Source organism: Mastigocoleus testarum BC008, assembly GCF_001456025.1.
GTDB lineage: Bacteria > Cyanobacteriota > Cyanobacteriia > Cyanobacteriales > Nostocaceae > Mastigocoleus > Mastigocoleus testarum.
This window is the reverse complement of the sequence record NZ_LMTZ01000100.1, coordinates 1-57,671: the sequence shown is the minus strand read 5'-3', so window position 1 is coordinate 57,671 and position 57,671 is coordinate 1. Positions and strand designations below refer to the sequence as shown.

Sequence of the window (57,671 nt, the reverse complement as noted above, 5' to 3'; positions counted from 1 at the left end):
ATTGGACCTCAATTTGAAACTCACTCGGCTTTTCCCCAGAAAACCAATACCGAATTTATTCAGGTGGTAAGTTCTGACTACGTGAAAATGCGAGTATGGGAACGAGGTGCAGGTATTACTTTAGCTTGTGGTACTGGTGCATGTGCCACATTAGTTGCTGGAGTTTTAGCAGGAAAGTGTGGACGTAAAGCGACGGTAGAACTTCCGGGGGGATGTTTGCAAATTGAATGGTCGGAAGTGGACCAAAAAGTTTATATGACCGGACCCGCGCAAAAGGTGTTTGCTGGGAATATCTAAGGATTTTTTGCTACCTGAAGTTCAATCTAGAGACGTATTATAGTACGTCTCTAATGTGTCAACATCATAGCCGATCATTTCTGATTCTTTTGGAATTCGATAAAATATGCTGTAGAAAACAGTATGATTCCTAACTCAGGAATTTTAGCTCAGAAATTTTTAAGTTGTAAAAGTGGTGAATCCTGAAGCCTATCTGCGATCGCTATGTAAAACTTACGCCCAATGGTGGGATTATTATACCCTCACGGATGTAGTGGGGAAAAAACAGCACGAACGGAAACTGCAATCCCCATTGTTAGACATTGGGTTGATGGTAGAGACGATTGAAGAGCAGAAGGAAAGCAAGGAAAAAAAATCAGAACAAACCGAACGGTTAACTGTTCTAGATGGTCTGCGTAAATATGCTGCTGACCACGTTTTACTGGTAGGTCGTCCGGGTTCGGGAAAATCGACGGCTTTAGTACGGTTGTTGCTCGAAGAAGCACAAAATTATCAAGAAAATAAACAAATCCCCATCCTCGTAGAACTCCGCTTTTACCAAAGCTCAATTATCGACTTAATTCACGATTTCCTCCTACGTCACGATCCTAATTTACCCATCGATGGTAGAGACGTTACATGTAACGTCTCTACATTGTTGCGACAAGGAAAATTTCTGCTGTTAATGGATGGGGTCAACGAATTACCATCAGAAGCAGCGCGACGGGATTTATATAAATTTCGCCAAGACTACCAAAACACTACCCCGATGGTTTTCACCACGCGAGACTTGGGGGTTGGTGGGGATTTGGGTCTTGAGAAAAAGCTGCAAATGCAACCCCTGACTGAAAAACAGATGCGGGAATTTGTATGTGCGTATTTACCACAACAAGGGGAAGATATGCTCAAGCAGTTGGAAGGACGTTTGCGGGAATTTGGAGAAACACCTTTACTGTTATGGATGCTTTGTTCAGTTTTTACTAACAACCAAAATAAAGTACCTGCTAACTTGGGTTCGGTATTTCGTCGTTTCACAGAGATTTATGATAAAAAACTAAAGCAAGATATTCCCGTAACAGATGAATCTCGACGTTGGTGGAAACGGTTACTACAGCATTTAGCTTGGGTGATGACCCAGGGAGAATCAAAAACAGAAATTCTTGTTGCGATTCCTCGACAACAAGCTGAAACGATACTGGCGGAATTTCTCCGACAGCAAGGATATCATCAACATTGGAAAGCAGAAAAATGGTTAGATGATTTACTCAAACATCACCTGATTCAATTAGGAGCAGAAAATCAGATTCAGTTTCGCCACCAACTGCTGCAAGAATATTACACTGCAGAAAGATTATTAGAAGAAATATCTAATTTAAGTGATGATGAATTGCAGTGGGATTATTTGAATTATTTGAAGTGGACTGAACCCATTGCATTGATGATGCAGTTGCTAGATGTAGAGACGCAAAATTTTGCGTCTTTACGTTTGGTGAAATTAGCTTTAGAGGTAGATTTACAATTAGGTGCAAGGTTAGCAGGGGAAGTTAAAGCAGAATTACAAGAAAAGACTGTTAGTTTAGTTGAAAGCTTAGAAATTCCTCCTTTACTCAAAATTCGACTTTTAGAAAAAACAAAGTCTCATACTGTAGTTCCGGAATTAATCAAACTTCTCGAAAATGAACATTCAGATGTACGTTATGGCGCGGCATATGCATTGGGAGAAATCAAATCTGAAACTGCTATTCCAGGATTAATAAAACTTCTCGAACATGAAGACTCAAATGTACGTTATGGCGCGGAATATGCACTGGGAAAAATCAAGTCTGAAGCAGCGATACCAGGTTTACTTAAACTTCTCGAATATGAAGACTCAGACGTACGTTATAGGGTGGGATATATACTGGGAAAAATCAAGTCTGAAACAGTAATACCAGGGTTAATTAAACTTCTTGAATATAAAGACTCAGATGTACGTTATAGAGCGGCGGAAGCACTAGGAAAAATCAAGTCTGAAACAGTAATACCAGGGTTAATTAAACTTCTCGAAGATGAAGACATACATGTACGTTATAGGGCAGTGGAAGCATTGGGAGAGATCAAATACGATGCAGTGCATATAGAGTTAATTAAACTTATTGAGAATCAAAAACCTCATATGCGTTCTAGAACTGCAAATATGCTGGGTAAAACTAAATTGCAAAATTTAGTTTCAGTACTAATTAAGCTTCTAAAAGATGAAGAATCATATGTACGCTATTGTGCTATACATGCACTGGGACAGATGAAATCACATGTAGCGACTCTGGAGTTAATTAAACTTCTCAAAGATCCTGTTCCAGATATACGTTATGTTACTGCTGATAGTTTAGGAAAAATAAAATCAAATACTACAACTCAAGAGTTAATAAAACTGTTAATAGATAAAGAATCATATGTACGTTCCAGTGCAGCATATGCATTAGGAGAAATCAAATCTGAAGCTGCTATTCCAGAGTTAATAAAACTTCTCGAAGATGAAGATTCATCTGTACGTTCTAGTGCAGCACATGCACTAGGAGAAATCAAATCTGAAACTGCTATTCCAGAGTTAATAAAACTTCTCGAAGATGAAGACTCATCTGTACGTTCTAGTGCAGCACATGCACTAGGAGAAATCAAATCTGAAACTGCTATTCCAGAGTTAATAAAACTTCTCGAAGATGAAGACTCATCTGTACGTTCTAGTGCAGCACATGCACTAGGAGAAATCAAATCTGAAACTGCTATTCCAGAGTTAATAAAACTTCTCGAAGATGAAGACTCATCTGTACGTTCTAGGACGGCATATGCACTAGGAGAAATCAAATCTGAAACTGCTACTCCAGGATTAATAAAGCTTCTCGAACATCAAGATTCATTTGTACGTTTTAGGGCGGCAACGGCACTGGGAAAAATCAAATCTGAAACTGCTATTCCAGGATTAATAAAGCTTCTCGAACATCAAGATTCATTTGTACGTTCTATAGCAGCACATTCACTGGGAGAAATCAAATCTGAAACTTCTATACCAGAATTAATAAAAATTCTCGAACATCAAGATTTGGATGTACGTTCTAGTGCGGCGACAGCACTGGGAGAAATAAAATCTGAAACTGCTATTCCAGGATTAATAAAACTTCTCGAAAATCGAGATTCAGATGTACGTTATAGTGCGGCATATGCATTGGGAAAAATCAAATCTGAAACCGCTATTCCAGGATTAATAAAACTTCTCGAACATCAAGATTCAGATGTACGTTGTACGGCGGTGATAGCACTGGGAGAAATCAAATCTAAAACCGCTATTATAGGATTAACAAGACTTATCGAAGACGAACATTCAGATGTACGTTGTACGGCGGCAATAGCACTGGGAGAAATCAAATCTGAAACCGCTATTCCAGGGTTAATAAGACTTATCGAAGATGAACAAACACCTTTCTTTGATTTCGCAACCGAAGATTTTCCCGTAGCTTTGTTGCGTGGTGGTAAGGGTTTACCGGAACAAGGATATGAAAGCGTCAAAGCAGAAGCTGAAGAAAAAATCCGTAGTATCAGCAATCAAGTTCAAGATGGTGTGGGAATAGTTGGCGATGGTAATATTGGTGTCAATATAGGTCAAGCAGGGAATATAACTTTTGGTAATATTTCCTCTGGTAATGCAGACAAATGATGGGTTTCCTCTTGATTTAGAAGTTTGAATATCGCAATACTATTTCTGCAATATTGTATCCCAAATTGTTCGAGTATCTGCAAACATCCGAAAACCACAAACTTTTCCATCACACAAGTCGTAGATATGTGCAACAGCGTTCGTAGACTTACCAAAAATGCGATTATCGCTCTTAATTCTTAACTGGGAACTCTTAACTGGGAATATAGCTCGATATTGAATATGTAAATAATTTTATTGCTTATTTATTTGTGCGATCGCGTAATGGTGTATTTATGAACCATCGGTTTCTACTACGACTTGTTACAAATTTTACGGTTTATCTATTAACCTTGTCTTGCTTTGCCATAGTGCTGTGGGTAATTGACGAGGTTTTGAGGTGGGATATTTTACCAGATGCCTGGAGTTTGTTAGTACGAGCCCTGTTAGTGGCGGGGGGTATTATTGCCTTTGTATTAGTGGTGATGAATGTGATACTGAGTTTAGCTTTGCTGGCGGAGGCTAACGCTAGTCGGGCGCTGTTACCAAACTATCATATTTCTGCACGCCTGAAGCGTCGTATAGGCAAAATTATGCTGGCTGCGGTTCTTGCAATCGCGTTGTTGTTTGGGGGATTAGAGGTAATAACTCAAGTCCGTACCCAGTCATCTATCCAAACGGCTCAAGCCGAATTTAACCAGACCCAAAATACTATGGATAGAAGCGCTAAACAAGTCTTAGGACTATTTACTCAACAGTTGTTAGAGGCAATTGATACCAACACACTAGCTGAAAAAGGAGAACTCGGCAATCTACGCAAACTGCTTAATTCAATTCAAGCATCTTTCCCTAATCAACCCTCAACAACGGTGGTTATTAAAGCTACCCAAGCTCCTTATGAATATGCCAGTATTAACGCTAACTCGATAAAGTCCAATAAGCAAGGACAGCTTTTTCTTTCTCCACAACTTTATACGGGCTTTCCAACCAAGCAAGAAACCCAAATAATTAAGCAGTTATTTTCAGGTAAGTTAGTAGCACCCAAAGATCCTTTAAAGGGTAGTGTTATTAAAAATACGATTCCTAGTTCTTGGGGACTACTTAAACGTAATAATCGAGCGATTGCAGTTGTCTATCTGGAAGCTAAATATTCCCCCAATGGCGACCCAAATTTATTCAATCAAGATTTTCACCACAATGGACCTGCAAGCTTATTGACGAACTGAACTTTGATATTTGATATTTGATATTTGGTTAGAATTATTCTTCTGTAAAATCCGACTGAAAGCTGTTTATTGTCTAATTCGATCTACGTCAAACTTCCTTCGCGGTCGCATTCCAAATAGTTTTTGTATCTGCAAACATCCGAAAGCGACAAACTTTTCCATCGCGCAGGTCGTAGATATGTGCAGCAGCGCTACTCATAGAATTACCGGAAATTCGGTTACGCCCAGTATAACTTCCAATTACAACTATTGAGTTACCTGCATCTAAAAATTCTTCAATATGATAAGCAAAGTTTTCCCAGTTGTTGTCGTTAGCTTTGAAAACTCCCTCAATAACTTCTGATGCACCTTGATATGTCGCACCACCCGGAAAACCTTTATTTTGAATCCATTCAATATCCTCGGTGCAAATTTCCAGAAATGCTTGGTAATCCTTTTCGCGGAATGCTCGATATAGTTCTTGAATGACTTCAATATTACTCATTATTTTTAATCACTCATCTTCTTACCAACTAATGACTAGTTCCTGAATCTTCTCCCTTGCATCACTCAATGCTCGTTCCCGTGCTTCATTTCTTTAAATCCAAGCCATTCGCATGGACGAACTTAATATCTATGACATCAATAAAATGAACTGTAAAGATAAGACTCTCTGATTCTCAAGAGTTGAGATGTTTATCCATTAAAAATGTACCACCTTTATCACTAATTACTTCAAAAACACGTTTATCGTTATAAGTAAAATTGCTATACATTGCTTTACAACGTGGTATCAAACCAGCTTTTCCAAATATATGCTGTGAGGTTTGGTTTGCAGCCTCTGTCACTGCAAATTTATAACCTTCTTTCTTCCCATACTCCAGGGTCGTTGAGACAAGATTTTGAGCTATACCTTTACCTCGGTGCTGAGGAGACACAGCTAGCATGTATAAATGTAGATATTTACCAAATTGAATTTGCTTATCTTGTTTATAAGTATTGTCCAAAGACTCAAACATATGAAAGATAGGTGCAAATTTATCACTAATTTTTCCCATTTCCAAAGGTGGTTCAGAAGCGAAATCAGCAGCAATTAAAGCACCAATTACCTGTTCGGATTCCTTATCCTTGGCGATGATAGAAAGTCCTAATTCAGCAAGCCATTCTCCCAACAAGAGAATATATTCATAAAAATCTTGGACAGATAATTCCTGAACAACTGCTATTGGATCGGAGCCCGAAAATGCTTGACCCACTACAAGTGCTGTTGGTTCCAGAAGATTTATACTGAAAGGCTCATAAGTCACATTATTTGCTTCGAGAAGAGAGGTCACGATCAATCTCCTTTACTAAATTGTAGACTTTTGGTACCGGATAGGTCTTCTTTAAAACCTGTTTTTATCCTGTGGTGACTTTCTTGAGGATTCCGGTATCAGAAAGATTGAACCCACTACAAATAAAATGCTTCCCGATAAATACAGTAAAGACGTAATAGAAAACTCATTGACAACTTGGAAAATTCCATCGATCGCGAAGAAGACTGAGCCAATGATAAATGACCAACTTGTTATCGATACACTCTTTCTCAATAGTTTTATCTCCTGCGTCGATAACTAAAGTTTAAAGAGATACCGGAGCAGAAGTATGTTCGTGGACGATCGCCCATTTCCCATTATGCTTTTCCCATAGGTCTGTTTGACGACCTTCGGTTTCAATGGATTGACCATTTTTTGTTTCTGCAGACAGGTGGTAGGTAAAGGTTACCCAAACCAAATTATCATGTCGGGTAGCATGTAGATCGTCATTAGCAGTCAGTTTAAAATGGTTGAGTTTACCAAACAGATGGGTTTGAATACCTGCTTTAAATTCTTTCCAGCCTTGATATTTTAAAGGGGTTGCATCATAAATAACTAACTTTGGATCGTTGAGATAAAACTCAGCGACTTTATCTGGATTGCAGGTATTCCAAGCCGCATAGGTTGTGTCAGTTAATTGCTTGAAGAAAATATCATCTGCTGATTGGTTCGCAGCGAGTGCAGTAGGTTGTACTTGAATGAATATACTGGAAGTAATTAAGGCGATTGCGATCGCTTTGCGGAACTTCTTCCAGGAGTTTATCGCTCTTTTCAGAAATGCAAGAAACTTCATGGGAAAACCTCGTTTGGGATTGTGAGATGTTTTTACTAAACTGTTCTGAGCAGTTGTTTTTGTTTATTTTTTTGGAATAAATAGAGCTGAAGCAATAGTAAACACACCACTAGCAGTAATGTGAAGTAACACATGGATAGAAAGACCTTCACTAAGTTCGATAAATCCATCCAATAGAAACATCAATGAGCCAATTAGAAATAACCAACTAATGAGGAAAGTGTTGTCGTTATTTTCTTCTGTAGTTTTTGTTGCAATTAACTTCTCTGGATGAATAACTGTAACAAATTTGCTTTTTTGCTTGTGAGTTTCAGTCGCAATCTGTTTTTCTGTCAGCATGTGACATCTCCTAAAATTTGACTTCAATAAAATCCCTAACGCGATTCCCACATTTCCTAGAACCTTTGGGTCATTTATTTTGGATTTATGGCTGGTACATTCACTAGCTTATTAATTTGAGCGCGAGCTGCAGCAATAGAATCAGCAAGTTTTTGACCGCCCAATTCATCATTTTCTACGCTAATAAAGGTGATATCTGTAATTCCAATAAAACCAAACGCTGTTTTTAGGTAAGGAGCTTGATGATTTAACTTTTCCAAGCGACCACCTGGAGCAAATCCTCCAGCCCCATGTGCTGTAATAATGAACATCTTCTTCCCATGCACTAGTGGTTTGTAGGGTGATTCCTTATCCTCGGGTTCAAAAGCATAGGTTCGCCCAATTCTGACAATTTGATCGATATAAGCTTTGAATCCGCTGGGAATATTAAAGTTATACATAGGAACACCGATGACATACACATCTGCAGCCATCAATTCATCTACCAATTGTTCACTCAATTGAATAGCTTCCCACATATCCGATGTTCGTTTTTCTGGTGATGTGAAACAGGCTGCGATCCAAGGTTCATTAACATGAGGAATAGAATTACGTCCTACATCTCGATAGGTAATGCTGTCTTCTAGATGAGAATCTTTCCATGCTTCAACGAAATATTTGCTCAAGGCGCGAGATTGGGAGCGCTCTCCCCTTGGACTAGTATCTATATGTAACAAATTAGCCATAATTTAAGAAATAATTCAAGAAATCTTTGCACTTATTAAGTTTTGTTCAGTAAATCGTTACAATTACAGAATAAGTAACTCAAATCTGAAGAGCTATTTAAATTTTGCGCGATTGTCAAAATCTTGCTGCGAGTTCTTAAAATAAGTAAAGCGTCTATGGTAAGTTTGCCCCATAAACCACTTGTCGAAATCCCATCATCAATTATTTCTAGTCAGGATCTGGGATGGAAATCTATTATTGTTGAAGAATTTCAGCAACCTCCAGGAGCAGAAGAATCTTGCTTTTGGAAAGAGCATGCTATTTGTTTAAGTTTGGCAACTCGCCCCAATCGTCTTTGGCAAACTATAGGCGATCGCTCTTATGTGGGACTTTATAGGAAAGGCGATATTTCCATTACGCCAGCCGAACTTCCTTGTTCCTATAGGGCTTATAATAATGACCATTACTTACAAATAAGAATTCCTCCGCAGTTTGTCAGGAAAGTTGCTACAGAAACCGTTGATTCTGACCCTGAACTCAAACTAATTACAGAATTTCGCTGTCGTAATCCCCAAATTGAACAACTTGCAATGATGTTGCGAACTGAGTTACATCAAGGTGGAGATGGATTTGGACAGCTTTATATAGAATCCTTGGCTAATGCAATGGTTGTGCATTTGCTACGAGATTATTCTGAAACTAAAACTCGCGTATCAGCTTATAAAGGGGGATTGGACGATCGCAAGCTCGTACAAGTTTCAGAGTACATTAACGCACACTTAGATCGAGATATTAAATTAGCCGATCTTGCATCTGTCGCAGGAGTTAGTCAATTTCACTTTAGTCGCCTTTTTAAACAATCAATAGGAATTTCACCCCACAAATATTTACTTAAAGAGCGGGTGGAACGAGCAAAACATTTACTGAAAAATTCTAAATTAGCGATCGCCGAAATTGCATTTCAGTGTGGTTTTAACAGTCAAAGTCATCTTGGGAAATCTTTTCGAGAACTAACGGGAGTAACTCCGGGTGTTTATCGTAGGGGCTAAGGTTGTGAGTACGAGATTGCTCATTTGCAAATGACGTAATTATTACTATTAGTGGCGTTCGACAAGTCATTTCTCTCTAATTCTTCATATAAACATACGAATTTATTCGGTAGCTTTTCCCCAGAAAAACGACGGAAACTTATATTAGTTTTTCTATGGAAACAAATGGATATCATTGCAAATATTAATGAAGCTGCCACATATGCAACAGTAGGTGCTGTCTTGGGCGTAACAGTTTATCACAATATTGGTGGTGGAGGATTGGCAATTGCAGGAGGTGCTTACGGTATTGGTTTAGGTACTTTTGCCACAGGTGGTGCTGTTGCAGGACTAGCAGTTTATGGTGTAAAAAAGTCTGTGTTGTGGTAATTAAATCTAAAGCATGACAAGAATACTCGTAATGAGTTTTAAGAACCCGTTTACTGAAATCTGAAAATTAAATAATAGGGATGAAAATGTACTTAAATCCAACATTCATTTCTATTTGGTATTGAATTATCTTAAGCACTTCATCTGCTGATGAAGTGTTTTTTGATTAGCTGTATTTTAATTAAACTATTAGTATTAATTTATTTTCAAGCCACATCATCCTGGGCAAAATCCCAAATAGTAGATTATATGTCTCAATTTGAAAGTATTCTGGCTGCATACCAAACATTTCCTGAAGAATTCCAAAGCTTAGTAATTTGTACCGTTGATAAAGATGGTATGCCCAATGCAAGTTATACTCCTTTCGTCATGGACGAGGAGAAAAATATTTATATATACGTCAGTGGGCTTTCCAGTCATACGCAAAATTTGCACGCATTACCCAAAGCCAGCATATTATTTGTCGAAGACGAGAGTAAAACACAGCAAATATTTGCCCGTCGTCGTCTCAGTTTTGATTGCGATGCACAATTGATAGAACGAGATACTCAGTTATGGTTGCAAATGGTGTCTCAATTTAAAGCTCGTTTTGGTAACATCATTGAAATGCTCGAACAGTTACCAGACTTCCGGATTTTTCAACTCAAACCCAAATCGGGAAGATTTGTCGTTGGCTTTGGTGCAGCGTACGAAGTAGACCCAAATGATTTTAATAATTTAATTCATGTTAAAGGCAAATAGTTAGGCACTTCCCCTGACAGGTGTAGGTTTTTCATAAATGGGTGATTAAGCACTTGAATCAATTACTAAAACTTCAGTTTTATGTGGTTTTAGGTACGAATAATCATGAAAAATATTTCCCTTATCTGCGTATTTCATGTCTTTTCATCCATAAAAACCATTAAGCATAAAAAACCTACACTTGTGAGGATGTTAGGAGGGAGTTTGCAATCAATGAGGTTATGAGGGTTTCCCCATGAAAAATCCGTAGTCGATCAAAACCAATACAGTTCTACAATAGGAAACCAAGATCTAGATAAAGAATTAATTAGCGATAATTTTTAATTTTATGACTTCTGCTGCTCCAGCCAAAACAGAATATGAGGCAATTATTGGTTTAGAAACTCACTGTCAATTGAGTACCCAAACCAAAATTTTCTCTGACAGTTCGACAAAATTTGGTGCTGACCCCAATACCAACATCGATCCAGTTTGTATGGGTTTACCCGGCGTACTACCAGTATTAAACGAAAAAGTACTGGAATATGCTGTTAAAGCCGGTTTAGCTCTGAATTGTTCTATTGCTAAATATAGCAAGTTTGACCGCAAACAATATTTTTATCCCGATCTACCAAAAAATTATCAAATTTCTCAGTACGATTTGCCTATAGCCGAACATGGTTGGCTAGAAATTGAGTTAATTGATGGAGATGGTAATCCCATTCGTAAAAAAATTGGTATTACTCGCCTGCATATGGAAGAAGATGCAGGTAAATTAGTTCACGCAGGTAGCGATCGCCTATCGGGTTCCACCTATTCTCTAGTAGATTACAACCGCGCAGGTGTACCACTAGTTGAAATTGTTTCCGAACCAGATTTACGTTCGGGACAAGAAGCAGCCGAATACGCTCAAGAATTACGCCGAATTATGCGTTATTTGGGTGTAAGTGATGGCAACATGCAAGAAGGTTCCCTCCGTTGCGACGTAAACATTTCTGTCCGTCCCATAGGACAAAAAGAATTTGGTACTAAAGTCGAAATCAAAAATATGAATTCCTTTAGTGCAATTCAAAAAGCGATCGAATACGAAATTGAGCGACAAATCGCTGCGGTTGAAGCTGGCGAAAAAATCATCCAAGAAACTCGTTTATGGGAAGAAGGTTCCCAAAAAACATTTAGTATGCGGGTTAAGGAAGGCTCTAGCGACTACCGTTATTTCCCCGAACCCGATTTAGGACCAATTGAGGTTTCTGAAGAACAAATGAGTTCTTGGCGTAGCGAACTTCCCGAACTTCCCGCAGATAAGCGTCACCGTTATGAAGAAGAATTAGATCTTTCTGCTTATGATGCTCGTGTATTAACAGAAGAAGTCGCCACTTCTAAGTATTTTGAAGCAACTATCGCTGCTGGTGCAAGTGCTAAAGGTGCTGCTAATTGGATTATGGGTGACATCGCAGCTTACCTAAACAAACAAAAACTCAATATCGCTGAAATTGCTCTAACCCCAGAAAACCTTGCTAAAACCATTTCTCTGATTGAGAAAGGAACTATTAGCGGTAAAAAAGTTAAAGATAAGTTGACAGATTTATTAGCGGGTAAATCCCCCGATGATGTATTCAAAGGACAGGAGCAAATTTCTGATCCAGCTGTATTGATACCAATAGTAGAACAAGCGATCGCTAACAACCCCAAAGAATTAGAAAAGTATCGTAGTGGTAAAACCAAATTATTGGGCTTTTTCGTCGGTCAAGTTTTAAAACAAACAGGAGGGCGTGCTGACCCCAAATTGACAAATAAACTAGTCACCGAAAAACTAAATGGATAATATTACACATTGTTACAAGTACAGTGTAATTTAAACTACTCGGCTTCTTTATTGTTTATATTTTTAAAGCTATTTATTTAAAGCTAAAATTTCCAACTTACAAACAATAAAGAAGTCGGTTTTTCCTTTAACTACGAGCAATCCCTGAATTTAACCGAGCAAAATTTAAGTGATAAGTATATTCTCTTAAAGTTCTTAATAATACATTCACAAAAAATATTTTATTGAGGGGTATTGCCCCTCATCCCAAAAGTGCTATACTATGCTTAGTAGATGCACCCTGATGATCTGGAGAGTTGCCCCAAGCGGCTCTCCATTTTTTTATTTTCAGTGTGTACGTGTAAAATCTTTATTAGTTGAACGTGAATATCACTGTAAAATCAACAATACCGCTACGATGGTGCTATTCTTAAAGGTAGAAAATAATAGTAAACAGCATGAAAAGTGTACACTAGAAGCTCAATCTGTGCTCATCACCAGTTAAATTATTAACCAGGGCAGATGTTATGACTTGCACATTCTCAACCTTCTGGTTTGCTCGTCAGCATCCGTCTGGATTTCAAATAGTAGGAGATAACTGTCGATGACTCGTGTCATCATCGTCCGTCACGGTCAAAGCACTTATAACATTGTTAGACGAATTCAAGGACGTACCGATGCATCCGAATTAACACAAAAGGGCTGTAATGATGCTGCCAAAGTAGGTAAAGCTCTAAGTAATATTTATTTTGATGCGATTTATCATAGTTCCCTGACAAGAGCTACGCAGACAGCAGAGATTATTAAATCTCAACTAGTTACAGCAAATAAAGAACCAAAGAAAATTTGTAGTCATGAAAAATTAATTGAGGTTCATTTACCTCTTTGGGAGGGGATGCTCAATAGTGAAGTGAGGGAAATTTTTGCCGAAGAATATCGCATCTGGAAAGAAACTCCTCATAAACTGCTAATGCGAATTCAAAAAGCAGGAAAAGAAGAAGAATATTTTCCCGTTTTAGCTTTATACGAGCAAGCAAAGAAATTTTGGCAAGATATTCTCCCATTGTATCGGGGCGACCGAAACTTAATGATAGTTGCTCACAATGGAATCAATCGTGCTTTGATAAGCACTGCTCTGGGAATTTCTCCAGAACTTTACCACTCCATTCAACAATCAAACTGTGGTTTTAGCGTACTTAATTTTGCTGAGGGTTTGGAAGGCTCTGTAGAACTAGAATCTTTAAATCAAACTCAGCATTTGGGAGAAGTTTGTCCTTCCTTACGACCCAATCATCAAGGTGTAAGGTTATTTTTAGTGCGTCATGGGGAAACCCAATGGAATAATCTCAACAAATTTCAGGGACAAATTGATGTACCTTTAAATGATGTGGGAAAATCGCAGGCTGAAAAAACAGCAGCATTTTTACAAACAGAAAATATTGATTTTGCCTGTAGCAGTTCCATGGAAAGAGCCAGGGAAACTGCAGAAATTATTTTGCAGCATCACCAAAATGTAAAATTGGAATTACTCCAAAATTTACAAGAGATTAATCATGGTTTGTGGCAAGGAAAAACTGAAGTAGAAATCGACCGAGAATACCCAGGAGAGTTACAACGCTGGCGAACAGTTCCAGCAGAAGTACAAATGCCACAAGGAGAGAATCTGCAACAATTATGGGAACGCAGTCATAACTGCTGGCTCTCAATCGTAAAAACAGCATTAGAAAAACAATATTCGACTGGAATTGTATTTGCCCACGGTGATATCAATCAAGCCTTAATTTGTCATATTCTAGGACTATCACCGGAGAAATTTTGGTCTATCAAAAATGACAATGCTGCTTTGACTGTTATAGATTACCCTCGTGGATTAAGTGGATTGCCGGTATTGCAAGCCATGAATATTAACGCTCATTTTGCTGAAGAAATCTAGTTATAAAAACTACATATTTTTTGTGGTTGCGATAGGCTACGCTGCTTGCGGAGCAGACCGCTTATGATACCAAAAATTACAACATCAAATATGGCTACACAGCGTTCAGACTCGAGCCTTTAATAATCTGGCAATAATCTGTCAATCATCCTGTAACCCAGAAAAAAAGTACAATTACTTACACAAAAGCCGAACTCTGAGCTGCTGATAGCCAAAATGACAACAGAATTACTTCAACAAGTAAGGATTATAGATCCTGTTTCTCAAACTGATAAAGTTGCAGATGTATTGATCGTCGATGGTTATATTGAAACGATTTCTGAAATTATTTCAGATATTGCAATTGATACGAAAATACATGATGCTCGCGGATTAATTCTTGGTACGGGTTTAATAGATTTATATAGCCATTCTGGGGAGCCTGGACGGGAACAAAGAGATACCCTAAATTCACTTTTACTGGCTGCTGCTGCTGGGGGTTTTACCAGAGTTAGCATTTTACCGGATACATCTCCTCCCATTGATAATTCTGCTTTGGTGGGTCAGCTACTGCAAAAAAGTAATGATTTGAACAGCCCCTTAAGTAGGAATCAATTGGAAAACAGATTTGTTGCTTCTTCCTTACTTACCATGACCTCATTTCCTCGTCTGAATATTTGGGGCGCTTTAACTTTGGATGTCGCGGGTAAGCAAATGGTGGAAGTTGCAGATTTAGCTGCTGTGGGGGTGGTAGGTTTTGCCGATGGTAAACCCTTAGAAAATCTAGGTTTACTACGAAGAATCCTAGAATACCTCAAGCCTATGAATAAACCGATTGCAATTTGGCCTTGCGATCGCAATTTAGCATCTAGTGGGGTAATGCGGGAAGGAAAATATTCTATTCGTTTTGGTTTACCAGGAAACCCAGCAATTTCAGAAACTACTGCTTTAGCAGCTTTATTGGAATTAGTCGCTACAACGGAAACTCCGGTACATTTGATGCGCATATCAACAGCCCGAAGTGTTGAATTAATAGCTGCAGCGAAGCAAAAAGGCTTACCAGTTACTGCTAGTACAACTTGGATGCATCTTTTGCTCGATACATCATCTATTGAAAGTTATAATCAAAACTTACATTTAGAACCACCTTTAGGTAACCCAGAGGATTTAATTGCTTTAAGGCAGGGAGTAAGAACAGGTATCATTGATGGAATTGCGATCGACCATAGCCCTTACAGTTACGAAGAAAAAACTGTATCATTTTCTGAAGCGCCTCCAGGAGCTATTGGTTTGGAATTAGTGTTAGCTTTACTCTGGGAAAATTTAGTAGAAACTAATAAATTCACAGCCTTGGAATTATGGAAAGCACTTTCTAAGGGTCCTGCAGAATGCTTAAATCAAGATTCTCCAGCAATATTTCCCGGTCAAAAAGCTGAATTAACCTTATTTAATCCAGAAAAAATTTGGAAAGTAGATACTCAAAATCTTTATACTCTTTCTAAGAATACCCCTTGGCTCGGACAAAAATTGAAAGGAAAGGTGATGAGAACTTGGTGTTAAGGTTTCAGAAGTCAGGAATCAGGAGTCAGGAGTCAGAAGTCAGAAGTCAGAGGTCAGAGGTCAGGAGTTAAGAGTCACTAATCACTAGACTTCCCACACTTCCCACACTTCCCACACTTCCCACACTTCCCTAAAACGGGAGTCAAAATAAACAATCATTACTAATCTAGGGTTGTCCTACTGGAACAGTAAAGTGAATTTGGGTTCCTTTATGCTTCCCTTCCGAAGAAGCCCAAATCTCTCCTCCTAAACTGTGTACTATGTAGCGACAAATTGCTAAACCAATACCAGTACCGCCAACACTACGCCTTAAAGAATCTTCTTCTTGGTAAAAGTGATTAAATACGGCTTCTAAATTATCGGGTGCAATTCCTCTACCAGTGTCAGCTACAACTACTTCTAACACGATCTTGGAATCATTTGAGATGGATTTCTCATTATCAACTTTTGCTTGATTTATTTTGACTTGAATGTTGATAGTTCCATCAATATCTGTAAATTTATAAGCATTGTCAATCAATTTAATTAACGCTTCAACGAGTCTGTCCCCATCAACTTGAATTTTTGGTAAGTTTGGTGGAATGTCTGCTGTAACTTGAGGTAGATGACACTCTTTGACATTTGCTCTCAAGCTGCTTAAAGCAATATCTATAACTTCTTGGAATTCAATAAAATCTGGACGGTGGTAAAGTTGTCCATTTTCTAATCGTAGAAGAAGAAAAAAATCTTGAATTAACTGTCTTAAGCGTTCTATATCTCCAAGTGCAATTTCCAGCATTACTTGCTGATACTCTGGAGCCATGGTCGGTTCTCTAATCAAACTTTCCAAGCAAATTTGAATAGTACATAAAGGAGTACGCAATTCATGACCGACAATTGCAATCAGATTTTTTCGAGTATGCTCTAAAATCTCTAAATCATCGCAGGGATTGGAGTCTTGAAGCTCAGCAGACGATTTATCCTCACTCAAGCCGGAGCATAACTCGATGTTTTGTTCTGGGGTTATAAATAGTTTACACGGGTTTTGCTGTAATACTCTTGGTTGAGTGCGATAAACGCCTCTTAGGCGTTCCGCGTTCCCTGAAAGCGTCTCGAAGCGATCGAGAATATCAGCTAGTGCTATGGTTTTCCAGCATGCAGAAGCATCTGCAAACTGTTCGCCTTGGTTATGTTGCTCGATTGATTTTGGTTCAAATTCAGAATCTAATTCAAATTCAGGATCCTGCTTAGATTCCTCCGACTCAGAATCTTGTTCGGAATTTAAGTCGGAAATGGAAAGAGTTGTTTGGATCAGATGACGCAAGCGCTCTACATCCTTAAATGCAGTTTCTAATATGATCTGTCTACAATCAGAAGGTATCAATTGCTCTTCAGCCAAACTTTCCAAACAAACTTGACTGGTTGATAAGGGAGTCCAAAACTCGTGACCAATAATGGTTAACAGATGACTCCTAATTCTTTGCAAAACTTCTAGCTTCTGACTTAGCCCTACATCACAAACTTTTTGATTTGTCATGGGGAAAATACTTCTGTTGTTTAAACAATCATCTGTCTCGACATTTACTGATAGTGATTTTGTATTTCCACTTACAGAAAAGTCTTTTTAAAGTTAAATATTTTTCTTTAATTATCTTGAATTACTGATAATAAATTTAGAAAGTCATAAATCAAACTCGAATATCCTTGAAATTCCCCAAGCCCAATCAAAAAGAGTTTTACCCTCCATACCTAAAACATAAGGAATACATATTGATCGCATCAATACCGCAAAAAGTAACCTTAGGCTGAGGCATTTGCCAAAATGCCATGAAATTTATATCTTTCTAATGCTTCTAGAAAGAAGCAGACTTTACCAAGCCGATTTATTAAGAGCTTCGATCAAGTTTAAGAAATTCTTAAACTCAACCTCATGAAATAATATTACACCAAAATTAATAAAAATTAATAATTTATTTTGTATATTGTAAACTAGTAGTCCTCCACATTAATTTTGATGGGTTTGTAGTTGGGCTATGTCCTGATGGACACGCTAACGCTAATAGCCCCGGTAAAGTCTTGATATTAAAGCGCTAAAGCGCTACTACGAACCTTAATTTTGGCAGTTAATTTATTTATCTGTATAAGGTTGAAGCCCTATTTAATATATGTTCTATGCGCTAAAGCGCAATTACAAACCTGTTTGATTATTTTTAATGGACGAACAAAGTTGGTAGTAGGGCTTTAGATTTGCACTCAAGCGCTACTACCTATGAACTTCTAATAATTCACGCTTTTTAATATATCTAGTGTCTGTTGGGGCTTTACTAGGGTGTTAGCACACATAATCCCTGAAGCGGCGACAGCTGGAACTCCAATACCCGGCATTGTACTATCACCGACTCGATATAAACCTTTGATGGGGGTTTGATTTCCAGGAAATGTTCCTTTTCCCGCAGAAATCGCCGGTCCATATGTTCCTTGATATCTTCTTAAGTAATGGGCGTGGGTCAGAGGGGTACCAATTAACTTCAAAACTACGCGATCGCGGATATCCGGTATTACTCGTTCGATTGCGCGATAAAGAGTTTGGGCTTTTTCCTGTTTTCGAGTTTGGTAATCTTGATCGCGTTGCCAATCGGTGTAGGGTTCCAAGGTATATGCATGAACGACGTGATATCCTTCTGGTGCTAGCTCGGCATCCCAAACACTGGGAATTGATATCATACAAGTATTTCCCGGCGTACTTATATCTTGATTGGGATCGTGGACTACTACATGATGTCCAGTTAAATTTTCTAAACCTTGGGCGCGAATACCCAAGTGTAAATGCATAAAGCTTTCAACTGCTGGTGTTGCTAAAGCAGTTTTTCGGAAAGAATCAGGTAAATCTTCAGGATCTAATAACTTAGTATAGGTATCCCAAATACTGGCATTGGAAATTACTATCGGTGCTAAGAGAACTTCACCATTTTTTAAGCGTACCCCTGAGGCTTTACCATTTTCCACTAAAATCTGTTCCACGTGGCTTCCCAAACGTAACTGACCGCCCCAACGTTCGAGACCTCGTACCAAAGCGTTTATAATTGCCTCACTCCCACCTACAGGGTATTCCACCCCAACCCGGGAACGCTCTCCCAGCATAAATGCGACCTCTGGAGCAATGGTCCCGCGAGCTTTTAGACCTGATAACAGAAAACACTCCAAATCAATTAGTGTTCTTACCCATGGGTCTTTAATTGTCCCGTCCATTACATTACCCACAGAGGCTCTAACTAAAGATAGATGGGGCAGCATTTTAAACATGTATTCTGGATAACGTCCAAATAAAATTAAAAATGACTGCCAATCTGAGCGTAATGCTAAGGCTGGAATTCCTTTCATCGCATCATATAAAGGTAAAAGACGATGTTGAAAGTACTTTAATTCTTTTGCTCCTGAAGTAGTAATTTTAGCAACTTCTTCAAGGTAAATATCTGAATCGCTGTATACAGGAAAAGTGCGATCGCCTAGGTGATAATGTCCCAAAGGATCGTAACTTACAGCAGTAAATGATTCTCCTAAAACATCAAGTATTTGTTTTACGGGGTTCAAACTTTTGGCGGTAGTTAAACCACAATAGAATGAAGGTCCGGAATCAAATTTAAATCCTTTTCGTCCGAAACAATGGGCTGCTCCACCAGCAATGTTATGGCTTTCACACACTATTGTTTTTTTGCCATATCTAGCTAGTAGGGACCCAGCACATAAACCACCAATTCCACTACCAATAACTATGACATCGAAGTTTTGCATTTTTTACCTTTTTATTATCTAGTCAGTTATTAGCTTTTCACTGTTAATTATGGTTTGAATAGCTACCATAAATTACATACACCGGTACCAACAAAATTTATTTTCCCAATCTTCGATTTTTATTGCTAATTTTGGATTCAATCCAATACATGAAGGTTACAAGTAATGGGTAATGGGTAATGGGTAATGGGTAATGGGTAATGGGTAATGGGTAATTGGTTAAAAAACCATTCATTTTATGGCGCTACGCGCCAGTAATCAGCCTAACAAAAGTTAAAAGCTTACAAATCTAGCTTTTGGGATTTACCGATTTCCTAACTTTAATTATGTAGTGCTACAAATCCAAAAACACTTAGAAAGCAGGGGGAATTAATCGTTTTTGTATCTTGAAGTCATTTTTGCAGTATTATTCGCAGAAGCCTGCTCGTTCGCAGCTAAACCAGTATACGGAAAATGCTACTTCCATCACGTAGAACTAAACTGAGTCAGATTTGCCATCGATCCGACTTTCCGTAGAAAATTTACTGTTGAATAAATAAATGCTAACCGCCATTAACTACTAACCGATGAACGAACCGCTAATTGAATTAAAAGGTGTTTCTAAATCCTTTGGTAGCAATAAAGTTTTAGACCGTTTGGATTTAAAAATTTACCGAGGAGAAGCGCTAGGAATTATCGGTCCTAGTGGTACTGGTAAATCTACTATATTAAGATTGATTGCTGGACTCACAAATGTTGATGAAGGTGAAATCTATGTTCAAGGCGTTCGACGCCAAGGGTTGATAGAAGACACAAAAGATGATCCAGTTGGTATCGGGATGGTCTTTCAACAAGCAGCATTATTTGATTCCCTAACGGTGGAAGAAAATATTGGATTTTTGCTATATCAGCATTCTCAGTTATCGCCCGAACGTATTCGTCAGTTGGTAAATAAAAAACTCGAAATGGTTGGCTTACCTGGAATAGGTAACCTTTATCCAGCCGAACTTTCCGGTGGGATGCGAAAGCGAGTCAGTTTTGCTCGCGCCATTATGTCTAATCCAGATGCTCCCAAAGAAGGAGCGGAAGTTTTACTTTATGATGAGCCGACAGCTGGACTTGACCCAATTGCTTCAACAGTGATAGAAGATTTAATTCGGGATCTACAATCAATGCAAGGGGTTTGCAGCACTTATGCCATTGTGACCCACCAAGAAAGTACTATTCGTCGTACAGCCGATAGAATTATATTTTTATATCAGGGTAAAGTACAGTGGCAAGGTTCGGTTAGTGAAATCGATACAACTGATCATCCTTATATGAAGCAGTTTATGAGTGGAAATATTGATGGTCCAATTCAAGTTGCAGGATAACTAACAATTTCGAAAAACGATTAAAAATTTTAGTTTTCGGAATTTTAGATTTGGAACTTTGAGATTTAGAACTTTGAGATTTAAGACTTTTAGGTTTAGAGGTTTTAGATTTGAAAATTCTAGATTTAGAAACTTTAGAATCAAATCTAGAATCAAATCTAGAATCGAAAATTTTAGAATTGCATTTTTGGATTTAGGTTTAGGATTGAAGAAATGAAACCTAGCTGATATTTATTTTCATAAGAAATCTATTTTTATAAATAATCTACTTTTATAAATCAATTTGGATAAGTCAATTTGAATGATATGTAAATCTTAGGGCTTTAGAGTCTGAAATCTAAAATCCCAGATCTTGAGGGGAGGAAAAATGCGAGGTAGTTCAATTAACAGCTTCGCTTCTACGCGAGCATTTCGAGAAGGTTCTGTAGGCTTGTTGCTCCTACTAGGACTAGGTGTATTTGGGATAGTTATCTTATGGCTGAACAGGTTAACTGCTGCTGGTAATTCTTACAAAGCAATTGTGGAATTTAAAAATGCTGGTGGAATGCAAAAAGGAGCCGTAGTTCGTTATCGGGGTGTCAAGGTTGGTAACATTGCTCAAGTACGTCCCAGACCAAATAATGTTGAAGTCGAAATTGAAATTAACGATCCAAATTTAATTATCCCCAAAAATTCTAAGATAGAAGCCAATCAGTCAGGGTTAATTAGCGAAAGCATTATAGACATAACACCTAACGCATCGCTACCCGCAAATCAAAAGTTTGGTAAACCTTCAGAGGAAAGTTGTAATAAAAAACTTATTGTTTGTAATGGTTCCCGTTTAAAAGGTGAAATTGGCGTTAATATTGACGAACTCATTCGTTCTAGTAGCGCGTTCACAAAGCTTTATTCCCAGCCGGGTGTTTATGCTAACGTCAATGATGCGTTACAAAATACTTCTAAAGCTGCAGAACAATTAACGTTACTCAGTAAAGATGTTTCTAAATTAGTTAGAGAAAGCCAAAAGGATCTAAATACTTTTTCCTCTGCTGCAAGTTCGGTTGCAACTGCTTCCAAACAGGTTACTGCATCAACCAATGAAGCGATCGAGCAATTTGGGTCTACAGCTAATGAAATTGGTGCTGTTGCAAAAGAATTTCGTAACACCGCTAAAGATATTAGTTTGACAACAAAACAGGTTAATAATTTGTTGGCTAATGTGGATGATTTAGTGACAAATAATCGTTCCTCTTTAGTAACAGCGTTAGATAATGTGACCCAAACCAGTCAGCAGCTACGTCAAACAGTTGAGAGTCTTTCACCGACTATTAACCGTTTAACTGAAGGGGAATTGGTACAAAACTTAGAAAGTCTTTCTGCTAATGCTAGCCAAGCCTCAGCAAATTTACGTGATGTTACTAAAACACTTAATGAACCAAATAATCTGTTAGTTTTACAACAAACCTTAGATTCAGCACGAGTTACATTTGAAAATACTCAGAAAATCACTTCTGATTTGGATGAATTGACGGGCGACCCAAAGTTTAGACAAAATCTCAAAGAACTCGTTGGTGGTTTAAGTGGCTTGGTGTCCTCCACACAAACAATAGAGAAACAGGTTCAAGTGGCGTCACAATTGGAATCGGTGAAAACGACGTTGCAAAATTCTCAAAGTACTGTTTCTAGGATTGCATTAGAACAAAATAAAGAGTTATCAGCCCCGTCAAAGTCAAAAATTCCTACTAAAACAATTAAGCCCCAAACAAAAAGTAAAGATAAAAATTCTACACCAGAAATTTCTCCATCTTCCTTAAATTCGGAAAAATCAGAGAATTTAAGGCAAAAACTCAAAAAATATCGGGAAACAGGCAATAAACAGGAGAATTAGATTTTATGGAATTGGCAAATTGTTAACTGTCAATTGTAGCCCGTAAGGGCGTGGTGTTAGCCATAAACTGCTAACTGTTAACTGATAACTGACCCCTAATTCCAATCCTCCTCTTTCTTTTTCCCGCGAAGTTCATATATTCCGGCTTTTTGATGAATAATATGAGTTTTTTCAAAAAGTTCCTCTTCTGTTAACCCCCACTGTTTCATGATCCCGTCTAATTTTTCTTGAACATCCCTCGCGCCAGGAAAACCACAATAACGAATTCTTAACCTTGCCAACTCTGCTAAATTGTAGTCGGTTGCCTCTTGATTGAGTAAACTATCAACCAAGGGACGTTCGCGATTATAAAGTGGATGTTGCTGGTCTTTATTAGTTTCGCTCATATTTAATTTTGGATTGTATACTTAAAAATTACCGTTGGGGATATGTTGTTAATTTATTGATTCTAAGCTGCGAAGTAGCGATTCAAGGGCTATTTATGCCCAAAAGACGGCTACCACACCTGGGTGCTTACGGCTCTCCCCACTGTCAGCTTACTTTTAATAAAGTTACATTATCCTTAAGAAAATACACAAACACAAATATTCAAGGTGAGGGTCAATTTCTCTCATCCAGCTCGTTCAGCAAGGGAGCAAGAACCCAATATGTTTGAACATTTCACTTCCGAAGCTATTAAAGTAGTTATGCTCGCCCAGGAAGAAGCACGTCGACTGGGACACAACTTCGTTGGAACAGAACAAATTCTCCTGGGTTTGATGGGAGAAGGAAATGGGGTTGCTGCAAAAGTGCTGACCGACTTGGGGGTAACCCTCAAAGATTCCCGACTTGAGGTAGAAAAAATCATTGGTCGGGGTTCTGGTTTTATTCCACCGGAAATTCCTTTTACTCCTAAAGTCAAGAGTTTGTTTGAGCAGTCATTTAAGGAAGCTCGGACTCTGGGACATAATTACATTAGTACAGAACATTTACTTTTAGGTTTAACTGAAGCAGGAGAAGGTGTCGCTGCAAAGGTTTTACAAAACTTAGGTGTAGACCTTCAAGATATCCGCACTGCTGTAATTCGTTATTTGGGTGAAGAAGCACCAGTATCGGTTACCCCGGGTAGTGGGGGATCGAGACGAAATAAAAAGCTAACCTTAGAAGATTTTGGTCGAAATCTCACCAAACTAGCCCAAGAAGGTAAGCTCGACCCCGTTGTTGGTCGCCAAAAAGAAATTCAACGCACGATTCAAATTCTCGGTCGTCGAACCAAAAACAATCCCGTCTTAATCGGCGAACCAGGGGTTGGTAAAACTGCGATCGCTGAAGGTTTAGCCCAGCGGATTGTCAATCAAGATGTTCCTGAAGTTTTGTTTGACAGACAGGTATTTAACCTTGATATGGGGTTATTAGTGGCTGGTACCCGCTTCCGTGGTGATTTTGAGGAACGCCTAAAGAAAATCATGGAAGAAATTCGTTCTGAGGGGAACATCATTCTCGTTATTGACGAAATTCATACCGTGGTCGGTGCTGGTGGAATTGAAGGTAGCATGGATGCTGCGAATATTCTCAAACCCGCTTTAGCTCGGGGAGAACTCCAATGTTTGGGAGCAACTACCCTTGATGAGTACCGGAAGCATGTTGAAGGCGATGCAGCCCTGGAAAGACGTTTCCAACCAATTATGATTGGCGAACCGTCTGTTGAAGATACCATTCAAATTCTCCAAGGTCTGCGCGGTGCTTACGAGCAACATCATAAGGTCACTATTACTGATGACGCTTTGGTCGCAGCTGCAGAATTATCAGACCGTTACATTAGCGATCGCTTCTTACCGGATAAAGCAATCGACTTGATTGATGAGGCTGGTTCTCGGGTCAGATTGCGTAATTCCATGAATTCTACCAATCGGGAATTAAAGCGCGAACTGAGAACTGTTGCAAAAGCCAAACATGAAGCGGTTCAAATCCAGGATTTTGATAAGGCTGGTAAGTTACGCGATCGCGAATTAGATTTGGAAACCAAGCTGCAATCAGAATCAGAAAATCAGCAGTTTGTTAGCACTCCTAATGTCAGTGAAGAAGATATTGCTCAAATCGTAGCTTCATGGACCGGGGTACCTGTCAATAAGTTGACAGAATCTGAGTCGGAGATGTTACTCCACCTCGAAGATACATTGCACGAACGACTAATCGGTCAAGACCAGGCTGTTACCGCTGTTTCTCGAGCAGTTCGACGCGCTCGTGTCGGTTTAAAAAATCCCAACCGACCCATTGCGAGTTTTATTTTCTCTGGTCCAACGGGTGTTGGTAAAACAGAATTAGCGAAATCTTTAGCTGCTTATTTCTTCGGTGCGGAAGATGCGATGATTCGCTTGGATATGTCCGAGTATATGGAACGTCATACCGTTTCCAAATTAATCGGTTCCCCTCCTGGTTTTGTGGGATACGATGAAGGCGGACAATTGACAGAAGCTGTACGGCGCAAACCTTATACCGTGTTGCTCTTCGACGAAATCGAAAAAGCGCATCCCGATATATTCAACATGTTGCTACAGATTTTGGATGACGGACATCTTACCGACGCCAAAGGACGCAAAGTGGACTTCAAGAATACTTTGATTATCTTGACTTCTAATATTGGTTCCAAAGTGATCGAAAAAGGTGGTGGTGGTTTGGGCTTCGAGTTAGATTCAGAAGTCGATGCAAGCTACAACCGAATTAAAACTTTGGTGAACGAAGAACTTAAAGGTTTCTTCCGTCCAGAATTCCTCAACAGACTTGATGAAGTTATCGTCTTTACTCAACTTAATAAGGATGAAGTCAAGCAAATTGCTGACATCTTACTGAAAGATATTATTAACCGTCTCACAGAGAAGGAAATTACTCTGGAGGTTACCGAACGCTTCAAGGAACGTGTTGTTCAAGAAGGTTACGATCCTAGTTACGGTGCAAGACCTTTACGTCGGGCGATTATGCGACTGTTAGAAGATTCGTTAGCGGAAGCAATTCTCGGCGGTGAAGTTGGAGCCGGTGACACAGCAATCATTGATGTTGATGATGACGGTCAAGTAGTTATCAATAAGTCAGAAAAAGCCGAGTTACTTTTAGCTGGAGTTAGCTAAGAGTTAGCTAATATTTATACCAAATCACCATTTTTGCGCTAAAATGCAATCGTTACTCAAAACACTTTTCCCCTAGGGGAAAAATCTGTAGGATTTAATGTCCTTTGGCAAACATCAGGTGAAATGGTAATAATTAATTTTGCCCCTGGTAGTGGTACCGGGGGTTTTTTGTTTGGGCGTTCTTGCACTCAGCAGCCCAAGGAAAATTTATGGTATTACATCTTTTCCCACAAGATTTTTAACCCCCTCCTAACCTCCAAGGTGCAACCCCCTCCTAACCTCCCCCAAGGGAGGATTTTTTCAATGAGGTCTCCCTTAACTAGCATAATGAGTGAATAGCAAAGATAAAAAATAATGGGTCATATTACCCAACCTAATGGTGAATTTATTTATACTTTTAGGCTTTTTTGGGTATTGTTGTAATTTGTACATCTCAGTCAACGATTCACAGCAATATTGCTTTGGTAAATTGCAGGTGAGAGCAACGCGCAGCACAGAATAACAATGGGAAAAATAGGTGCGATCGCGAACGCGGAACGCCTCGCGTTTATCGGGGACGACTTGCGTTAGTAATTTGTTAACTCCTGCATGTGGTACTAAATTTTTGGGTTAGGAGATGTTTTTTCCCATTCTCTGCTTACTTTTTCACAAAATATAATATCTGAACATAGATACTTACTGCGATGTAAGACTATTTTTTGTACTTTTGTAATTTGTCTATATGAGTAAATAAATTCCAGAAATATTCCTCTGTTAAAACACAGGTGAGGGGCGAGCAACAAAACGTTTAAAAATGAACCAGGAAATAATATCCTTGTGTTCCTATTTATGTAGCCTATGGTGTTCAAATCCTAAAAACAAAAACATGAGGAGTTAATCTTCTTATAATATTGCTCTTCACATGGGAAGAAAGATATTTTGTTACGCGTAAGATAAAATACATTGTAAAACACTGCTCCTAGAAAAATGCCCTTAGATTTAGGAACGATCAGCACTGTACTCAAGGTAGTAATTCCAGTAGCAAAACCACTCATTGCTAAAGTTAACAGTGTTTTCAATCCTTCTGATTTTGAAAAAGCTTTAAAAGCCGGGATTATCGCTGCTCATGAATGGGACGAACAGCAACCCTACGAACAAAAATTGTTTTTTTACTGCGATGATAAGCAACAACGAGATGTTTTAACTGCTTTTTTTCAAAAAACATCGGTTCTGGAAGAATTACAAAAACCACTGCGGGAGAAAACATCTCCTAACTTAGATTTATTAATTGAAATTTGGGAAGGGATAGAAAAAGAGAATAATCGATGGAAATTCCCCCCAAAAAGCATTAACAATTGGCTAAAAAAATTTATAGATACTTATTTTGCTAAGACTACTGCCTATTTAAACATTAAAATTGCCAAAGTAAATTATCTTCAACAAATATCTTATTACTTTGATGACGTTAAATTTGCGGGTATCGGTGTAGAAGGACAGGAAACAGATAAGACAGGGATTAAGTTACCACAAATCTTTGTGATGCCTGATGTTGTAGAGATTTCATCTACAAGATTGCGACGGGATTTAGTATTTGTGGAAGAAGCTTCACGCTCTCAAGATATTAATCAACGTCAAACAGAATTAATACAAGAACAACGACAACTCATAAAGCTGGAAGAAGGTGGACTCAGAAAGTTTTCTGCGCAAGAATTATTGACTAAAAGTAAGTCCCATAAATTTGTTTTGCTGGGCGCACCTGGCTCAGGTAAAACCACTTTGATGAGCTACTTTGCTGTCATGTTGGCTCAAAGTAAACTTCAGTGGGAAGAAGATTTCGAGACTGAAGAAAATTTGTTACCAATTTTAATTCGAATTCGGGATTTAGCTAGACATGCAGATAATCTCAGTATTTTAGAATTTATCCGCCAATTTGCTATCAGTAATTTGCAGGTTAAACAACCACCACCACCGGGATTTTTTGAATATTGGCTAGAAGACGGTAAAGCATTAATTTTACTCGATGGTTTGGATGAGGTTGCAAACCCTGGAAAACGATATGAAATTGTTAACCGGATTGAATGTTTTTTAGAGCAATTTCCATCAAATAAAACAATCATTACCTCTCGTCCAGCAGGGTATCGCCAAGACTTTTTCCACACAGACGAGTTTCCCCACTATCAATTGCAGTTGTTTGACGAACGCAAAATCAAGGAATTCACTCAGAAGTGGTATCAAAGCCGCTTTCAAGATCCAACGGAAGCAACTAGAAGGCAAGAAAGTTTACAAAAAGCTTTAGCAGAACAAAAGCGCATCCAAGAATTAGCCCGCAATCCACTGCTGTTAACTATTATTGCCCTAATTCATCGTTATGAAGCCCATCTTCCCAGACAACGCTACAAACTTTACGACCGGGCGGTTAATACCCTGTTAACCAATTGGGACGCAGATAAAGATCTGAATTATCAATTACCTTTTGAATATCTGAATCGGGATGATATTCCCCGCTTGATGGAACAACTTGCTTACTGGATTCAAACCCAAGGAGGTACGGCAGATACAGAAGGGGGGACACTAATTGATAAAGATCAATTAATTAGTCAATTGAGCAAGTTTATTGCCAAACAAAAACGCTTAGAGCAATATCGAGCTAAATCAGAAGCACAAAGGTTTGTAGAACATATTCGGGAACGGACAGGTTTGTTAAACGAACAAGGGCAAGACTGTTATGCTTTTGTCCATAAGACGTTTCAGGAATATTTAGCAGCAGAAGATATCCGCTACCGTCAGGAAGATGAAGAATTTGAGGTGGTGTTGGAACATATTGAAAACTATCTTTGTGACTCTCATTGGCGAGAGGTATTGCTGCTGTTAATTGCTCAGCAAAAGCCAAGAAAAGCTGCTAAAGCTATTAAGCATATTCTGGAGCAACCTGTACCTCACGACCAATGGCTGCATCAAAAGCTATTTTTTGCAAGCAGCTGTTTAGCGGAAGATTTAGAAGTTGCAGATGATGCTTTGGTGACGGATATTTTGCAGCAATTAGTTAATTTGGAAATTAGTGGTGATGAGCAGGTAGGTAGAAAAATCCGCGCACAGGTTTTCAAAAGCCTTCGCAGTTTAAATGAAGGTAAGTTTGAAGCTGAAGCACTACAACTTTTGAAAGATTCAGAAGAACAGATGGAAAAAGTGCGGTTCCAGGAATATCGTGCAGCTTTGGGGGAAAAAGAAGAGGCAGTAGAAACACTATGGGTGCTATTTGTGGATGATTATTCTGATGTGTGTCAGAGCGCTGCTATTGCCTTGGGTAAATTGAGTAACGAGGTACCTGAGGTGGTATCAATACTGTTAGCAGCGTTAAAATGTGAGGATTCTGGTCTGCTGCGCGAGTATGCTGCTATTGCCTTAGGCGAATTAGGTGATGGGGCACCTCACGTCGTAGAACCACTGTTAGCACAGCTAGATGATGAGGATCCTGATGTGCGTAGACGTGTTGTTAATGCTTTGGGCAATTTAGGTAATAGGTCGCCCGAAGTGGTATCAGCACTGTTAGCACGGCTAAGGGATGAGCATTCTATTGTGCGCATGTATGCTGCTAATGCCTTGGGCAATTTGGGTAATAGCTCGCCCGAGGTGATATCAGCCTTGTTAACACAACTAGGAGATGGGAATCCTAGTGTGCGTGTTTATGCTGCGATTGCCTTGGGTTGGTTGGGTAATGGGTCACCTCAGATAGTAGAACAACTGTTAGCAAGACTAGGGGATGAGTATTGCGATGTGCGTATAGGTACTGCTATTGCCTTGAGCCACTTGGGTTATGGTACACCCCAGATAATAAAACAACTGTTAGCAGGACTAAAAGATGAGCATTCCGTTGTGCGTATGTATGTTGCTTATTTCTTGGGGAATTTGGCTAATGAAGTGCCCCAGATATTGGAACTAATGTTAGCACGGCTAGAGGATAAGAATTTTAGTGTGCGTGTGGGTGCTGCTATTGGTTTAGGTAATTCAGGCAATGGTGCACCTCAGATAGTACAACCACTGTTAACAAGACTAGGGGACGAGCATTTTAGCGTGCGGGAGAGTGCTGCTGATGCCTTGGCTAACTTGGGTAAAAACTGTAACTATATTAAACCTGCTGTGATTGAATGGATTTTCCAGCACCAAGATACCGAATATGTAGGCAATGGTATTGATGCGCTGTGGATGTTGGTGGGAACAGATAATATAAATTCCGTTTGAATAGTTAAGTAGGTCGGCGTTAAAAAACTAAGGTATGTCATTGCGAGTGGAACGCAGTGAAACGTTAGCGTAGCGTCTCCCTTTGGGAGAAAGCAATCGCAAGGACTTCAGACTTGTTTACCTTTTGTTATATAGTTAGGTTTATTTTTGCCTACTTACTTATCATAATTATTAATTTTATAAACAAATATGACTACTACTTTTAGTTTCCATCCCCTCGAGATATTCATATTACAGAAAAGTATATTTTGCAAGCAGAAAAGCATTAAGTTAATTCGTGATTATTTTGGGTGTGTAGAGACGTTGCATGCAACGTCTCTACAACTGGATAACTGTATTGGGATATCAAACTATTATTGCTACATTGCAATTGGTACATCTTAGTAAATAAATTCCAGCAATATTCCTCTGGTAATCCACAGGTGAGAGCACCACGTAACACAACATTAAAATAGGTATCATCGGGAGCAACTTCCGTTGGTGATTTGTTAACTACAACGTAAGTGCGAACCTGACGGTAGATTTTTTCTGAAGTATTTTCTAGATTATTTCCTGGAAAGCAAATATCTACAAATTCTTGTTTATAAGCATGGGGAGAACCTTCCCTTCGATCCAAGCGATCGCTCAATCTTTGGGGTAAATGATAAAGTACTCCATGAACCGTACTATTTGCGTCTGGAACTACATCAAGTACACCACATTTACGGGTTGGAGAATAACGATAAAACCCCAATCTATAATTCTTCAGAATTCCCGTACCCACCACATAAGGATGTATTTTTTCTCCCATTGTCCGTTTTAGATCCACAGGACACATGCAGGAACCGTAAGCAAAATAATAGAAGTGGGAATTGGTCATGGGTAAGGAGTCAGGAGTCAGAAGTCAGGAGTCAGGAGTCAGGAGTTATTTCTCATTATGTTATTCTCAATATCTAATCCCTAAACTTACACTACTTTCCAAGCCTCCCATACTTCCCACACTTCTCATACTTTCACCAATCCCCTATCAAAGCGGTAACGTGACAATAAAACTGGTTCCTTTTCCTAGTTCGCTTTTGGCGGTAATCTTACCCTTATGACGTTCGACAATTTTCCGACAAATAGCTAAACCCATTCCCGTACCTTCATATTCACTGCGACCGTGCAAACGTTGAAACACATTAAAAATTCGGTCGAGATATTTTTCGTTAAAACCAATTCCATTATCTTTTATAACAATCTCACACCAGCGTGAATCTTCTTCGGTTTCTATTTCTTGGGAATATATATTGATTAAAGGTGGAACGGAATCGCGATGAAATTTTAAAGCATTACCAATCAAATTTTGTAGCAACTGACGAATTTGCAAAGGATCTGCGTTAATTGTGCTCAATTCTCCAATTTCTATCTTTGCTTGGGTCTGTTGAGTCCTAATTTCTAAATCCGATAAAACTCCTTCAACAATTTGAGTTAAATCTACTGCTATAAAAGGTTGTGCTCTTGTGGTGATACGGGATAAATCTAACAAATCTTCGATTAGGTTTTGCATTCTCCCAGCAGCATTTTGCATTCTTTGTAAGTAGTCTAATCCTTGAGGAGAAAGGGATTCATGACAACTTACTTGCAAGCGATCGCCAAAAGCTTTGATTTTTCGGAGTGGTTCTTGTAAATCGTGGGAAGCAATAAAAGCAAATTGCTGTAATTCTTCGTTTGAACGTGCGAGTTCTTGACGTTGACGGGTTTCTTGCTCGAGTAATTTAGCTTGGGAAATAGCTATTCCGATTTGGTCTGCAAGCTGACGCAGGAGTTCAGTTTCCCAATCCGTCCATTCGCGAGGATTTGCACATTGATGAGCAACTAGTAAACCCCAAATTCCGTCAGGTAAAAGTATTGGTACTACTAAGTTTGCTTTAACACCAAACTGCTGCAAAAATTTGACGTGACATGGTTTAATATTTGATTTTTCTATATTTGCGATTGCACTTATTCGCCCTTGACTATATTTTTCAATATACTTTTCGCCAAAACAGGGGTCATTAATATCTTGATCTAATACCTCGGGTAAACCAGGAACTACAGCTTCCTTGACTACCAAAATTGAATTATCACTAAGCAAGCGTAAAATCAATACTCTATCGGCATAAAGTAATTTTTGTACCTCTGTTACTGTGGTTTGTAAAATTTCATCTACTTGTAAAGACTGACGAATTTTTAAAGTGACATTTGCAAATAGTTTTGAACGCAAATTTTGACGCTGTAATTCCTCTTGAATCCGTTTGCGATCGCCAATGTCCATCATGGCTCCAATCATACGCAAAGGTTCGCCGTTGCGATCGCGAACGACATAACCGCGATCAAAAATATAAGCATAGGAGCCATCAGCACAGCGAAAGCGATATTCATTTGACCAATCCTGTAGGTCGCTATCAATAAAAGCATGAATATCGCGAATTATTTTATTTCTATCTTCTGGATGGATATGTGCATACCACAAATCGGCGTCACCTTCTAACTGTTCGGGTGAATAGCCAAACATCTTTCTTACGCTTTCATTCCAGGAAATTTGATTTGTCTGTAAATCCCAATCCCAAACAGTATCATTGGTCGCACGAGCAATGATTTGAAAACGTCTTTCACTTTGACGCAATTTTTCTTCGGTACCTTTGCGTTCAATCGCTGTTGCTAATAAATTTGCGGTTGCTTGTAAGAAATAAATATCATCTTTGCTAAAACTACGGCTTCCCGACGTGTATGTTCCTAAAACACCAAAGGGAGTTCCCCTACTTTTAATTGCTACACATACACTACTAGTAACTTGATGATTAATAAGCAATTGTGGGATTGTAAATCGTATTTCCCTATTAATATCTTCACTTATTACTGCTTCTTCACTAGATAAAGTATACCCAGATTGAGATTCCTTCTCATTTTTGATTGTTGTGTGACCCACAACCCCTTTGTCCCAACCCACACCGGCTCTTAAAATAAAAGCACTTCTATCATCGAGCAATTCCAATACTTGACAATACTCAACGTTCAAGCACTGAGCTACCAATTTAGTGGCTTTCTGCATGAGAGCACCTAATTGTACTCCGGCTAACGCCATTTGACTCAACTCAGCCAAAAGTGCTTGTCGATTTGCATATGCTTCTAAGGCTGATTCAGCTTGTTTGCGAACGGTAATATCTACATCTACCCCAGACATTCTTTCTGCTACACCCAAGCGATCACGAAATACCACCCCTTTGCTGAATACCCAACGAATATTACCATCCGGCAAAACCATACGATATTCCAGATCGTAATCGGTACCCTTTTCTATTGCTCGACGAATTGCATCATTGACCCGTTCGCGATCTTCAGGATAAATACAGCACAAAAAAGTTTCGTAAGAGCCATCAAAACTACCTTTTTCTAAACCAGACAATGCTTCTCTGTTACCTGACCAGGTAATCTTATTACGGAGGATATTCCAATCCCAGGTTCCCATAGATGCGGCAGATAAAGCCATTTTTAGCTTAACTTCTCGCGCCTTAGCCTGCTGAGTTTGTTGTCGTAATTCTTGCATCATTAGACTTGCATCTAATAAACGGCGAACTCGCTGGCGCAGTACTGACCATTGAATTGGCTTGGTAATGTAATCTGTGGCTCCAACAGCAAAAGCTTTTTCTACAGATTTTTCGTCATACATCGCCGTTATAATTAGTACAGGGGTGTTTGCTCCCCCTGGAAGATTATGTAAGCGCTCGCAACAGGTTAAGCCATCCATCACTGGCATGAGCGCATCCAATAAAATTAGATTGGGTTTTAATTGGTTATAAATAACTAAGGCTTGCTCGCCATCATTAGCTTCTACTACTTGATAACCTGCATATTCTAGTAGTTCGCGTAGATGTATTCTTGTTAAAACATCATCATCAGCAACTAAAATTAAATTATTCATGTAAAAAGAATTGGGAGCAAAATATAAGAAACACAACTTAAGTAAGATACTCTCATTTCATTTATATTAACTTTTTTATATTTCTTAATAATTATTTATATATCATCTAATACCAATTCGATAAATCATTGCAACAGATTCTCCGGTAGAGACGTTGCAGAGCCTGCGTCGGCGTTAGCCTCTGCAACGTCTCTACAGAAATCTATTTGTTTAATTATTTTTCCAAATTGGTATTATATCGTGTCCGATAAAACACTTGCGATAAGGTTCGTAGTAGCGCTTTAGCGCCAATATCTTTGCTATGGCGCTAAAGCGCTACTACAAACAAGTTATGATTTTTCTTACCAACATACTTGGATTAGTTTTCAGGCAAAACTTTATGAAGTTTTTGTAGTAATGCTTGAGTAGTATAAGGTTTCTGAAGAAAAGTTACAGCATTGTCTGTATTTTTACCAGGGAGATTTTCACTGTTCATTAAACCACTCACAGCAACGATTCGCACAGTAGGATTCATTTTTCTGAGCGTACTAATAGTTGTTGCTCCATCCATATTTGGCATCATCATATCAATGATGGCAGCACTGATTTTACTTCTATACTGAGCATAGATCGCAACTGCTTCTATCCCATCGCTAGCAGTCATAACTTGATAATTATGATGTTCCAAAGAATTTTTAGTAATTTCTCTAATTGCTGGTTCATCATCAACCACCAAAATCAATTCTCCACAACCCGAAGGGGTAGCTGCAATATCTTCTACCAATTGTTCCAGGGAAACATTACTTGCTGGTAAATAGACATGAAAACTTGTTTCCTGACCTACACGACTAGAAACACTAATAAAACCACCATGACCTTTAATAATACCCATCACAGTTGAAAGTCCCAATCCGGTACCCTGACCAAATTCTTTGGTGGTGAAAAATGGTTCGAAAATTCTTCCTAATAAATCATTTGGAATGCCGATTCCAGTATCCTCAACCTTGAGAAGCACATAAGAACCAACCTTTGCTTCCAGATTCATTTGGGCGTAATTCTCATCGATAAAAATATTCTCGACCGATATCCTCAGGGTTCCATATTCTGAAATCGCATCGCGAGCATTGAGACATAAATTCATCAGTACTTGGTGAACTTGGGTATTGTCACCGTAAACATCCCATAAATCAGGCTGAATATCGATTTCTGTACGAATTGATTTGGGAAAAGTTTGGTCGATAATTTGCTGCATTTCCAAAATCAAATGCTTCATCTGCAACAATGTGCGATCGCCTTCTATCCCTCTTGCATAGGAAAGTACCTGTTTAACTAGGTTCGCGCCACGCTTAGCATTTTTTTCAACGATTGATAACATTTCAATTATACTTTCATCTTGAGATTTAAGCTTCAATAGCTGTGCTGACATCAAGATTGGCGAAAGTACATTATTTAAATCGTGAGCAATTCCACTAGCTAAAGTCCCAATACTTTCCATTCGTTGGGCGCGTAGAAATTGAGTTTCTAGTTGTTTTTTCTGAGTAATGTCAGTGTCAACAACCATAATAGATTTTGCTTTACGGTTTTCATCTTTTACCAAGGTCCAACAACTATCAACAATAATTTCCTTGCCAAATTTACTAATTTTCTTTAATTCTCCTTGCCAAATTCCTTTTTTTAATACACTACTTAAAATTTTTTCTGAATGTTTAAATTCTGTTTTTAATAATTGATTAGCATTTTTGCCAATAACTTCTTCTTCTTTCCAGCCATAGAGTTTTTCGGCACTCTTATTCCAAAGTAAAATATGGTTAGATAAATCTCTCAGAACAATTGCATCTGTTGTTAAATCTAATAACGCTGCTTGTTCTCTTATTTGTTGTTCTACCTGTTTGCGTGCTGTAATATCTTCTAAAATATACAAACGCCCGAAATCTAATCCATCATTTAAAATTTGTCGAGAAAAACGCCGAATTGTTCGACCATCAGGTAAAAATATCTCATCTTCACAGATGCATTTCTCCATTGATTCTGGCAAGCAAGTGTCAAATGGAATGATTCCCATTGATTTTTGGCACGCTTTCATCACATCTGCATGTTTCAGCGTACTACTTTCCATTGCTTCTTTGAGTTGTTCAATTCCCCAAAGTTCCCGGAAACGTTCATTTGCAAATAAAATATTTTCTGTCGTATGATCAACCACATAAAAAGCAAGTGGCGATACGCTGTTCATAGAACGTAATAAAGCTTCTTTCCACCGTAAATTTTCTTCGTAATTTTTCCTTTCAGTAATATCTTGAAAATAAATCGATAATCCTTCTTTAGATGGATAAGCATGAACGGAAAACCATATATTAAGTGGAGCATAAAACTCCTCAAATTCAACACTGACTTGTGCTGATAATGCATGGTTATATTCTTTATTGAACTTAGATCGTAATGACTCGGGAAATTCCTCCCAGATACTCTTTCCTAAAAGTTGTTTTCTTGTTCTTTGTAAAAGTAATTCTGCTTGTTGATTAACATAGGTAAAACACCACTGACGGTCTAATGCAACAAAACCGTCGGTAATACTTTCAAAAATATTTGTAATTCTATTTCGTGCAGCTTGTTCGTTAACTAATAACTGTAATCGCTCTGATTCTACCCGTTTGCGCTCGGTAATATCTTCAACAAAATAAGCAAATCTTTGACGATTATTATCACAAGGAATTGGCGAAACTGTTATTTTGAGCCATATTTTTCCCGTAGGTTTATCATAGGAATCTTCAAAGGTGAAGGGTAAGTTTTCGCTGCAACTTTCTAAATATCTTTGAACCCACGCTTGCAAATATTGTTGTGGTAGGTTCATTTCACTCAGTAAGCGATTCCCCATTTCTTCCGGGGTCATCTCAAATAATTCTGCAGCAGCAGCATTACCAGAAATATGTAAGATATCATCATCAACAATTTCGATTATCCCCATCATCATTGGGGCACTCTCAAAAAAGCTATTAATAATACCTTGACTATCTCTTAATGCTACCTGTGCTTGTTGGTATTCTTTCTTAATATCTACCAGTTCAGATAAATTTCTTTTAATTTCCAACTGTTTAATTATCTGACGACTGATAGCTTGTAATGATTTTATTTGTTGCTCGCTAATCTCTCTTGGTTCAGTGTCAACAACACATAAAGTTCCAATATCATGTCCTTGGTAAGTAATTAGAGGTACGCCAGCATAAAATCTAGCAAAAGGATAAGATTGAACAACAGGAGAATTCGCAAATCGTTCGTCAGCTAAAGTGTCGGGGATAATTAGAACATCATTTTGTTCTATGCATAAAGGACAAAACCCCATACTTCGGGGCATTTCTTCTACATCTAAACCTACTTTAGCTTTAAACCACTGGCGGTTGATGTCAATCAGATTAATCAGTGCTATTGGTGTTTGGCAAATTTGCGCTGCTAAAAAAGCCAAATCATCAAATTCTTCTTCTGGAGAAGTATCAAGAATTCGATATTGATACAATGCCTCAATCCTTGCTAACTCTTTTTTAGACAATAGAGAGTTCATCAAATTTTCCTACTATTGCTGTCATTATAATTTTCTTGAACCTGGCTGGCAGATATTTCATTACTAAAGCAGGAAATCAATATGAGTTACAGCTTATAAGGCTATAACTGCTATATATTTAGCCGCAAAAGACATCTTTATTCCTATCGGTTAATGAGTAAGATTCTCATACCATTTGCAATTAGCGTATTTCAGAGCAGATAATTTTTGTTGTGCAGAAAATTAAAACTAGCCTTCAAGCTCTAGAAATAAAACGATAACCGCAAGGTTGTGTTTCTATTGATTCATTTTTTAATGTTTTCAATTAATTTCAGCTATTTTTATCACCTTAATTATAGTAATATGCCCTATAAATTACCATTAATTGTGATTTATCTATATGGATGTTTTTAGTTATACATTTTAGAGACTACGTAATTATTAGCATTTTTGTCAAGAGTAAGTTTTTACCGAACAGTTAGATTCACAACATTTTAAAATGTTGTAATTTTAAAATCACAACATTTTGAAGCTTATATTTCAAAATAGATATTCGCAATAAATGTTGGAAAATTTTGTTATAACTTTGACTTCGCATTATAAATATTCCTTACAAGCGAACAAAAGACTGTTGAATACAATACGAAAGTTTATATGTGAAGAATATATTAAACTTTTTTTGTATGATGAAGCAAAAATAAAAGGGAAAATGTTTAGTTTTTACTTAACATTTTTAACCTTTGAGCCCATGCTTAAAATCGTTTAATAATTTGCCTAAACTAATTTATTTAAATAACTTGTTTAAAATGTTTGTGCAAAAAAATAGTTTCCACAAATAAATATATTTCCTATATAAGTCCCTAGTTTGTACTACCAGAAATCTTAAATTTGTCAAATATGTCTGCTTTAGCGATATGGGTTAAACTAATTACCTATAGGATTTTTTGGATGTTATTGCTCTGATGATTGCAAATAAGAGTAATTTCATGGGTTTTGGTCAATGCAAGCCATTAGGCGTTAACCAACATCATTTAATGAATATTTCTGCTTTTTAGGAATCACCTTTAGTTTCAAGACTGATGCACTGAGTGCGATTTTGCCATACAAAATGTAACAATATTTAAAACGTCTTGAATAACAGACTCGTAGCCAATGGATCTAATTTTCAAAAACCCCGGAAGTACGCCTATTAAGCCGAATGCTGAAGATAGCTTCGGTATTAGTTTTGCGCCGTTGTCACCAGATGAAGCTTATGTCAAAGCTGATGACCATGCTAATGGTGCTGTAGTAATGATGAGCGGTATGGTTCGTAATCAGACTGATGGTAAAGCCGTTATTGCACTGGAATATCAGGCTTATGAACCAATGGCGTTACAAATTTTTTATCAAATTGCTGCTCACATCCGACAACAATGGACTGATGTTAAGCGAATAGTAATCCAACACCGGATAGGACGTTTACAAATAGGTGAAATTAGTGTGTTAGTCGCTATTGGCTGTCCCCATCGTTCTGAAGCCTTCGAAGCTTGTCGTTATGCGATCGATACTCTCAAGCATAACGCTCCAATTTGGAAAAAAGAATTTTGGGCTGATGGTTCTAGTACCTGGGTAAGCATTGGTGCTTGCGAGCAAAATTGCTAATGAATCTTGAAGTATTTGAGTTTTGAAGTTTTGAAGTTTTGATATTTTGATATTTTGAAAGTAGAGGTAGTAAACTTTGTAAACTTCTATACTTGACACCTTGTGATAACTGGTTTTTATTTCACTAGAATCTCTACGAAGAAACTTGAAAATTAAAAACATCCCATCATTCATTTGCTGAAGCCTGACTATTATGTGTCCAGCAAAATAATAATGATGGGATAATTTATTTCTGAGAGTTAATTAATTTTTCTTTTCTAAATTTCCTGGACTAGTCTGGTTCAAAAAAGAAAAAGTGTAATTACTTAGCTAGCCACTGGAGTAGTTGCGTAAACACTGATTTTTTTACGACTTTTACCTTTTCTTTCGAAGGCTACCACTCCATCGATGAGGGCAAAAATTGTGTCATCTTTACCGATACCAACGTTGTTTCCAGGATGGTACTTGGTACCGCGCTGACGCACAATAATATTTCCTGCACGAACAGCTTGACCGCCATAACGCTTCACACCTAGTCTCTGAGCATTTGAGTCGCGACCGTTACGGGTACTACCCGTTCCTTTCTTATGAGCCATGGTTTTCTCCTGTGTTTGATTTTAAAGTTGAGGATAAGGGTTTTCTGTACTTATCTCTTGGCAAATTTTTTCTCGGTGAATATTCTTACCTTACCAAGCCTTTTAGAGTAATAAGTAAGAAGTAATAAGTAATAAGTAATTAAGCAAAAGCCTATTATCATCAAGCAACTTAAAGTTTTGCTTAATTTACGCTGTGAGTGCGTACATTTTTTTGTAAGCAGGAGCAAAATTGACAATATCTAAGATGACAAGGATATATCCTTATTCATAAAGAAGATAAACAATCAATTGAATAGTTGAGTTTTCTTACTTCAAGCAGAAGTCTTATTCACTACTCGTTACTCATTACTGTGCGCAATACCTACGGTACGCTTACGCGCTTCTACGCGCCCCGCAATACCTATAGCTGCGCTACCTTGCGGATCCGGTACGCTACCGCTAGGCGCTAACATTACTCATTACTCATTACCTATTATTCTGCAGCAGCTTCTGCAGGTGCAGCACTGCTTTCTTCAGTCGCTGCTTCTATCAAGGTTGAGCCATTCAAACTGATAGAATCAATCATCAATCTGGTAATTTCCTGACGATGACCGCGCTTTTTGCGGGTTTTCTTCTTGGGCTTCATTTTGTAGACCAGTACTTTACGATCCCTGAAGTGTCGCATTACGGTCCCTTCTACTGTCGCACCACTTACCAATGGTTGTCCTATATTTACTTCACCGTTGTGCTGTACAAGTAAGACTGAGTCAATGGTAACTTTTTCATTTTCGCCCGCAGAAAGTCGCTCGATGTCGTAAAAACGACCTGCTTCGACTCTAATCTGTTTGCCGCCAGTTTCAATAATTGCGTAGGTCATGGATATTTTATTTAAAGTTGCCGTACAGGTAGCTGGAATATTTCAATTCCCAGCATTTGCCGTCTGTTTACCTGATCCGAGCAGGAGTAAGACAGTAAGTAGTTTAGCATTCTAACAAAATTTCGGAGCGACAATATTATTTTGATGCAGATTAATCTAAGTCTGACCCAGGAAAATTTAACTGAGGTAGTTATCACCAATAAGTCATCGGAAGAAATAGCATTTAAGCGAAAGAACTGGTGCAAGAAGTTTTAGAGCTTATCAAAGTATTCTCCGCACGTCTTTGTGGTTCTAGAAGTAAGAAAAATGAAAATAATAAATTAATTGATGGGAGACGTAAATACTAAGCGCAATCGCAATATATGGAAAGCTATTTTTGCTGCTATAAACTCATGGAAACAAGTAAAAAAAATACTATTTGTTGCTGTTTAACACTTGATTTACTGTAGTTAAATTAGCTCCAAGTGTTGTGAGAAATTTGTTAACACCCGATTGAGGGTCAGTGTGTACAAAAATACATGCAAAGTTGTAATTGTTTCATATAATACTGACATAAAAAATATGCAAATATTTATTTGAGAGAAATAGCTATGTCTAACAATGCTTATAGTACCGCAAGCAGTGTTGATGAATTCCAAGAAAGAATTTCAGCAAGATGGGATGAAGGATATGACTTAGTAGATATTGAATACACTGACGGTATATGGTTTGGGGTTTTTCAAGATCTTCCTGGCGGTAATGCTTATAGCACCGCAAACAGTATTGGTGAATTCCAAGAAAAAATTAAAGCAAGATGGGATGAAAAATATGACTTAGTCAATGTTGAACATGTTGATGGTATCTGGTTTGGAATTTTTCAAGAAGATTTTGGTGCTAATGCTTATAGCACCGCAAGCAGTGTTGATGAATTCCAAGAAAGAATTTCAGCAAGATGGGATGAAGGATATGACTTAGTAGATATTGAATACACTGACGGTATATGGTTTGGGGTTTTTCAAGATCTTCCTGGCGGTAATGCTTATAGCACCGCAAACAGTATTGGTGAATTCCAAGAAAAAATTAAAGCAAGATGGGATGAAAAATATGACTTAGTCAATGTTGAACACGTTGATGGTATCTGGTTTGGAATTTTTCAAGATGATTCTAGTATTACTAGCGCTTATCACACCGCAAGCACTTTTGATGAACTTATAGAAAGTAGTCAAACATTGTGGGATAAGCAATACGAGTTAGTTGATGTAGAATATGCTGATGGTATATGGTTTGGGACCTTTGAAAAGGAAATTTATACGCCTACCTTGAATGACTATGTCAACCAAATGTCACAATACAATGACCTACTATTTTCCCAATCAATGGCATTGGATGCAGTAAATATGGCAATCGATAATAGCATTATCTTTTAGAACTTATATACAGGTAGGACTATTTCATTCCTTAAAAGGTTTTATTTTGAAACTCTGTTGTGCTATAGGGACGTAGATTCTTGGTTCGACAAGTCCACTTAAACGATCATTCCTTACGGTATCTAGTCCAGAGATGGTTCTTATGGTTGCGTGTTAACCCATTATAGAAAAGGTCATACATTGAGAGATAGTGGCTCCGTAGTAGTGCAGCTATAGCTAGAGACTAGAGAGGGGCTATGACTAAGTCATCTATCGCTGCGCTACGTTCCAAACGGATCCGCCGACGCCGCAGGCTAAACTCGTGTCCGTAGGACAAACAGGATTAACCGATATCCTAACCTTATTACGTAGTACCAAAATAGTACTTAATTACTATTTCTTCTGATTTCTATGTATTTTTGCTGAAACAGATAATTACTCACAAAAAATTTATGTTGGTTTCCGAAATGATAACTAAGGCTCTGTAGTTAATAGGGACACAACACAGGACAGCACCAAAATTTCTGGGTAGCATCAGCCGCCCAGATTTTTTCTTTCTTATTTGTCTTTATTTCCGATTGTTGGTCAGCATCTACCGCAAATGCTAGCGCTACAATGGCTTGAACTGTTACACTCAGCGAATTAAAATCCATAAATCATTTGGATTAATAAATCATTTAGATTAATAAATAAATTAATAAACTAATAAATTAATAAATTAATTAATAAACTATAGTAATCATATTTGATTTATGAATAGATCAATCACGTAGAGACGTTGCATGCAACGTCTCTAGAATATCGATTCTCACGAGTGATTTAGGATTGCTATATCACTTCGTTTCTATCTTAATCTTTGAAGTAAATCCCAAACACTACTGATTACCATTTACAATTATCCGAGCTTCATGAAAAGAATTGATGTTGAAAAAAGAACTATTTTTATTGGCTTAGCAGGTAGTCATGGATATGGATTAAACCGTCCAGATTCAGATTATGATTACCGAGGAGCATTTATTGCACCAAAAAGATATTATTTGGGTTTCGACCGAGTAGAACAAAAAGATTCTGGTTGGAATGAGGAAGGGATATTTCCATTTTTAGATGGAGCAACAGATACGGTTATTTATGAGATTAGAAAATTAATCCAGTTATTATCTGGTGCAAATCCCAATGTTCTAGAATTATTGTGGTTGACACAATATCCTGTTTTGACATCGGTGGGACGACTGTTAATCGAGAATCGTCAGTTATTTTTAAGTAAAAAGGTTAAACATACCTATTCTGGCTATGCGTCAGCCCAAATCAAAAAGATGGAAACCCATCGTAAGTGGTTGTTAAATCCTCCCCAAAAAAAGCCGCTTCCGACTGATTTTGGAATTGAAGACGAACCCCTGCTGACAAAAGAAGAACTGAATACTTTTTTGGAATATCTTTATCTATTAATTAGAGGTAAGGTTGAGTTTTTAGAAGAAGCGGAGCAATTATATAAGTTATTGACTGCGGAAGTTGATTTTAAAAGTTTGCTGAAACAGTATGTTTTACCAGATGAGACTTTAGAGTATACTCAAAATTTAACTAACAGTCGCAAAGATTTTATTCGTTTACTCAAGAAAAGCCAAAGGTATCAGGTTGCTCTACGAGAATGGAAAGCTTATCAAGCTTGGAAAGAAAATCGAAATCCTGTGAGAGCCGAAATGGAGAGAAAGTCCGGTTTTGACCTCAAGCATGGAATGCATTGCATTCGATTGCTTCGCAGTGGATTAGAAATATTACGCACTGGAGAACTAATTGTCGATCGTACAGTTGCTGGTGATGCAGAAGATTTGAGAGCCATTCTCCAAGGTAAATATACTTACGAACAAGTCATGAAAATGGCTGATGATGTTGTTGTGGAGATGGATGAAGTTTACGAAGGTTCTAATTTACCAAATAAACCTGACTTAGAAAAAATCAATGAGCTATGTATAGAAATCGTTGAGATGCAAGGGTTTTGAGAACTTAGGCGTTAGGACAAAATAAGTCAGGAGTCAAGTAAGAAGTAAGAAGTGAAAAGTTTGCACATCATAGCTTTTCCGGATTTACCGATGTCCTAATCTTATTCCGTGGTGCGATACCTGGCTGCTTGATATTTAACAATTGACAATAAAAAATCTTGCGGACTCAATGTTATGTAAACCCACAAGATAAGTTGCTTGTTTAATAAAGAACCGACAAACGACAAGAATTAACATTCATATGGAACGTTGATTTGAATGAGTATCGCCTATAGAAGAGTAAAAAACTATCTGTATGGAAAAGCCATATCAGTAGATAATCAAAATCAAATCAAACAAAATACACCTGATGACAGTAATAAGAAGAATTTTTACTTAGAAAAAACGTGAGATTTTTGATATATGAATTCTGATGAAACTATAAAATAATTGCGTATATTTGTCAATAGACAAGATAATATATTAACTGTATGGAATACTTGTATTGTAACTATAATTTCTATGATTTACGGTAAATGAGCAGCACTCTGATCGAATAAAAAATTAAAATAGTAACTAATTTGGCTTTTTATTGAAAAGATTTAGCGATAAATTACTAATATATATTTTAACAAAATTGAGTTTTGAGAGTAGAGTTCTACGAATAAATTGGCAACTTAAATAAATCAATCAATAAAATAAGTAATGGAGGTCAGCCTTGAAAAATAGTGACAATGCCGATAATAACTTCAATTCGCCAGAGACTGGAAAATGGGCTGGATTCCAGTTTTTTTGTGGCGCTCAATCTCGAAAAATTAACTTGAACTCTCGTGCAAATTTGATATCACTATCTGAGACTCAACTGGGAGATGTTGTTTGTATTATCGAAATCGATCCTATAGACTGCATTGATTACTTACTGAATATGGGATTTACGATTGGAACTGAATTACAGGTCATTAGTGTGACCAAAACCGGTTCTGTAGTTGTCAACTTAAATGATAAATGCTTAGGGCTAGGCGCAGACATGGCTAGTAGTATTTTTGTGAAAAGGTTTTCATAGGTACATCGGCTATTTTTCCTCTCTACTCCCTTCTCCAACAAAGTTTTTAATCAATTTTACTCAAGTACTTACAGCATACTTCAAGTTGATGAGTTAGATTCAGACACACACTAATGCTCAAATAAAACAAGTTTGAGGATATAGTTTTGTACCTCATTTACTTGTGAAGTACTGTATTTTCAAGACTTATTTCAGCTACTCATAAAGTTACCCAGAATAATTTCATGGTCTTGTTTAGGACGCGCAAGTTTCAAATCATCTAGCGTGGATTGTGATTTGTGATACAAATTAATTATTTTTTCACTATTGACAATTTATATCAAATAAATCAAGATATAATCATAAGTATCACTAATCAAAAGATTAATTAACCAAAACTAATTTTATCTAATTGCGAACGGAATAACACTTTCAGATATTTTTTTCTGCTGTAAAGGTTACATATCGGGAATAGCGGCATGATTGGATTTGCTAGAGCATCAGATGTGTCAGAGCAAAAGTTGCAAATTAATTTCAAGAATTGCTTGAGACCGACTTTTTCTCCAGAGCATGGAGTTTTACTGGTTTTGTTGGGTTCCGTTGTGACCGGATCTGCTTTAGCCCAAGCCTGGAATTATTGCACAACATTAGCATTTATTTGTGCGTTTTTTGCTCTGCAAGCAGAGCATCCTTTAGTGGTTCAAATTAAACAGAGGAGCACTTGGAAACCGAGATTTTTAATTTGGAGTGGGATTTACGGGACAGTCGCAATTGCGATCGCTATTTGGTTGTGGTTTCAGTCTCCGGTTTTAGTCTGGATTTATGCTTTAGCATTGATAGCATTCATTGCTGATGTTGTTGCTGTATTGCAGAAAAAACATAAGTCAATTCTCAATGAACTGGTGACATTTGCAGGGATTTGTTTATCAACTCCTTTGGCTTATGCAGCAACTACACATAGCCTTTGTGTAGAAGTAATAGCGATTTGGTTGTTGAACACATTGTTTTTTGGTAGTGCGATTTTCAGCATCAAATTACGACGGAAGAAGACAAGTTCTCCAATCTTGGGGGTGACTTATCACGTTATTGCAAGCACAATAGTCGCTGGGTTTTATTTACTGGGTTGGTTGAATATATTTACAGCTTTAGCATTCGTTGTGGCTTTAATTAAATTTGCTGTAGCGGTCGGGCTTCGTAGTTGGTATTGTAAAGCTCGATTTCAATATATCGCTATATTTGAAACCCGTTTTGCCTTAATCTATGTGGCTATAGCAGCAATTAGTGTTTTACCAGCCCATTTACCGGTTGTTTCTTGAAAAACATGAATAGGTGTTATGTATATGGGTAGTTCGGGAACAGGAGTTGTAGAGACAATAGTCCTTTTTGTGAAAACGTCTCTATGGGAGTTGTACAGCAGAATTCAGGAGTCAGAAGACAGGAGTCAGGAGTAGAATCTTCTTTATAACTGACTTTCAGTTTTTGAACTGTACCTCACTTAGTTGCAATCCGCTATAAGACAGAATACAAGAGTCACTAAAAATTAGTTAAATACTGGTATTTCTAGTAGTCACGAGCTCGGTTGTTCTCATACAATTGGGCTTATTTGTTATTCTTGTTCTGCTAGTCAATACTTTTGCGTTTATTTACTACAGGTTTCTGTAAGATAAATTTTGTGTCGATTTATTTACCTAAAAAATACGTAAATAAAGACTTTTGGTCTGAAGAATTAACTAGAAAATACAAAAAATCTTTCACACAGATCAGAAAAAATAAACTGATGCAAATTCCCAATCAACAAATAATATCAGAATTTCCACAAATAAAATTACATCATAATGCTTGGAAAAGTATACTGATGCAAATTTTGAATAAACAAGCAATCCCAAAATTTCCAAGAGCAAAAGTATCTTATGACCCCCAGGAGAATATATGGACTTTGCAAGAAAAATATTCTTATCGAGATGAAATTAAAAAATCTACAATTATTCTAGATAAGGGTTTTGAGTTCGATCTCTCTTCGATTCCCAGATTATTTTGGATCGTAATTGGAACTCATGAGCTTTCACTGGAAGCACCATTAATTCATGATTTCATGTATATGAGTAGGGGAGGGACCCGAGAGTACTTCCAGCAAAAACCAATATTGGGTAGTATTAAAACTAAAGGTGTATACTATTCTCGCAAAGAAGTCGACGATCTATTTCTTCGAATGATGCAACAAGCAGGTGTAAGCAGATGGCGTAGATTGTTGGGATATATAGGTGTTAAGTTTTGTGGTGGATGGTACTGGAATTCCAATGAGAAAAAATTTGAGGAAAATCCTGCACTGAAATCATGATTTATTGGATAACTTAAAAAATCTATATATGTCGTCAAAAAAAATTGACTTTAGTTTGAGGATTTTCAAAGTGAAATTAACCAAATAAAATTTTGCAAATATTTAATTTATTTTATTGTATTTTATTTTATTTAAAGCTTTAGTTGGAATCATCTTTGTCACGCTCTAAATCGTAAATTACTGTTTCCAGATACCATTCTTCAGACATCCCTGGATAGTAATGCTTAGCTTGTTCGATTAATCTTTCTGCGATCGCCCAATGTCCCCCAACTAGTCTTAAAAGACGCTGTCGCAGAACTTCATCGTTTGTTTTTTGAATTTCGGGACTGGGAGATTTAAATTTTTTCATATGATTTAAGACTGTTTGGTAATTTTCCCAGTCTTCTTTTTCGCAAAATATGCTGATAGCGCGTTGACAGTCATCTACAGCGCGTTGTACTTCTTCAATGTAGGTGTAAGCAATACCGCGATTATAATAAGCGTGAGCATTCTTGGAATCGTATTCAATGGCCTTGGTATAATCCTCTATAGCTCCGATGTAATTTCCCATTTCTCGGTAAGTATTACCTCTACCAACATAAACTGAGGTATTTTCTGGATCCATGCTAATGGCAGAATTGAAATCCTTAATTGCTCCTTGAAAATCTCCTAAATGGGAACGTACCTTACCACGACTCCGGTAAACTATTGCATCCCGAAAATCTAATCCCAAAGCTTGGTTAAAATCTGAGATTGCTTCTTGGTATTTACCTTGTTTGAAGCGGACTATACCTCGACAACAATAAGCTTTACCATCTTGGGGATCTGTTAAGAGTAACCAGTTCAAGTCTTCTAATGCTTCTGGGGTATCCCCACGTTCGGCTTTATCTAATAATTCAGTAAAATAATCATCTTCGGATACTATCGGTAAGTTCTGATTTTTAGATTGCTGATGTCTAGATTCTTGAGTAACCTGTCCTATTGCTGTTTGATATTCTTTTGGCTGTAACTGTTTAATCTTTTCTAAACAAAGTCGACAATTTTCTTTATCTTTCTGTCGCAGATATAAATCTGCTGCTTTTTTAAAGTTTGCGATCGCATCTGTGGTGTAACCTTGTTTACGCCGAACTATCCCCCTTAAATCGTAGGCTGCGGCATAATTGATATTGATATTAATAGCTTTTTCAATATCATCTAAGCTTCCAGGTAAATTTTTCAATTCTAACCTTGTCAGTGCGCGACAATAATAAGCTTCTCCATTCCTGGGATTTAATTTTAGACACTCACTATAATCGGAAATTGCTTGGTATATGTCTCCTGATTCATAGTATGCTAAACCCCGATAGCGATAAGCATCGGCAAAGTAAGGATTTTCCTGCAAAGCATGAGTAAATTGTTCGATTGCTGCTTTGTAGTTTTTTTGCTTTAATTTTTCTAAGCCTTGATTGTAGTATTCTTGACTCATAATCTTTTTGGTGAACTCAGGAAAGTTGTTTTAAGAATGGGTTACGCTAGCTTTTATGCTTACTTATTGTTAATTTAGTCGTTAAGTTACAAATAAGTTCATAAATACCCATTCTAACTAACCCATTTCAGCAACCGACCAAGTACAAATGTTAAATTTGCTTGAGTGTTGTAATAAATTATAGTTACCAATAGATTATCTATTCACCCACAGACCAGATAGCAACACTACCTCCATTATCTGCACCACTACTTACAAGTACAAGGGTTTTTCCAACTGAACTGAGATTCAAAGAGTAGACATGACCGGTTTGACACTCCCCATGCCTAAAGGCTAGGGGATTCTTGGTTCTTAGAGGATACTTGCTCAACCAGGTTTACACCAGACTGAGTAGAGGTTTCATCTCCCCAAGCGTTGCTTGCGTCTAACGCAAAAGTTCCGGTGTGCCCCACCGTACTCAATCCTCGACGAAGGATATTTCTAGCTGCATTCTCATCTCTATCCATCACACAACCACATGCACAAACATGAGTCCTAGTAGATAGGGTTTTCTTTACAACTTGTTCACAGCTAGAGCATTCTTGGCTTGTGTATTGGGGAGGTACCGCAACTGTTACCCGCCCAAATACTCTTCCAAAGTACTCAACCCAGACACGGAATTGATACCAAGATGCATCATTAATGGATTTAGCCAGACAATGATTTTTCACCAAATTTTTGATCCTCAAATCTTCATAAGCGATCAAGTCGTTAGACTGAACTACGCACCGCGCTAACTTCACAGCATGGTCTTTACGTTGCCTACTTATTTTGAGGTGACGTTTACCTAAAATCTGTCTAGCTTTTCTCCTGTTGTTTGAACCTTTAACTTTTTTAGATACTCTACGTTGAGAGCGCTTGAGAACTTTTTCACCTTTGCGGAGAAACTTAGGATTTTCAACAATCTCACCATGAGAATTGGTGTAGTAATATGCAATTCCAACATCTAACCCAATAGTGCAATTAGTTGCCTCAATATTCTCAGAACGCTTTACATCAATACAGAATTGCACATAAATGCCATCTACTCGTTTAACTAAGCGTACTCGTTTAATCTGCTTTATTTGATAGAAATGCAAATCACGAGTACCTTTTAGTTTTAACCGCCCAATACCTTTTTTGTCGGTGAAAGTTATGTATTTGCGATTGTCAGCAAGCTTCCATCCTGAGGTTTTGTATTCAACAGAGCGACAATCTTTCTGGAATCTAGGATATCCTTTCTTCCCTGGCTTGCCTTTTTTGCAGTTGTCATAAAACCGAAAAATCGATGACCATGCTCGTTCTGCACTTGCTTGTCTTGCCATTGAATTGAGTTCGTTAGCAAAAGGGAATCGAGACGCCAATACAGCACAATATTTCTGCAAATCGTTTTTACCAGTCTTGGGTTTATCCATCCATAACCGAATGCAGCTATTACGGATAAACTTGGCTGTACGAATTGCTTCCTCTACTGCTTTGTATTGACTTTCTTTCCCGTATGCTTTGAGCTCAAAAACCAACATAATTTTAAAACACCTCTTATCTTATACTAACATATTGAGTATAAGATTGCCAGATAAATTAAGAAGGGGAATCAATTCCCCTGCGCCCTACATCCCCACAATTAAAATTAGGGGCTTTGGTCGCATCTTGGTAAGGTAAACTAGGTGTAACTTGGACATTTCCCCTACTTTTAGGTGCAGACATACCCAAGTCTGAATTTATAAACCAAAACCACCGACTACAAGGGTTTTCCCAATCCCCTGCGGGGACGCTGCGCTAACGGGACTAAAAGCTACTGTATGGAGTCTGTTCATCTTTACATCGAAAGTATCAAAAACTTCTCCTGTCTCTAACCCCCATATTATTACTGCTCCGTGGGAGTAAATATCTCCTTTCATACGGAAATAACCAGCAAGAAACTTACCATTAGGATCGATCACCAGAGAATTTACCCCACCTACGGAGCCATCAGTCAAACTACGAACTAATTTATTCGTTATTATAATATTCCAAAGCTTTATTTCTTTATAGCCAAAACTCCTACTAGAGCACCAGTCCAGTAGAAGATATTGACAAAAGGTACAGTTTTTGCAGAGGCTAATATTGGAGAACTGTGGTATCAGGAGTGCATACAGATGCGTCCAGAAATTTGGAAGCCTCCAGTAGAATTGTCAGTAGCAGAACAAAAAGTAGCCAAACGTATACGCAAAGCAAAGTTGTTCGTATTTTTGAGAAAAATACGTCACGAGTTATTCGACCCAGATTTTCAAAGGGAATTAGGGACAATTTTCAAAGATAGTAGTGTAGGATTGTGCCCAATAGCACCAGCACAATTGTCACTGGCAATCATTCTCCAAGCATATACTGGAGTTTCAGACGAAGAAGCAATAGAAGCAATTGAAATGGACAGACGGTGGCAGCTAGTTTTAGATTGCCTCGATTGCGAGAAAGCACCATTTGGAAAAGGAACACTGGTAAGATTTCGAGCACTCTTAATAGCAAATTCTTTTGACCGACGGTTAATTGAAAAAACAATTGAAATGGCACAAAGTTCGGGAGAATATAACTCACGTTCATTAAGAGTAGCCCTTGATTCGAGTCCACTATGGGGAGCCGCACGAGTCGAAGATACGTATAATCTATTAGGTCATGCACTACGAAAAGCGTTGGAGGTAATATCTCAGAATTATCAACAGGACTTAGTAACTGTTGCTACAAGTGCAGGAGCAGAAGTAGTGACAGGAACAAGCCTCAAAGCAGCTCTGGATTTAGATTGGGATGACCCACAAGCGCGAAATTTAGCACTGTCAACAATTTTACAAGCTTTGAATTCAGTTGAGTCCTGGGTAGAAGAAAAAACCGATTTGGATCACAAAACAATCAGTCAGGTCAACAAAAGCCTTAAAGATGCACGACAGATTGAAACACAAGATGTAGAGGAGACATCAGATGGCTCCCCAAAGCTCCGTAAGGGCGTTGCCAAAAATAGACGTATTTCAATTCAGGATGAGGAAATGCGTCATGGACGTAAAAGCCGCAATAAACGTGTTGATGGTTACAAACGCCATGTTTTAAAGGATTTAGAACTACAAATGGTACGGGCTGTTGGCGTTACACCTGCAAATGCACCTGAAGCATCAGTAACTCCAGACATCGAAGAAGACTTAAACTCTCAGCAAGTAATAATTCAAGAGTTACAGATTGACCGCGCATATTTGACCAGCCATTGGGTCAAACAGCGTACACCTACAATGACTATTATTTGTAAGCCATGGAAGGTCAGAAATGGTCATTTTTTTGATAAAAATGCCTTTGTTCTTGATTGGGAACAGCATTTGATTCGCTGTCCAAATGGAGTCAGTTTACCATTTACTGAGGGGAGTGTTGTCCGCTTCCCCAAACATGAATGTGACAGTTGTCCAAAACGTTCTCAATGTACCCAAAGCAAGCATGGTCGTAGCATCTCAATTCACCCAGATGAATCTTTACTTGCAGAATTACGGGAACGTCAAACTAGTAACACAGGACGTGCTAAACTCCGCGAACGTGTTAGTGTTGAACATACTCTAGCCCATATTGGTCAATGGCAGGGAGATAAAGCTCGCTATCTTGGATTACGCAAAAACCTTTTTGACCTCCGACGTATGGCTGTTGTACACAATCTGCACGTTCTTGCTCGCATGTGTAAAACTAATGATACTGTTGGCGAACTTGAAAATTCAACGAAAAGGAGAATAAGTACAGGCTAATTAAAGCAGCAAAAATTTAATTCACAAAGAATATTAAAACTCCCGTTTGCGTCTAATACATGGAAAGAGGGATTAAAGCACGTATTACACGGAAAGTTGTTTTTGGTGTAGAAACCAATTCAATTAATCGCAAGCTTTCCCTGAATATCTCGCTTCACTACTGCAATTCCCGTGTATTACATGGTTGATTTTAACTGATTTTACCGCGTAATACATGGGGCAAGCATGCTCCCAAATAAAATGCAAGCACCCGATAAGCCTGTGAATGCTCGTGTTTAGGCAACAAAAGCGGATGTTTGTTGATGTGGCTGTGTCTCATGGTAAACCCAAATCTCTATTTAACTTCTATTTTCCATGTATTACATGGGAAGGGGAGTTTTATTTCCCTACGCTTCTTCTGTTTTCCGGTAAATTGTGAAGTCCCCGCTACAGTGTCAACTATTGTTGGAGAAATTCCTAATTTTCTACCACATAATCTACTTAATTTGTCAACAGCTTCTACTGGACTGGTGTTCTAGCAAGGAACTTACCATTAGGAGCAAAGGCAATGGATACAATATTACCGTTAGTATCCCCACTGACAAGGATTTTCCCGTCTGGACTCCAAGCGATTGAATATACCGCCCGAGAGTTTTGCAAGTTTAGGAGTAATTTCCCATCTGGCTGCCACAGCTTAATTGTACCATCAACGCTAGCACTCGCGATAATTTTACCATCGGGGGCGATCGCCACTTTATTTTTATTTTTATGTTTATTTTTGTCTCTTATTTTCCAATCCTTTTAGTGCGATCGTAAGTAAAGCTATAATATATGAAATTTTAGCTGAAACGCAGTAGACCCCACGTCTCTTCTATGGAAAGCATGAGCGTGGGATTAAGGATTTGCAGCCAAACAGCAAAGCCAACTTTACCTCTGTTAAAAAAATCTAGAGTTATGAAAGAGTTATGAATTTGAAATTTTTTCTTTTTCAGTTATTTTTTCTGTTTCAGATACTTCTTCATCAGTAGTTTTATTCGCCGGACCTTGTACAACTAGTACAGAACAACATGCATGATGTAATACATAATTGCTAACACTACCAAGGAAAAATTCACTTAAGCCGCGACGACCGCGACGACCCATAATAATTATATCTGCACCCCAGCTAAGTGCAGTATCACAAATGGTTCGACCCGCTTCACCAACATATTGGTTAAATTCAGTTACAATACCTAAGTTTTTCGCTTCTTCGTACCGAGCATGTAGCCATTTCAACCTATCTTCCTTAAGCTTTTTCCAGTCTTTGAGGTGTATCTCATTCCTTTGAGCTTGGTACTCTGGATAAAGAATGGTTGGTTGAACAAATACGGGATCGATATATTGTTCGTCTAATGGATTTAAGATATGAAGCAACAGCAAGCGTGCATCATTTATTTTTGCTAAAGATACAGCTTCATCAAAAACGTACTGACTTATGTCGGAAGTATCGATTGCAACCAAAACGTTGTGAAACATATTTTACTCCTTGAAGATTGGGAAATAGGATGAATGATTGAATTGGTTATTTCTGACTTCTTACTTTTGATTTTCTCCCCACAGGGTGCGAATACATTTCATTTCAAACACTATTTTCAGTTTCAGTTTTAGTGTCAGTTTCAGTTTTCAACTTTTGTGTTTGAGATACTTTTCGAGCGTCGGTCTCAGTAACTGGACCTTGTACAATTAACACCGAACAATGGGCATGATGAAGTACATAATTACTAACGCTGCCAAGAAAAAATTCACTGAAACCGCGAAGACCGCGACGACCGATCACAATTAGATCTGCATCCCAACTATAAGCGACATCACAAATTATTCGGCTTGGTTCGCCAATGTGTTGATTAGATTCAGTGACTATACCTAATTTTTCTGCTCGCTCGCACTTGGATTTGAGCCACTTTAACCTTTGTTCTTCAAGCCTTTCCCAATCAATACATTTTTTATTACTTTCGCCTTGGTGTTCTAAATAAAAAATAGTTGGTTCTATAACCATACCATTAATATATTGCTCATCTAAGGGATTTAAGACATGAAGCAACATTAAGTTTGCATTATTTGTTTTTGCTAAAGATACTGCTTCATCAAAAACGTACTGACTCATATCAGAATTATCGATTGCAACAAGAAGCCTGTGAAACATAGGTTAACTCCTTGGATGTTGGGAATTTTAGGAGGTATTGGGAGTGTTAGATGTTTGGAAGGTAGGGAGTTCAAGAATTTAGAGATGAATTTGAATTGAATTTGAATTTGAATTTGAGCGTAAATAGGAATATGAATTTCTAATCTTGTATTCCTTACTTTATCTCTCCCTGTTCTCTTCCAAGTAAATATGTAAATACAATTTTAACTTTTCTGTTCGACAGCGGCGACTTTCAACATGGTCTTCAATACTGAATCAGGATTGAGACTTATAGAATCAATACCTTGTTGGACTAAGAAACGAGCAAATTCTGGATAATCACTGGGTGCTTGTCCGCAGATACCAATTTTACGTCCGTGTAGTTTGACAGTAGTTATAGCTTTAGCTATTGTTCGCTTAACTGCTTCATTGCGCTCGTCAAATAAATGTGCAATCAATCCTGAATCCCGATCCAAACCAAGTGTTAACTGGGTCAAATCGTTAGAACCAATGGAGAATCCATCGAAAATTTTGCTAAATTCATCGGCTAATTGAACATTAGATGGTAGTTCGCACATTACATAGACTTGTAGGTTATTTTCACCCTTAACTAAGCCATTTTTCGCCATCTCTGCTAAAACACGGTTACCTTCTTCTGGAGTACGACAAAATGGAACCATCAAAATTACGTTGGTTAAACCCATTTCATCTCGTACTCTTTTCATGGCTTGACATTCTAGAGCAAAGCCCTGACGATAACGTTCATCATAATAGCGAGAAGCACCGCGCCATCCCAGCATTGGGTTTTCTTCTTTGGGTTCAAATTCCCTTCCACCTAAAAGGTTTGCATATTCGTTACTCTTAAAATCACTCAGACGAACTATGACAGGCTTGGGATAGAATGCTGCAGCAATGGTACCTATACCCTGGGCTAATCTATCTACAAAGAATTGAGGTTTATCTTGGTATTGTTTGGTTAATTCTGCAATTTTGGATTTAGCGAGTTTGTCTTCTAATCTATCAAAGTTAATTAATGCTAATGGGTGGGCTTTTATGTGGTTGGCGATAATAAATTCCATCCTTGCAAGTCCTACCCCATCATTAGGTATAGCACTCAAGCCAAAAGCTTCTTCTGGATTACCCACATTCATCATAATTTTAGTTTGAGTGTGAGGTAATTTCTCCAACCTTACTTCTTCGACTTCGTAAGGTAATAATCCTTGATAAACTTTACCTGTTTCTCCTTCTGCACAAGAAACAGTAATATTTTGTCCAGTTTTTAACACAGTAGTAGCATTACCGCAGCCAACTATTGCAGGAATTCCCATTTCTCTAGCAATGATTGCTGCATGACAGGTGCGTCCTCCTGAATTTGTTACTATTGCACCAGCTTTTTTCATTATTGGTTCCCAATCAGGATCGGTACGGTTAGTTACCAATACTTCTCCTGGTTGGAACAAGTTAAGATTATGTACGTCTAGAATAATTTTGGCTTTACCTTGTCCGATCGTTTCGCCAACACTGCGACCTGTGACCAATAAAGATTCTTTCTTGGCTATGTTTGCATTATCTTTGAGGCGATATGTCCGGAGGATATTATTTAGCTTTTGCGATTGGACTGTTTCTGGACGAGCTTGGACAATAAATAATTCATTAGTAATCCCATCTTTTGCCCACTCAATATCCATGGGGGTATAAGTACCCCGTGCTTGGGAATAGTGTTCTTCAATTATGTAAGCCCAGTGTGCCAATTGTAAAATTTCATCGTTATTCAAAGCAAATTTCTGACGCTGGCTTGAAGATACAGGAATATTCTTAGTCAACTTAGAACCGCCTAAATCGTACACCATTTTAATTTCTTTGGTGCCGAGGCGTTTATCTAAAATTGGGCGATACCCTTGTTTTAGTGTAGGTTTGAATACCAAGTACTCATCTGGATTTACTGCCCCTTGAACTACATTTTCACCTAAACCATAGGCAGCTGTAATTAACACCGCATCTTTAAAACCACTTTCGGTATCGATAGAAAACATCACACCGGAAGCTGCTAAATCAGAACGTACCATTTTTTGTACGCCCACTGACAAAGCCACATTGAGATGATCGAAGCCTTTAAGTTGTCGATAAGAAATTGCACGGTCTGTAAAAATAGATGCAAAGCACTTATGACAAGCTTGTAAAACAGCGGATAGACCGTGAACATTTAAATAAGTTTCTTGCTGTCCAGCAAAGCTCGCGTCGGGTAGGTCTTCCGCTGTAGCGCTGGAGCGAACTGCTACGTCAATATCAGGACCATACTCAGAGCAAAGATTTTTATAAGCTGTTGCAATCGATTTTTGTAATTCCTGTGGAAAGGGGGTTTGTAGGATCAAATTCCTGGCTTTTTTGCCACACTTGCGCAGACTATCAATGTCTTCTACATCTAACGAAGCAAAAATATCTCTCAGTTGGGTTTCTAATCCCCCTGCTTCGATAAAACGACGATAAGCCTCAGCGGTAGTTGCAAATCCTGTGGGGACTTTGACGCCTTTAGGTATGAGTCGCTGGATCATTTCCCCCAAAGAAGCATTTTTACCACCCACTAGAGAAATATCTGCAATTCCTACTTCATGAAAAGATAATACTAGACATTGTTCTTTAGATTGTTGGTGGGTATTAATTACTTTGTTTAACATAGTAAAGCTTCCTATCAAAGGTATTGCACAACAAAAGAAAGTACTGATTTAAGCTCTTTTATCCTCTTCGCTCGATATTCACTGTTATACAAAGATAATTTGAGGAATTTGTGAGGATGGGAAGTGTGGGGAGTGTGGGGAGTGTGGGGAGTTTGGGGAGTGTGGGGAGTTTGGGGAGTGTGGGGAGTGTGGGGAGTGTGTGGAGCGTGGGGAGTTTGGGGAGTGTGGGGAGTGTGGGAGGTGTGGGGAGTGTGGGGAGGTATATTTTTAGTTGCAATCTTAGTTAAATTATCTTTATCTCTACTTGAATACTATTTTTTATCAATG

Annotated in this window: 43 protein-coding genes (1 of these 43 running past the window's edge); 21 read left to right on the top strand and 22 right to left on the bottom strand. The window is 38.1% G+C overall.

Annotated features, from left to right (window positions below; genetic code table 11):
• The 3 genes from dapF to BC008_RS23050 form a co-directional block, all read left to right on the top strand.
• On the top strand, positions 1-297 hold the 3' portion of the coding sequence (gene dapF / locus BC008_RS23060) for a diaminopimelate epimerase (protein WP_027846803.1). Its footprint begins 540 nt before the window's first position; 297 of the gene's 837 nt are visible here — the last part of the coding sequence; the start codon falls outside the window, past its left edge; it ends in the stop codon at positions 295-297.
• Positions 298-469: 172 nt separating this feature from the next.
• Entirely contained in the window at positions 470-3,967 is a 3,498-nt protein-coding gene (locus BC008_RS23055) for a HEAT repeat domain-containing protein (protein WP_153009644.1), read from the top strand.
• A 275-nt stretch (positions 3,968-4,242) separates the two neighbouring features.
• A complete protein-coding gene (locus BC008_RS23050; RefSeq protein WP_027845081.1) occupies positions 4,243-5,172 on the top strand; it encodes a hypothetical protein in 930 nt (309 codons plus the stop codon).
• 88 nt (positions 5,173-5,260) lie between these two features.
• Here the strand turns inward: BC008_RS23050 and BC008_RS23045 are convergent, their stop codons facing one another.
• The 5 genes from BC008_RS23045 to BC008_RS23025 form a co-directional block, all read right to left on the bottom strand.
• A complete protein-coding gene (locus tag BC008_RS23045) occupies positions 5,261-5,656 on the bottom strand; it encodes a nuclear transport factor 2 family protein (protein ID WP_036266932.1) in 396 nt (131 codons plus the stop codon).
• A gap of 175 nt (positions 5,657-5,831) precedes the next feature.
• Positions 5,832-6,485 (bottom strand): GNAT family N-acetyltransferase, encoded by a 654-nt coding sequence (locus BC008_RS23040; RefSeq protein WP_027845083.1) that lies wholly within the window; start codon positions 6,483-6,485, stop codon positions 5,832-5,834.
• Between the two features lie 286 nt (positions 6,486-6,771).
• A complete protein-coding gene (locus tag BC008_RS23035; protein WP_027845084.1) occupies positions 6,772-7,299 on the bottom strand; it encodes a YybH family protein in 528 nt (175 codons plus the stop codon).
• Positions 7,300-7,362: 63 nt separating this feature from the next.
• On the bottom strand, positions 7,363-7,638 hold the full coding sequence (locus BC008_RS23030; RefSeq protein WP_027845085.1) for a hypothetical protein: 276 nt from the start codon (positions 7,636-7,638) through the stop codon (positions 7,363-7,365).
• Positions 7,639-7,712: 74 nt separating this feature from the next.
• Complete coding sequence (locus BC008_RS23025; RefSeq protein WP_027845086.1) at positions 7,713-8,363, bottom strand: FMN-dependent NADH-azoreductase; 651 nt, start codon at positions 8,361-8,363, stop codon at positions 7,713-7,715.
• 156 nt (positions 8,364-8,519) lie between these two features.
• Here BC008_RS23025 and BC008_RS23020 point away from each other — a divergent pair, with 156 nt between their 5' ends.
• The 6 genes from BC008_RS23020 (at position 8,520) to BC008_RS22995 (ending at position 15,757) form a co-directional block, all read left to right on the top strand.
• Positions 8,520-9,392 carry a helix-turn-helix domain-containing protein gene (locus BC008_RS23020; RefSeq protein ID WP_058183887.1) on the top strand — a complete coding sequence of 291 codons (873 nt, stop codon included), beginning with the start codon at positions 8,520-8,522 and terminating at the stop codon, positions 9,390-9,392.
• Between the two features lie 51 nt (positions 9,393-9,443).
• Positions 9,444-9,761, top strand: a complete 318-nt coding sequence (locus BC008_RS49650; RefSeq protein WP_036266934.1) for a hypothetical protein — start codon at positions 9,444-9,446, stop codon at positions 9,759-9,761.
• A 249-nt stretch (positions 9,762-10,010) separates the two neighbouring features.
• The gene (locus tag BC008_RS23010; protein ID WP_027845089.1) at positions 10,011-10,502 is read left to right on the top strand and encodes a HugZ family pyridoxamine 5'-phosphate oxidase; all 492 of its coding nucleotides are present in this window, start codon (positions 10,011-10,013) and stop codon (positions 10,500-10,502) included.
• Positions 10,503-10,830: 328 nt separating this feature from the next.
• Positions 10,831-12,306: an Asp-tRNA(Asn)/Glu-tRNA(Gln) amidotransferase subunit GatB gene (gene gatB, locus BC008_RS23005; RefSeq protein ID WP_027845090.1), complete on the top strand. Its 1,476-nt coding sequence runs from the start codon at positions 10,831-10,833 to the stop codon at positions 12,304-12,306.
• Between the two features lie 583 nt (positions 12,307-12,889).
• Positions 12,890-14,218 (top strand): histidine phosphatase family protein, encoded by a 1,329-nt coding sequence (locus BC008_RS23000; RefSeq protein ID WP_027845091.1) that lies wholly within the window; start codon positions 12,890-12,892, stop codon positions 14,216-14,218.
• Between the two features lie 216 nt (positions 14,219-14,434).
• Positions 14,435-15,757, top strand: coding sequence for a dihydroorotase (locus BC008_RS22995; protein ID WP_027845092.1), 1,323 nt, complete (start codon positions 14,435-14,437; stop codon positions 15,755-15,757).
• Between the two features lie 166 nt (positions 15,758-15,923).
• Here BC008_RS22995 and BC008_RS22990 read toward each other — a convergent pair whose 3' ends face one another.
• Both BC008_RS22990 and BC008_RS22985 read right to left on the bottom strand, forming a co-directional pair.
• Complete coding sequence (locus tag BC008_RS22990) at positions 15,924-17,273, bottom strand: ATP-binding protein (protein ID WP_058183885.1); 1,350 nt, start codon at positions 17,271-17,273, stop codon at positions 15,924-15,926.
• A gap of 740 nt (positions 17,274-18,013) precedes the next feature.
• A complete protein-coding gene (locus BC008_RS22985; protein ID WP_027846963.1) occupies positions 18,014-19,528 on the bottom strand; it encodes a phytoene desaturase family protein in 1,515 nt (504 codons plus the stop codon).
• A gap of 566 nt (positions 19,529-20,094) precedes the next feature.
• Between BC008_RS22985 and BC008_RS22980 the strand changes: the two genes are divergently transcribed.
• Positions 20,095-20,880, top strand: a complete 786-nt coding sequence (locus BC008_RS22980; RefSeq protein ID WP_027845318.1) for an ABC transporter ATP-binding protein — start codon at positions 20,095-20,097, stop codon at positions 20,878-20,880.
• Between the two features lie 367 nt (positions 20,881-21,247).
• Entirely contained in the window at positions 21,248-22,747 is a 1,500-nt protein-coding gene (locus tag BC008_RS22975; protein WP_027845317.1) for an MlaD family protein, read from the top strand.
• 95 nt (positions 22,748-22,842) lie between these two features.
• Here the strand turns inward: BC008_RS22975 and BC008_RS22970 are convergent, their stop codons facing one another.
• Positions 22,843-23,133, bottom strand: a complete 291-nt coding sequence (locus tag BC008_RS22970; RefSeq protein ID WP_027845316.1) for a DUF3288 family protein — start codon at positions 23,131-23,133, stop codon at positions 22,843-22,845.
• 261 nt (positions 23,134-23,394) lie between these two features.
• Here BC008_RS22970 and BC008_RS22965 point away from each other — a divergent pair, with 261 nt between their 5' ends.
• On the top strand, positions 23,395-25,851 hold the full coding sequence (locus tag BC008_RS22965; RefSeq protein WP_027845315.1) for an ATP-dependent Clp protease ATP-binding subunit: 2,457 nt from the start codon (positions 23,395-23,397) through the stop codon (positions 25,849-25,851).
• Positions 25,852-26,817: 966 nt separating this feature from the next.
• Complete coding sequence (locus BC008_RS22955) at positions 26,818-30,069, top strand: HEAT repeat domain-containing protein (RefSeq protein WP_027845314.1); 3,252 nt, start codon at positions 26,818-26,820, stop codon at positions 30,067-30,069.
• 265 nt (positions 30,070-30,334) lie between these two features.
• Here the strand turns inward: BC008_RS22955 and BC008_RS22950 are convergent, their stop codons facing one another.
• The 3 genes from BC008_RS22950 to BC008_RS22940 form a co-directional block, all read right to left on the bottom strand.
• Entirely contained in the window at positions 30,335-30,928 is a 594-nt protein-coding gene (locus BC008_RS22950; RefSeq protein ID WP_072207751.1) for a gamma-glutamylcyclotransferase, read from the bottom strand.
• 147 nt (positions 30,929-31,075) lie between these two features.
• Positions 31,076-33,991 (bottom strand): PAS domain-containing protein, encoded by a 2,916-nt coding sequence (locus BC008_RS22945; protein ID WP_027845679.1) that lies wholly within the window; start codon positions 33,989-33,991, stop codon positions 31,076-31,078.
• 358 nt (positions 33,992-34,349) lie between these two features.
• Positions 34,350-37,523 carry a hybrid sensor histidine kinase/response regulator gene (locus BC008_RS22940; protein ID WP_058183882.1) on the bottom strand — a complete coding sequence of 1,058 codons (3,174 nt, stop codon included), beginning with the start codon at positions 37,521-37,523 and terminating at the stop codon, positions 34,350-34,352.
• 1,131 nt (positions 37,524-38,654) lie between these two features.
• Between BC008_RS22940 and BC008_RS22930 the strand changes: the two genes are divergently transcribed.
• Complete coding sequence (locus BC008_RS22930) at positions 38,655-39,143, top strand: molybdenum cofactor biosynthesis protein MoaE (protein ID WP_027845677.1); 489 nt, start codon at positions 38,655-38,657, stop codon at positions 39,141-39,143.
• A 305-nt stretch (positions 39,144-39,448) separates the two neighbouring features.
• On the opposite strand, the gene rpmA is transcribed toward BC008_RS22930, so the two are convergent.
• Both rpmA and rplU read right to left on the bottom strand, forming a co-directional pair.
• Complete coding sequence (gene rpmA, locus BC008_RS22925) at positions 39,449-39,718, bottom strand: 50S ribosomal protein L27 (protein WP_027845676.1); 270 nt, start codon at positions 39,716-39,718, stop codon at positions 39,449-39,451.
• A 472-nt stretch (positions 39,719-40,190) separates the two neighbouring features.
• Positions 40,191-40,574, bottom strand: a complete 384-nt coding sequence (rplU, locus tag BC008_RS22920; RefSeq protein ID WP_058183881.1) for a 50S ribosomal protein L21 — start codon at positions 40,572-40,574, stop codon at positions 40,191-40,193.
• A gap of 590 nt (positions 40,575-41,164) precedes the next feature.
• On the opposite strand from rplU, the gene BC008_RS22915 reads away from it, so the two are divergent.
• On the top strand, positions 41,165-41,980 hold the full coding sequence (locus BC008_RS22915) for a hypothetical protein (protein WP_058183879.1): 816 nt from the start codon (positions 41,165-41,167) through the stop codon (positions 41,978-41,980).
• 467 nt (positions 41,981-42,447) lie between these two features.
• Here the strand turns inward: BC008_RS22915 and BC008_RS49645 are convergent, their stop codons facing one another.
• Entirely contained in the window at positions 42,448-42,612 is a 165-nt protein-coding gene (locus tag BC008_RS49645; protein ID WP_161938146.1) for a hypothetical protein, read from the bottom strand.
• A gap of 255 nt (positions 42,613-42,867) precedes the next feature.
• Here BC008_RS49645 and BC008_RS22910 point away from each other — a divergent pair, with 255 nt between their 5' ends.
• The 4 genes from BC008_RS22910 (at position 42,868) to BC008_RS22895 (ending at position 47,315) form a co-directional block, all read left to right on the top strand.
• Complete coding sequence (locus BC008_RS22910; RefSeq protein WP_027846524.1) at positions 42,868-43,956, top strand: nucleotidyltransferase domain-containing protein; 1,089 nt, start codon at positions 42,868-42,870, stop codon at positions 43,954-43,956.
• A gap of 697 nt (positions 43,957-44,653) precedes the next feature.
• Positions 44,654-44,998, top strand: coding sequence for a FeoA family protein (locus tag BC008_RS22905; protein ID WP_027846525.1), 345 nt, complete (start codon positions 44,654-44,656; stop codon positions 44,996-44,998).
• A gap of 458 nt (positions 44,999-45,456) precedes the next feature.
• On the top strand, positions 45,457-46,293 hold the full coding sequence (locus BC008_RS22900) for a YwiC-like family protein (protein WP_027846526.1): 837 nt from the start codon (positions 45,457-45,459) through the stop codon (positions 46,291-46,293).
• A gap of 461 nt (positions 46,294-46,754) precedes the next feature.
• Entirely contained in the window at positions 46,755-47,315 is a 561-nt protein-coding gene (locus BC008_RS22895; protein WP_036266095.1) for a DUF1353 domain-containing protein, read from the top strand.
• A gap of 139 nt (positions 47,316-47,454) precedes the next feature.
• Here BC008_RS22895 and BC008_RS22890 read toward each other — a convergent pair whose 3' ends face one another.
• The 4 genes from BC008_RS22890 to BC008_RS22880 all read right to left on the bottom strand — a co-directional run bounded on the left by BC008_RS22890 (position 47,455) and on the right by BC008_RS22880 (position 50,756).
• Entirely contained in the window at positions 47,455-48,759 is a 1,305-nt protein-coding gene (locus BC008_RS22890; RefSeq protein WP_027844189.1) for a tetratricopeptide repeat protein, read from the bottom strand.
• Between the two features lie 326 nt (positions 48,760-49,085).
• The gene (locus BC008_RS22885) at positions 49,086-50,300 is read right to left on the bottom strand and encodes an RNA-guided endonuclease InsQ/TnpB family protein (RefSeq protein WP_027844188.1); all 1,215 of its coding nucleotides are present in this window, start codon (positions 50,298-50,300) and stop codon (positions 49,086-49,088) included.
• A gap of 58 nt (positions 50,301-50,358) precedes the next feature.
• Positions 50,359-50,484, bottom strand: coding sequence for a hypothetical protein (locus tag BC008_RS52160; protein WP_268768242.1), 126 nt, complete (start codon positions 50,482-50,484; stop codon positions 50,359-50,361).
• 14 nt (positions 50,485-50,498) lie between these two features.
• Complete coding sequence (locus tag BC008_RS22880; RefSeq protein ID WP_058183877.1) at positions 50,499-50,756, bottom strand: hypothetical protein; 258 nt, start codon at positions 50,754-50,756, stop codon at positions 50,499-50,501.
• 159 nt (positions 50,757-50,915) lie between these two features.
• On the opposite strand from BC008_RS22880, the gene BC008_RS22875 reads away from it, so the two are divergent.
• A complete protein-coding gene (locus BC008_RS22875; RefSeq protein ID WP_027844186.1) occupies positions 50,916-52,529 on the top strand; it encodes an IS1182 family transposase in 1,614 nt (537 codons plus the stop codon).
• Between the two features lie 498 nt (positions 52,530-53,027).
• Here the strand turns inward: BC008_RS22875 and BC008_RS22870 are convergent, their stop codons facing one another.
• The 4 genes from BC008_RS22870 to ppsA form a co-directional block, all read right to left on the bottom strand.
• The gene (locus BC008_RS22870; RefSeq protein WP_027844185.1) at positions 53,028-53,261 is read right to left on the bottom strand and encodes a WD40 repeat domain-containing protein; all 234 of its coding nucleotides are present in this window, start codon (positions 53,259-53,261) and stop codon (positions 53,028-53,030) included.
• A gap of 210 nt (positions 53,262-53,471) precedes the next feature.
• The gene (locus BC008_RS22865) at positions 53,472-54,023 is read right to left on the bottom strand and encodes a universal stress protein (RefSeq protein WP_027844184.1); all 552 of its coding nucleotides are present in this window, start codon (positions 54,021-54,023) and stop codon (positions 53,472-53,474) included.
• 103 nt (positions 54,024-54,126) lie between these two features.
• Complete coding sequence (locus tag BC008_RS22860) at positions 54,127-54,690, bottom strand: universal stress protein (protein ID WP_058183875.1); 564 nt, start codon at positions 54,688-54,690, stop codon at positions 54,127-54,129.
• 203 nt (positions 54,691-54,893) lie between these two features.
• Complete coding sequence (gene ppsA / locus BC008_RS22855; protein ID WP_027844183.1) at positions 54,894-57,344, bottom strand: phosphoenolpyruvate synthase; 2,451 nt, start codon at positions 57,342-57,344, stop codon at positions 54,894-54,896.
• A gap of 110 nt (positions 57,345-57,454) precedes the next feature.
• On the opposite strand from ppsA, the gene BC008_RS22850 reads away from it, so the two are divergent.
• Positions 57,455-57,631, top strand: coding sequence for a hypothetical protein (locus BC008_RS22850; RefSeq protein ID WP_235595913.1), 177 nt, complete (start codon positions 57,455-57,457; stop codon positions 57,629-57,631).
• Positions 57,632-57,671 lie beyond the last annotated feature (40 nt).

What these genes read in the sequence shown, in the direction of transcription:
- BC008_RS23050 (WP_027845081.1), top strand. Translation starts at nt 4,243, where the DNA reads ATGAACCATCGGTTTCTACTACGACTTGTTACAAATTTTACGGTTTAT.
- BC008_RS23045 (WP_036266932.1), bottom strand. Translation starts at nt 5,656, where the DNA reads ATGAGTAATATTGAAGTCATTCAAGAACTATATCGAGCATTCCGCGAA.
- BC008_RS23035 (WP_027845084.1), bottom strand. Translation starts at nt 7,299, where the DNA reads ATGAAGTTTCTTGCATTTCTGAAAAGAGCGATAAACTCCTGGAAGAAG.
- BC008_RS23030 (WP_027845085.1), bottom strand. Translation starts at nt 7,638, where the DNA reads ATGCTGACAGAAAAACAGATTGCGACTGAAACTCACAAGCAAAAAAGC.
- BC008_RS23025 (WP_027845086.1), bottom strand. Translation starts at nt 8,363, where the DNA reads ATGGCTAATTTGTTACATATAGATACTAGTCCAAGGGGAGAGCGCTCC.
- BC008_RS23020 (WP_058183887.1), top strand. Translation starts at nt 8,520, where the DNA reads ATGGTAAGTTTGCCCCATAAACCACTTGTCGAAATCCCATCATCAATT.
- BC008_RS23010 (WP_027845089.1), top strand. Translation starts at nt 10,011, where the DNA reads ATGTCTCAATTTGAAAGTATTCTGGCTGCATACCAAACATTTCCTGAA.
- gatB (WP_027845090.1), top strand. Translation starts at nt 10,831, where the DNA reads ATGACTTCTGCTGCTCCAGCCAAAACAGAATATGAGGCAATTATTGGT.
- BC008_RS23000 (WP_027845091.1), top strand. Translation starts at nt 12,890, where the DNA reads ATGACTCGTGTCATCATCGTCCGTCACGGTCAAAGCACTTATAACATT.
- BC008_RS22995 (WP_027845092.1), top strand. Translation starts at nt 14,435, where the DNA reads ATGACAACAGAATTACTTCAACAAGTAAGGATTATAGATCCTGTTTCT.
- BC008_RS22990 (WP_058183885.1), bottom strand. Translation starts at nt 17,273, where the DNA reads ATGACAAATCAAAAAGTTTGTGATGTAGGGCTAAGTCAGAAGCTAGAA.
- BC008_RS22985 (WP_027846963.1), bottom strand. Translation starts at nt 19,528, where the DNA reads ATGCAAAACTTCGATGTCATAGTTATTGGTAGTGGAATTGGTGGTTTA.
- BC008_RS22980 (WP_027845318.1), top strand. Translation starts at nt 20,095, where the DNA reads ATGAACGAACCGCTAATTGAATTAAAAGGTGTTTCTAAATCCTTTGGT.
- BC008_RS22975 (WP_027845317.1), top strand. Translation starts at nt 21,248, where the DNA reads ATGCGAGGTAGTTCAATTAACAGCTTCGCTTCTACGCGAGCATTTCGA.
- BC008_RS22970 (WP_027845316.1), bottom strand. Translation starts at nt 23,133, where the DNA reads ATGAGCGAAACTAATAAAGACCAGCAACATCCACTTTATAATCGCGAA.
- BC008_RS22965 (WP_027845315.1), top strand. Translation starts at nt 23,395, where the DNA reads ATGTTTGAACATTTCACTTCCGAAGCTATTAAAGTAGTTATGCTCGCC.
- BC008_RS22955 (WP_027845314.1), top strand. Translation starts at nt 26,818, where the DNA reads ATGCCCTTAGATTTAGGAACGATCAGCACTGTACTCAAGGTAGTAATT.
- BC008_RS22950 (WP_072207751.1), bottom strand. Translation starts at nt 30,928, where the DNA reads ATGACCAATTCCCACTTCTATTATTTTGCTTACGGTTCCTGCATGTGT.
- BC008_RS22945 (WP_027845679.1), bottom strand. Translation starts at nt 33,991, where the DNA reads ATGAATAATTTAATTTTAGTTGCTGATGATGATGTTTTAACAAGAATA.
- BC008_RS22940 (WP_058183882.1), bottom strand. Translation starts at nt 37,523, where the DNA reads ATGAACTCTCTATTGTCTAAAAAAGAGTTAGCAAGGATTGAGGCATTG.
- BC008_RS22930 (WP_027845677.1), top strand. Translation starts at nt 38,655, where the DNA reads ATGGATCTAATTTTCAAAAACCCCGGAAGTACGCCTATTAAGCCGAAT.
- rpmA (WP_027845676.1), bottom strand. Translation starts at nt 39,718, where the DNA reads ATGGCTCATAAGAAAGGAACGGGTAGTACCCGTAACGGTCGCGACTCA.
- rplU (WP_058183881.1), bottom strand. Translation starts at nt 40,574, where the DNA reads ATGACCTACGCAATTATTGAAACTGGCGGCAAACAGATTAGAGTCGAA.
- BC008_RS22915 (WP_058183879.1), top strand. Translation starts at nt 41,165, where the DNA reads ATGTCTAACAATGCTTATAGTACCGCAAGCAGTGTTGATGAATTCCAA.
- BC008_RS49645 (WP_161938146.1), bottom strand. Translation starts at nt 42,612, where the DNA reads ATGGATTTTAATTCGCTGAGTGTAACAGTTCAAGCCATTGTAGCGCTA.
- BC008_RS22910 (WP_027846524.1), top strand. Translation starts at nt 42,868, where the DNA reads ATGAAAAGAATTGATGTTGAAAAAAGAACTATTTTTATTGGCTTAGCA.
- BC008_RS22900 (WP_027846526.1), top strand. Translation starts at nt 45,457, where the DNA reads ATGATTGGATTTGCTAGAGCATCAGATGTGTCAGAGCAAAAGTTGCAA.
- BC008_RS22895 (WP_036266095.1), top strand. Translation starts at nt 46,755, where the DNA reads ATGCAAATTCCCAATCAACAAATAATATCAGAATTTCCACAAATAAAA.
- BC008_RS22890 (WP_027844189.1), bottom strand. Translation starts at nt 48,759, where the DNA reads ATGAGTCAAGAATACTACAATCAAGGCTTAGAAAAATTAAAGCAAAAA.
- BC008_RS22885 (WP_027844188.1), bottom strand. Translation starts at nt 50,300, where the DNA reads ATGTTGGTTTTTGAGCTCAAAGCATACGGGAAAGAAAGTCAATACAAA.
- BC008_RS52160 (WP_268768242.1), bottom strand. Translation starts at nt 50,484, where the DNA reads ATGTCTGCACCTAAAAGTAGGGGAAATGTCCAAGTTACACCTAGTTTA.
- BC008_RS22875 (WP_027844186.1), top strand. Translation starts at nt 50,916, where the DNA reads ATGCGTCCAGAAATTTGGAAGCCTCCAGTAGAATTGTCAGTAGCAGAA.
- BC008_RS22865 (WP_027844184.1), bottom strand. Translation starts at nt 54,023, where the DNA reads ATGTTTCACAACGTTTTGGTTGCAATCGATACTTCCGACATAAGTCAG.
- BC008_RS22860 (WP_058183875.1), bottom strand. Translation starts at nt 54,690, where the DNA reads ATGTTTCACAGGCTTCTTGTTGCAATCGATAATTCTGATATGAGTCAG.
- ppsA (WP_027844183.1), bottom strand. Translation starts at nt 57,344, where the DNA reads ATGTTAAACAAAGTAATTAATACCCACCAACAATCTAAAGAACAATGT.